The sequence below is a fragment of the bacterium SCSIO 12643 genome, from assembly GCA_024398135.1.
Lineage (GTDB): Bacteria > Bacteroidota > Bacteroidia > Flavobacteriales_G > Salibacteraceae > CAJXZP01.
The window spans coordinates 807402-865072 of the sequence record CP073750.1; the positions used below are offsets into that span (position 1 = coordinate 807402).

Sequence of the window (57671 nt, forward strand, 5' to 3'; positions counted from 1 at the left end):
GGAAATGAAAGAACGTATCAATCATGGAATGGAGTTCCTCAAGAATATTTAGATACCAACCGCACCTTCAATCCGTACAACTATAAAGATCAGGTGGATAATTATTCACAAACGCATTATCAGTTGCATTTAAACTATGCGATCAATACGCATTGGAAAGCTTCTATTTCCGGATTTTATATTTTAGGTAAAGGCTATTACGAAGAATATAAAGGAACCGATTACAATACTTTGTTGGAAGGAAGCCGTGAAGATTTTGCTGATTATGGTTTAAATCCTCTAATTATTGGTGGAGATACAATCACAGAAACCAACCTGATTCGAAGAAGATGGTTAGATAACAATTTCGGGGGTATGGTATTTAATGTAACCTATTCGAAAAATAATATTAAAGGTGTTATTGGTGGTGGATACAATCAATATTCCGGAGATCATTTTGGTGAGATCATCTGGGCAGAATATGCTTCAAATTCCCAAAAAGGCCATCGCTATTACGACAATACCGGTGATAAAACAGATTGGAATATTTATGGCAAAGTAAATTGGCAAACTACTGAAAAAATCAACGTTTTTGCAGATCTTCAATTGCGTCAGGTAGGGTATAAAGTTTCTGGAATTGACAATGACCTTAGAACTTTAAATGTGGATACGACTTTAACGTTCTTCAATCCAAAAGCTGGTATTTCTTATACCTTCAACAATGAGTCGCAATCTTACATTTCTGTCGCGGTAGCCAATCACGAGCCAAATCGTAATGACTATATCGATGCACCACCTGGCATTACCCCAAAACATGAAACACTTATAGATTTTGAAGGTGGATATAGATATGCCAATAACAAATGGGCTTTTAACGGAAACCTTTACTATATGGCGTACGACAATCAACTTGTACTAACCGGAGCTGTAAATGATGTGGGTGGAGCGATTAGACAAAATGTAGATCAAAGTTTTAGACGCGGGGTTGAATTGGAATTGGGATATCAAATTACCAAAAAGCTTTCACTGAGTTTAAACGGTACATTTAGCCAGAATAAAATTAACTCTTTCACCCGTTATACAGATGATTGGTATAATGGTGGTCAAGTACAAACTGAACTGAAAGATACTGACATTGCATTTTCTCCAAATATCATTGCAGGTGGAATTCTATCATACAAAACACCTATGTTTAACAAAAATGATGAATTAGAGGTGGCGTTAATCTCAAGATACGTTGGATCACAATATATTGACAATACACAAAGTGATGAACGCAAGCTGGATGCCTATTTCACTTCAGATTTACGTCTACAATATTCTTTAAGTGATTTTGGATTACGTAAAATGAATATCAATTTCACCGTTAGAAATATCACTAATTTACTATATGTAAGTAATGCATGGGCCTATACGTTTGTATATCCGGATAGCGGTTGGGATCCATCTGATGGAAACCCATATGTTCAGAAAAACAGTGAACCAAATGGATATCAAATGGTTGGATTATTCCCTCAGGCTGGCACCAACTTTATGCTTGGTCTTACTCTTGATTTCTAAAAACTGATAACTATTTCCATCCCTCAAATGCACTGGAAACACTGACATTTGAGGGATTTTTCATTCTTTTCCAACTACTTTTCCGCCCCTGTTCATTCATAATTCTCCGTCTGGGCATATGAATATTTAAAAATCACCCTCCAATAACAGCCAAAATATCGACCTAATTAGGTCTGCATACTTCACCACATCACTCTTCAATAGATTGATTGACCGAATTTTATTGCGCAATTCACAAGATTACCAAATTGTTAATAACGATGTTAACAAAGTTTTTAGAATGGTTAAAAACTCAGCTCATCTGACCAATAAGTTTGTAAGAGCAACACGGTTTTTATTCACCCAATAGGAGTAAATTAATGTTTGGCGTTTTTTTTAAGAAAAAGATTACAGAGGAAAAATTAGTCGACTATTTCGTATTTTCTACAGTTAAAATGGTAGATGATGCATTCGAAGATGTTGCTGATATTATCTGTTCTGATCAGGAGTTTAAAACGCGTCCGGTTATCGATGCCAAGCATAGTGATCCGTTTCTTTGGATTGTCATTGCGGGTAACATGAAATTTATTCCACGCTATTTTAACGATTATCAGGATATTCGTCTTTTAGAGGAAGCGCATAGAAAGTTTGCCAGAATTCTGGATCTTCCTGTTGATGTCTTTAAATCAGAAATTAAAAAATACCAGAATCTTTTTTCTCGTTTAAATCATCCGTCAAAAAACACTTTGTATGCAATGTCCAAAGCTGTATTCCATAAATATCATTTAAGTCAGTACCAGGATGAATATTTTAAGAAAATGGAGACTCCAAACCCGATTTTTCTTAAAAGATTAAATGAGCTTATGGAAGAGTTCCTTTTTAATTGGGAACAGTTTATCGAAGATTTTAAAATCGTTGAATAATTCTTAGCAAAAAAAGAAATAGTCTATCATTGACTTTTTCCCTTTTTCAGTAAAAAACTTTTTGATCTCTCTCTGAGCCATTGGGTTCGCTACAGTCACAATGTTTTGAGCATTATTCATGTCTTCAAGTACATTTACATGCATCAAATGCTGTCCATAAATTTGTTTCCCAATTTTCTTGGGGTTATCGCAAACCCATGTAAATGCAATATTCTTTTCAACCAGAGTATTGGCTATTCTTTTGCCCTTTTTACCTGCTCCCCATACCACCAATGATTTATTTAAGTCTAAATGAAGCTCAAGGAAATATTGTAGCTTGAGATCAATAAAAGTATGATCTGCATAGTTTACATGGGTTCGGGAAGTACGGCTAGAATAATCTCTCCATTGATGTAAAACCTGATCACAAGGGATACATCTCATATCATGTTTATAAAAGCGAAAAACCAGATCATAATCTTCAGGATATAAATCCGCATTAAAACCGCCACATATATCGAAATCCGCAATATGCATCATCCAACAAGGGGATGGAATCACACATTCTTTGTATAGCTCCAGATAATTCTCTCCTTTTGCGGTTAAACGGTTGAGCCAATCTTCGTAGCTTTTGTACCCGGGCCCCACGCCTTGCTCTGAAAAATACTGTACCTGACCAATGGCAATGTGTCCTCTTCCATTTCTGATTAACGAATTAAGCAACACTTCAAGCTTTTGAGACTCCATGATATCATCAGAATCCATTCTTGTTACATACGTACCCTTAGCATGAGAATATGCAGTACGCAAACCGGAAATAATTCCTTGCCCAGAATTCTTGAATAACTTTACTCTGGAATCCCTTTTACAGTATTCAGAAACGATCTGAAAGCTATTATCAGATGAATGATCGTCTACTAAAAGAATTTCCCAATTTGAATACGTTTGAGAAATTACTGAATCCAACATTTCGGGAAGAAATGCTGAAGTATTCTTAAATGGGGTTATTACGCTTATTAACGGTGTCTCTGTTTTCACGACAGACTATGTGACTTCAAAAATTCAAAATGATTCTCAGCCATCTCTAAAATGTCATCACCAATAGCCAGAGAAGCCGTTGCTGCCGGTGATGGCGCATTTAATACGTGAATCGCATGATCATTTGTTACAATTCTAAAATCATCTTTTGTATCCCCATCTTCTCTCAACAACAATGCTCTAACCCCAGAACCTCCAGGACGAATATCATCCATAGTCAGAGATGGAATAATTCTTTGTAATGTCTTTAAGAATAATCTCTTTGAGAAAGCTCTACGTTGTTCATCGATACCAAACTTCATGTTCTTAAAGAACAATTTCCAGGTACCTGAATACCCTAAAGCTTCAGCTGTATCCTTCAAACTAAAATCAGTCTTTTTATATCCTTCTCTTTTAAATGTAAATACCGCTGATGGTCCACATTCAATATCACCATTGGTCATCCTTGTAAAATGAACTCCCAAAAACGGGAATGCTGGATCTGGAACAGGATAAATCAGATTATTTACTTTGTGCTTTGCCTGATCAGTCAAAACATAATAATCACCTCTAAAACCTACTACACGTTCTTTTAACTTGATTCCATCTTTTCGTGCCATTCTATCTGCCTGTAGCCCCGCACAGAAAATGAACTTTTTGGTCGTATATTCTCCTTTATCGGTAATCAATCTACTCCCCCTCTCTTCACGAATAAAATCTATTGCTTTTTCTCCCAAAAGAATTTTACTCTCTGGTTGAATCTGAAGCATTAACTCACCCATTTTAACAGTAGCCCCAACATAATCGATAATACCTGTTTGAGGAACCCAAATTCCACCAATAGACTCTACATGCGGTTCTATTTCTTTTACCTCATCACCTGTCAAAAGTTTCAATCCATCTAAACCGTTGATCTTTCCTGTTTCCATGATTTTTTTCATGTATGGAATTTCTGATTCTTTAGTAGCAACAACCACCTTTCCACACACATCATGTTTAACACCATGTTCTTTCGCAAATGCAACGATTTCTTCTCTACCTTTCATGCAATTACGCGCCTTATGGCTCCCCGGTGTATAATACAATCCTGAATGGATTACACCCGAATTATGTCCTGTTTGATGCGCTGACAAACTCTTTTCTTTTTCTACTAAAAGAATCTTTAAATCCGGATATTTCTTTTGAATTTTATATGCGGTAGCTGCACCTACAATTCCTCCTCCGATAATTGTAATATCAAACTGTGACATAGACTTTATTTTTGCACAACAAATTTACGAATAGTCAATTAACCAACCTCTAACATAAGTCAGTTTAAACCGATTTGAAATTGTATTTCACGCGACTCATAACTACCACTGAAATAATAAAAAATATGGCTAAGAATAATGCTGAATTGTGCATATCGCCTGAAATCTCTTCAATAAATCCAAAGAAAAATGTTCCAATAACAATAGCTAACTTTTCAGTTACATCATAGAAGCTAAAAAATGTAGTATGTTCTCCCTCTGATGGTAACATTTTAGAATAGGTGGACCTCGCTAAGGACTGGATTCCTCCCATTACTAAACCAACCAAACCACCCATTGCATAGAACTTATATTCTACCAATGGATCATCTGCTTGCAGACTCCATGCGATTACTGTGATACTTGCCCATACAATCAAAGCAATAATGATGGCCTTGATATTACCTAGCCTACCTGACAACCATGAAAACAGTTGTGATCCGGCAATCGCTAAAAACTGAATGATTAAGATTGTGGTAATCATTTGTGTGGTCCCCATTCCCAGAACTTTTGTTCCAAATGGAGTCGCCAATAATATAATAGTCTGCACTCCGGTACTCAACAAAAAGAACCCTAATAAAAAAGTCTTGATCCCTTTCATATCCTGAAACTTCTGCCAGGTCTGTAATAATTGCTTATATCCATCCCAAACATGGTACATTTTAATCTTCACCTTACTACCCGATTTTGGCAATCCTCTAAATGTAATTTGAGCAAATCCTGCCCACCAAAGCGCTACTACTAAAAAACTAATCCTGGTAGCCATACCAGAATCTGAAATACCAAAGACATCGTAAAACTGAATAAAGGCCATTACCAATATCATCAATAACGAACTTCCCAAATAGCCCATAGCAAACCCTTTTCCACTAACTCTATCCTGATCTTTCTTAGGGACAATTTCTGGTAGATACGCATTGTAAAAAACCTGACTACCCCAAAAGCCAACACTTGCGATTACCGTTCCTAAAATTCCAATCCATAACGTATCTACTCCGTCAAAAAAGAACAACATGGCTACAGCTCCTGCTCCCATGTAACAAAACTGTTTCAAAAACTCTTTCTTTCTTGATGACAAATCCGCAATACCAGATAGAACCGGAGATAGCATCACTACAAGGAAAAAAGAAAATGACAAAGCGTAAGAATACAATACTGTATTGGTTATTTCTATTCCGAAAAAATTGACCTGATCTGTTGTTTCAGAACTTGTAACTGCATTATAATAAATAGGGAAAATGGCTGTTGAAATCACCAGAGAATATACAGAGTTCGCCCAGTCGTAAAACATCCAGGCTTTGGCTGCTCTGGAATCTTTGGTTACTTTATCTTGCATTTCACGAAGCTATTTAAAAAACTTAGGTATACAAAAAAGCGGCTATAAAGCCGCTTTTCTTAAGAATTTCATATTACTAGAGTGCCTTAAAACTAACACGTCTATTCTTCGCTAATGACGCCTGAGTTCCACTATCATCTAATGGTTCAGAACTCTTCATTCCCTTATATGATAAACGGCTGGCATCAATTCCATTTTTAACCAGATAGTCATAAATTGCTTTCGCTCTTTCTTCAGACAGGTCTTTTAAATTGTCTTTATGTTCTACTTTATCCATATGACCGATGATCTCAATTTTCAAACCTGGATTCGCTTTCATCAAGTCAATCACTTCACGAACTACAGCTGCAGAACTTGGAGAAGTAGAGTTCTTATTAAAGAATACAGTTTTTAACTCTACTTGTGCACCTGCATCCATTTCCATACCATCACTGGTACTTGAGCTGTATACAACTTTCATTTGATTACCTCCATCATCCGCATCATCACAAGCACAAACGTCAAGCTCTTCTAAATTAATTACACTTACATCATCAATGTAATAGTATGCCTCTTCTTTCTGTAATTGAGGGAATTCTTTCAACTTACGCTTTTTCATGAAATCCTTCTTATCCACCATATCTCCTGTTGCCACAAAGTTACCAATCGTAATATATCTTTCATTTCCTTGTGCAATGAAAACACCACATACGGTTTGCCAAGAATGTTGATCTTCATATACCTTATTCGCTGCGTTCCTAATTTGCGGTTTAATACTATAAGTTTCAATATCCTTTTGCTTAGGCTTTTTCTCACTAATATACATTCCAATATTATTGGACGCATACTTTGAAGTCTTTGATAAAACGATATTGAACTTCACACAATACTTTTTACCTGCAATTAATGCTTTAGTCAGTTTAACCTGTAAATGTGTGCGAGGTAATTTATCTCTACTACTAAACGCTCTGAATCCCGCATAATTCACTCCAGCATCCACATCCATATATCCTCTATCATTTGTTGGGATTCCGTAACCTTTTTTATTACCAGTGCCGTATAAATCTGCCTGGTTTTCCAAGCTTGGAGAAATCCATGGTGTTGCCAATGCAATTTCACCTTCTCCATTTTTTATTTTTTTCTCTGTTTGTTCAAAACTTCCATTTGGCACCAGGTTATTCTGTGCATACCCAAATGAAACCATCATAACAGCAGCCACCACGCTACCAAATTTCAAAATTCTCATAGTACTTATTTTTCTTAGAACATGTTATTTTTTACTGCATCTAACCACCTATAAATGCAAAGGATATACCACATTATATATCCTTAAAATTACAAGCTGCAAAATAGCAAATGGATTAGATGTAGCAAATGATAATGCTAACTATTTCAAAATGATCTCAAAAAAGGACTTAATTCTCGGGCAATACGGAGTTTAGCCATTTTCTTAAATGCTCAAATGCCACAACTAATACTTCATCTTTTGAGAGAAAAACATCATGCGTAGCTTTAGGTATTTCTATAATAGTAACATGCTTTCCTAACCTGGCAGCGTATTTCTTAATATGCTTGACATTTAGCACCACATCGGATTCAAAAATTTCTGGATCTTTACTCTTTTTATAAGATGTTTTGTCACTATGAAAAACCAAAATAGGGCAATCTATATTAGAGCTATTCTGAATAATCTTTTGAGCTTCATGAATCGCACGAAACCATCCAAAATACATCCTAAACCCAGACATTGGTTTAAATTTTTTACTGAAATCCCATCTACCCCAATGATCTTTATGTAAACTACGAGCATATATTCCCTTACCTCCAATTGGAGCAATCCACTCCGGAAAAACGTGTCCGATTTTGGCAATCCTTGGAATTAATCTTAATTGCCATTCAGGGATGTTAAATTCTAAAAACGGACTATTTAAAAATAAAGCATCAATTTGATCTTTTTTATTTCCAAAATTGGCATACATAGCTGCAACCAATCCTCCTGTTGAATGTCCATTAATGAGTAATTGATTATGATTATCCCGCTCTTTTATCAATTCTATCGCCTGATCAATTTCCTCATAATAATCCATTACCCTTCGGATATGATTGGGACGTTGATGGGCTAAAATGGATCTCCCATATTTCCTAAGTTCTAAGGCATAAAAATCAAATCCATGTTGCGTATACCATTCTGCTAAATGTTCTTGAAAGAAATAATCTGTATATCCATGAATATACATAATGGCTTTTTTGGTGGCTGTCTTTGCTCTGAGCTTAATTAAGACCGCAATGTTAGCGCCTTTAGAATCGGGTTCTAATGTCAATATTTCTTCCTCAAATTGACCCATATTACAATTTTACAAAAACATCATTTGAGTAAAAAATTTATTTATTTAAAACAAAAAAGCCCGAGTAAAATACTCAGGCTTTTCTATTGTCATCTCTCGATAATTATTTTACTAATTGTCTTTGTGAAGGCTTGAACTTCGTTAAAACAATACCATCGACTGCTGCTTCATATTCTTCCATGGTTGGAGTTCTTCCCAAAATGGTAGATAAGACTACAACCGGAGTTGATGATAATAAAGACTCTCCTTTCTTCTCATTCGAATCTTTTACAACTCTTCCCTGGAATAAACGAGTTGAAGTGGCCATTACCGTATCTCCCGGTTCAGCCTTCTCCTGATTACCCATACAAAGGTTACACCCAGGTCGCTCTAAGTATAAAATGTTTTCATACTTGGTACGTGCTGAACTTTTTGGATCATCATCATTAAAAACAAATCCTGAGTATTTTTCTAAAACATCCCAATCACCTTCTGCTTTCAACTCATCCACAATATTGTATGTTGGAGGAGCAACAACTAAAGGCGCTTTAAACTCAACTTTACCTTGTTGCGCCTCAATGTTCTTTAACATTTGTGCCAGGATTTTCATATCTCCCTTGTGCACCATACAAGATCCAACGAAACCTAAATCAACTTTCTTTGTACCACCGTAATATGACAACGGTCTGATTGTATCGTGCGTATATCGCTTAGAAACATCCTCATTATTCACATCCGGATCCGCAATCATTGGCTCAGCAATTTCATCTAAATCAACTACAACCTCGGCATAATATTTAGCGTTTGCATCAGGTTTTAATGCAGGCTTAACTCCTGTTTTTATTTCTTGAATTCGACTATTCGCCTTATCAACCAACCCTTTAAGAACCTGCTTTTCGTTATCCATACCTTTATCAATCATGATTTGGATACGGTCTCTTGCAATTTCTAAAGATTCAATTAATGTCTCATCTTCTGAAATACAGATAGAAGCTTTTGCTTTCATCTCAGCAGTCCAATCTGTAAATGTAAACGCCTGATCTGAAGTTAAGGTTCCAATATGAACTTCAATAATTCTACCCTGGAATACATTCTCTCCTCCAAACTGCTTTAACATTTGCTGTTGAGTCGCATGAACAACATCTCTGAAATCCATAAAGTTCCTCATATTCCCTTTAAATGTAACCTTAACAGACTCCGGAATTGGCATAGTCGCCTCTCCAGTGGCCAATGCTAATGCAACTGTTCCTGAATCCGCTCCAAAAGCTACACCTTTTGACATACGCGTGTGAGAATCTCCACCAATAATAACATCCCAATCATCCACCGCAATATCATTTAATACCTTGTGGATTACATCTGTCATAGCATGGTAATCTCCTTCAGGATCGCGTGCAGTAATCAAGCCGAAGTCATTCATAAACTTCATTAACCTTGGGATATTGGCTTTAGACTTATCATCCCAAACAGAAGCTGTATGACATCCAGACTGGTAACCTGCATCTACTATTGGAGAAATCACAGTAGCCGCCATCATTTCAAGCTCCTGAGAAGTCATTAAACCCGTAGTATCCTGAGAACCTACGATATTTACTTCTACACGCACATTTGATCCTGTATGTAAAGTTTTACCCGGAGTAGTTCCAACTGCATTCTTATTAAAAATCTTCTCTACCGCAGTTAACCCTTGTCCTTCAATTGAAATCTCTTTAGATGCTGCATAAACTTGTGGAACATCAATTCCTAATGCCTTACAAGCAAAAGTCTGGAGTTTCTTTCCGAAAACAACTGCATAAGACCCTCCAGCTTTGATGAACTCCATTTTTTGTGGCGTTAATGCCGCTGAGATATCTTTTAATTCCTGATCTCCGTTATAAAGTTTCTTGGTTTTGGTATTGATTGTTAAAACAGTTCCTGTTTCAACAGAATATTCTTGCTTTAAAATTGGCTCTCCATCTTCATCAACAACTGTGTTTCCTTCCGCATCTTTTTGCTTTACCCAGTTTTTAAGGTCAATTCCTATACCTCCTGTTACACCTACTGTTGTTAAGAAAATTGGAGCTATCCCATTTGTACCTGCGATAACAGGCGCAATATTTATAAATGGAACATATGGACTTGAAGGAATACCTGTCCACAATGCAACGTTGTTAACCCCCGACATCCTGGAAGATCCCACTCCCATGGTTCCTTTTTCAGCAATTAACATAATACGCTTATCAGGATGTTGTTCTTTGAGCGCTAATACTTCTTGTTGCATTTCCTTATTATGCTCAAAAATACACTGTCCATGTAACTCACGATCTGATCTCGAATGTGCATCTGCACCCGGAGATAATAAATCAGTAGAAATATCCCCTACACCAGCAATATAAGTTACAACTTGTATTTCTTCATCTATCTCTGGAAGCTTCGTAAAAAATTCTGCCTGGGCATAACTTTCAACGATTTCTTTCGCTACGGTATTTCCTGCATTCATTGCCTTTTCCAAACGTTCCGTATCAGCCTCATAAAGAAACACCTGCGTTTTAAGAACATTAGCAGCTGCTTCAGCAATTGTACTATCCGTTCCCAACGCTATATCTAGAAGTACCTCGATAGAAGGTCCTCCCTTCATATGGGATAACTGTTCAAATGCAAAATCCGGTGTAATTTCTTCTACAACTGACTCTCCAAGAATAATCTCTTTTAAAAACTTCGCTTTTACACCAGCTGCACTCGTTGTTCCCGGTAAAACATTATAAATGAAAAAATTAAGAGAATCCTTACGATATGGATTATCTAAATCTTTAATTTGGGAAATTATTTCTCTAACTAACTCTCCTCCGTCAATAGGTTTCGGATGAAGCCCCTGACCTTTTCTTTCTTCGATCTCTTTGATGTAATCTTCGTAATTCATAATAGAAGTCTTTTCAGTGTTATACGCAAGTTTATTTTATCGGAAGGCGACCGCTTATGCCTTACCCGCTTGTATGAATCGATATCATTTTACTGAAGCAATGCTCATTTCATTAGATCAAGATTCATACGATATAATTTGTTTTTATTTATCGTTTTCCAAGTGTCGCGAAAGTAAGAATTTTAAGGAGTGTTTTGGGTGTCAGTTGATACCAAAAATCAAATAGATTAATAAGTAAATTTTATTAAATATCTGAAACTTAAAAAATAAGTTATTTTAATTCGATTTTATACAAAACACATGCTTGAAGACGTGGAGAATTTTCTAAGAGAGGATGATTAAATTCTTTTACTTTTTCCAAACCAATCTTTTGCATCACTGCAATTGAAGGTATATTGATTTGAGGTGCTACACTAATGATTTCCGAAAGATTTAGATCATGTGCATACTCCAAACATCTTAAAGCTCCTTCGGTGGCATATCCATTTCCCCAAAACCTGGGAAAAATTCTCCATCCTATATCTGTAGCAGGTGTAAAGTCAGATTCATAGTTTTGATCGGCCAATCCTATAAAACCAATTGGGCTTTTTGATTCTAGTTCTTCAACCAGGAAATAACAATAATTCTTTTCTAAATAGAGATTTTGCATTCTTTGAATAAATGCTTCATTCTCCTGAGGTGATGGCATTTTAGGAAAATACCGCATCACTTCAATATTTGAATTCAATATATTTAAGAATTGGATATCCTTATCTTGCCACGCACGGAAGCCTAAACGTTTAGAAGTAAACCTATAAGCACTCATTAAAACTTATATCCAATTTGAACTCCATAACGATATCCTATAAAATTCAACTTCGCTCTTCCTCCGGTACTAAAATCCATATCATCCAGAATAACTTCCGAACCTGGTAAAAGCGTTGATAAAATCTCTTTGAAGTCTTTATAGAAATCACTATCCGGATCAATTGCAACCTGAGAATCAAATTTCACATTAAAATTATAGTGCGTATATGATGGCCCTACCAGAAACAAGTCTATTGAAAATCGATCTTTTATTATGAATTGGTACCCCAGCTGAATTCCTAGGTTATACATATAAAAATCTGTTTTAATTGCCACAGAATTTACCTGCACATTATCTTCAAACACCTGCGAGTTTCCTTCAAAATTTAAATGATATAGTGAAGTATAGGGGCCCCAGTATAATCCATCAGGTACTGGGTTAGCATTCCTATTCTTAAAGAAAAAACGGTAATCGGCATTAATATCAAAACCTCCTCTTTTTACCGCATCAAAAAACTGAATCGTTTCTCCATATTTATTCTTTCTTGGTGCTCTTTTTAGTAATCCACCTCCCACACTAAAAGTTTGTCCATTCTTGAGTACTCTTTCATAACTTAAAACAATACTCCCCGGACCTACCAATGCGATTGGAGTTAAGTTCCACTTAATAATATTGGGTCTTGCTACAATTTTTGTGGAGTCTTCCTGACTAAATGCAGGTAAACACATTATAGCAAGTAACCCGATTAATAGTTTATTTTTTAATTTCATCTTCAAGGTCAATATTGAAATACCCACCGGCATTTTGTTTTCTATGTATAGATTGTTTTATGATCAAATAGGAGACACCAACTAAATTTCTCAATTCACATAGCGGCACCGATAATTTTGATTTGTCGTATAGTTCTTCGGTTTCTTCCCAAATAAGCTTTAATCGTCTAAGTGCACGTTCCAATCGGATTTCGGATCTAACTATTGCTACATAATTACTCATCAATTGGCGTAACTCATGTCTGGTATGATTAATCAAAGCCAACTCTTTAGGATACACCATTCCATCATCGTTCCATTCCGGAATTTCACAAGATTCAAAAGTTTCATTTCGATCCACAATATCATTAAAGATATTATGGGAATAAACCAGTGCCTCCAACAATGAATTTGAAGCCAATCTATTGGCTCCATGAAGCCCTGTTCTTGAAACCTCTCCACTTGCATATAACCTATTGATTGTCGAACGCCCTCTCATATCTACTTTAATCCCTCCTGCGACATAGTGCGCAGCTGGTACAACAGGAATATATTGCTCAAACAAGTCTATTCCCACGCTCTTACATTTCTCATATATATTCGGAAAATGTTTCAAAAAATCCTTCTGATCTAAATGTGTACAGTCTAAAAATACGTGCTCAACTCCTTTTCGTTTCATTTCTGAATCAATCGCTCGTGCAACCACATCTCTTGAAGCCAATTCCCCACGATCATCATAATTATATACAAAACGTTCTCCATCAGAATGCACCAAATGTGCTCCAAAACCTCTTACTGCCTCAGAAATCAAAAATGCAGGACTTTTTCGAGGCTCATACAATGCGGTTGGATGAAATTGAATAAACTCTAAATCTTCAACTTTGGCCTTAGCCCGGTAAGCCATTGCTATTCCATCACCAGTAGCCACCTTAGGATTTGTGGTATACTGATAAACTTGTCCAATTCCTCCAGTTGCTAATACCGTATAATCAGCTTCAAAAAGCTCTACCTTTCCGGTCTCTTTATTGAATACATATGCTCCATAACAATTGATATTGTTCTTATCGTATTCTTTAAAGGTTAAATGGTGTTCTGTAACCAAATCTACCGCAAAATAGTGTTGATATACCGTAACGTTAGGCAATTCATCATTTCTCCGAATTAATGCCTGAGCCATTTCATAGCCGGTAATATCCTTATGGTGTACCACTCGTTTTTCGCTATGCCCACCTTCTCGACCTAAATCTAAATCACCTGATTTATTTTTATCGAATTCCGCTCCCCAGGATATCATTTCTTTCAATCGATCGGGAGCCTCATGAACCACCATATTCACAACATCGCGATCATTTAACCCGGCACCTGCACGCATAGTATCAGAGATATGTTTGTCGAAAGAATCTGTTACATTGTCTAAGACCACTGCAATACCGCCTTGCGCATAACGAGTATTAGACTCCTCCTCAGATGTTTTAGTAATCACCAAAACCTTCTTTTCAGGATATTTCTCTGCTAACTTAATAGATAAACTCAATCCCGCAATTCCGGAGCCAATAATGAGAAAGTCAGTGTGATTCATGTATTTACTTTTGAAATGTAAATTTACAACTCAGAGTTAAAAAGTAAAATGTAAGGAAACATATTTACGAAATCTCTAACATGCGCTTAATTGGCGTCAACGCTTTTTTACGCAACTCTTCATCCAATACAATCTCCGGACTTTCGTCTTTTAAGCAATCATATAATTTCTGCATGGTATTCAGTTTCATATATGGACACTCACTACAGTTACAACTTTCATCATCACCTACCGGAGCTGTCATTAAAATTTTATCTGGATTTTCTCTTTGCATTTCATGCAAAATTCCAGGTTCGGTTGCTACGATAAATTTCTTCTCTGAAGATTCTTTTACATAATTCAATAACCCTGTAGTGGAGCCCACAAACTCAGCTGCTTCTAAAATATGAGGAGCCGATTCCGGATGCGCGATAATATGCGCATCAGGATGCTTTTCTACCAACTTTAAGAGTTTTTCTATATCAAATGATTCGTGCACAATACACACCCCATCCCATAAAACCATTTCACGATCTAATTCTTTGACCAAATATTGACCTAAGTTTTTATCCGGTGCAAAAATGATTTTTTGATCTTTTGGTAATGATTCTACGATCTTTCTCGCATTTGAAGAAGTACAAATGATATCGGTCATCGCCTTAATATCAGCTGTACAATTGATATATGAAATCACCAGGTGGTCAGGATACTTTTCTTTGAATTTTCCAAAATCTTCAGGTGGACAGGAATCTGCCAGGGAACACCCTGCTTCCATATCAGGAATCACAACCTTTTTGGTCGGATTTAGGATTTTTGCCGTTTCACCCATAAAATGAACACCCGCAAAAACAATAATATCTGCATCGGTTTCTTCTGCTTTTCGAGATAACGCTAAACTATCTCCAACAAAGTCTGCTACATCCTGAATAGGTCCTACCTGATAATAATGCGCCAAGATAACTGCATTTTTTTCCTTCTTTAATCTGGTAATTTTATCAGCTAGCTCTTGATCTTTCGGATCAACGATGTACTTTTTTGTCTTGATTTCCATTTATCCAATCTTTAAACCACCCGTAATATTATTCACACCTACGGAAATGCAAATGTATAATTTTACACACGTTCAAATGTGACATTTCTCCATGAATAGAGCAAATATAGAAAACATCAGAATTGCTTTTGTATCTATAAAAAGTCAGGTTTTACGCAGTATTCTAACCGCATTAATCATTGCAATTGGAATTACTGCTTTAGTTGGAATCCTTACTGCTATAGACGCTCTAAAATCATCTATAAATGATCAATTCTCGACCATGGGTGCAAATAGCTTTTCGATTACCAATAAGAAGGAAAGCAATAAGAGACGTGGTGGAAAAAAAACAACCGCAACCGAAAACATTAATTACCAGCAAGCAGCTGAGTTTAAAAATAAATTTGACTTTCCCGGAACCGTTTCTATTTCGTGTCGTCCCAGAGGTGCTGCAGTGGTTAAATACAAGAAAAAAGAATCCAAACCCAATATCCCCATCTTCGGAACTGACGAAAACTATATCTCCACCAATGGTTTTACTCTCGAAAAGGGACGAAATTTCACTCCAAACGAATATACATCCGGAGCACATATTGCCATTATCGGAAATGAGATCGCCAGTGAAATTTTTGATGGTGTAAATCCCGTAGGAAAGATCATGCTTATAGGAAATATCAAATTTAAAGTGATTGGTGTTCTGGAGAAAAAAGGTAGCTCAATGGGTTTTGGTGGAGATCGAAATGTACTTATTCCGGTTCCCACTGCACGACAGTTTTTTGGGTATAAAAATATGGGATATACAGTTGCAGTTATGACTACCGGACCTGATAGACTGGAACTGGCCATAAACGAAGCAACCGGTTTATTTAGAATTATTCGTAAAGACCCATTAGGTAAATCTAATTCCTTTACAATATCCAGAAGTGATAGCTTATCTCAAAACTTAATAGAAAACCTCAGTATGGTTTCAGGTATTGCTACCATTATTGCATTTATCACTTTATTAGGTGCTGCAATTGGATTGATGAACATCATGTTGGTTTCCGTTACTGAAAGGACTAAAGAAATAGGTGTTCGAAAAGCTTTGGGAGCCACTGCTAACACGATTAAAAAACAATTTCTCACTGAAGCAGTGATGGTTTGTCAACTAGGAGGTATCATCGGAATCATCCTGGGCATTATTATTGGAAATGTTGTGGCTATGGCTATCGAGGTGAATTTCATTATTCCATGGTTGTGGATTTTTACCGCAATAAGTCTAACATTTATTACCGGCATTATCGCAGGATACTATCCAGCAAGCAAAGCTGCTAATCTGGATCCTATTGAATCTTTAAGGTATGAATAGACAACCACCAAGATAAAATTCAAACTATTAGACATAAAAAAAGCCGTTAATTGAATTAACGGCTTTTTCTTAGTTTAAACTCTTATTGTTATTCTCCAACTACTTCGAAAGTAATTGATTGCTCCACTTCTTTATGGAATTTGATTTTCGCTTCATAAGAACCTACATTCTTAATTGGCTCATTTACAATTGAGATATTTTTTCTATCCACAGCAACACCTAAGTTTGTAATTGCTTCAGCTAGTTGGATTGTATTCACAGATCCAAAAATCTTTCCACTCTCACCAACTTTAGCACCAATCTTAATTGACATAGCTTCTAATTTCGCAGCGAAACCTTTAGCTTCTTCAACCAATTTAGCCTCTTTATGTGCTCTTTGACGTAAATTTTCTTCTCTAACTTTTTTAGCTGATTCAGTAGCCAAAATAGCTTTACCTGTAGGAATTAAGAAATTTCTTCCGTAACCTGGTTTAACAGTTACCAAGTCATTAGTATATCCTAACCCTTCTATATTTTCTTTTAATATGATTTCCATTTCTGACCTCCTTATTTTAACATATCAGCTACATAAGGCATTAAAGCCAAATGACGTGCTCTTTTTACAGCAGTAGCCACTTTTCTTTGATATTTTACAGACGTCCCAGTAATTCTTCTTGGAAGTAATTTACCTTGCTCGTTCACAAATTTTAAAAGAAACTTAGGATCTTTATAGTCAATATACTTAATCCCTGATTTCTTAAAACGACAATATTTGTCTTTCTTTACTTCAATCGCAATTGGAGATAAATATCTGATTTCTGATGAATTTCCAGCCATTTTTAATGTTTTAATAAATTAACGAATTAAGCTTTTGCTTCTTTCTTTGTTCTGCGGCTTTCAGCAAATGCGATGTGATGCTTCTCCATTTTTACAGTCAAAAATCTTAAGATTCTCTCATCACGCTTAAATTCAACCTCTAATTTACTGATCAATTCTCCTGGAGCTTCAAACTCGAATAAGTGATAAAAACCAGTTGATTTTTTCTGGATTTGATACGCCATTTTACGTAGTCCCCAGTTCTCTTGGTGGATCATTTTCGCACCATTTGCTTTCAAGTAACTCTCAAACTTGCCTACTGCTTCCTTTACCTGATCTTCAGATAAAACGGGAGTTAAAATGAAAACAGTTTCATACCTTGTTTGCATTGTAATAAATTTAATTTTACTTCCCCAAAATTGGGTCGGCAAAAGTAGTTCTTTTTCGCATAAAACCAAATCCTTTTAATCTTTTAAAAACAAGGCGATTAAGCTTAAAAAAGCAATACGTAATTCAGACATTCTACATATGATTTATTATATTTGGTTAAATCAAACTAAACAGACATGAAAAAAACACTACTATCGATGGCAGTATTTATGCTGGCCCTGTTGAATGTCTCTTTTGCCGGAGACGATGATGGAAACATGAAAAAAGGTATTCGTGCCGGTTGGCAAGCCTCGAATTTTTATGGAGATAATTACGACAATAATTCAGAAAACTTCAACTCTTTTTATGTTGGGATTTTTGGAGAAAAGAAACTTATTCCACTACTGCGTTTAGGAGTTGGGCTTGAGTATTCTCAAACCGGTTCGGTATCGACCGTTTTTGACAATACTAAATATGTTAGAAGTCAAATTTACCTTCCAATTTATGCTAAAGTTAAATTAGGCCCCGTTTATGCTCAGGGAGGATTGTCTCCAACTTTTGGTATTGGAAATAAATTCACCTTATTAGATGAAGAACAATCTTTAGATGATGATGCCAAAACAAGTACTTTTGACGCACCAGTATTTCTAGGATTAGGGGTTAAAATATTAATGATATCCGTTGAAGCCAGATATAACTGGGGGACATCAAATTTATCAAAGTTGGATAACACCAATTATAAACAACAATATTTCCAATTAGGAGCTGCAATCTCTTTCTAAGAGTTCACACCATATTATTATAAGAAGCACTAGATTAACCTAGTGCTTTTTTTATGCACAATTTATAAATAAGCTCTTTCCAAATTAGGACGATTTAATTTTCATTATACTTTTGTTGCAGCACGTAATTGTATGGAGAATTTTATTGTTTCAGCTAGAAAATATAGGCCAACTACCTGGGAAAGCGTAGTCGGGCAAAAAGCTATTACAGAAACATTAAAAAGTGCCATTGAAAACAATCATTTGGCTCAGGCTTTCTTACTTACCGGACCACGAGGAGTTGGTAAAACAACTACGGCCAGAATTCTAGCAAAAACCATTAATCGGAATGATTTAGATCAGGAAGTAAATGAAGATGAAGATTTCGCTTTTAACATCTTCGAGTTAGATGCCGCATCTAATAATACAGTGGAAGATATTAGACAACTAATCGATCAGGTTAGAATTCCACCTCAAATAGGAAGTCATAAAGTGTATATCATTGATGAGGTTCATATGTTATCCTCTGCAGCTTTTAATGCTTTCCTTAAAACACTAGAAGAGCCACCTGAGCATGCGATATTCATTCTGGCTACTACCGAAAAACATAAGGTGATTCCTACCATTATTTCAAGATGTCAGGTATTCGATTTTCAGCGTATAAATAATAGTGATATTGTTGGCCATCTGCATTACATTGCAAAACAGGAAAGTATTTCTGCTGAAGACGATGCATTACATACTATAGCTCAAAAAGCAGATGGAGGAATGCGCGATGCCTTATCAATCTTTGATCAAATCGTTAGTTTTTCAGGAAATACCATTACATATAAGAATGTAATTGAGAATTTAAATATTCTGGACTTTGAATTCTATTTCAAGGTGACTGATTTAATTCTCGAACAAAACGCATCCGGAGCGCTACTCCTATTTAATCAAGTGCTTGAAAAAGGTTTTGATGGCCATAATTTTATTGTAGGAATAGCAAGTCATTTTAGAGATTTGCTTGTAGCATCTAATCCGCAAACACTTTCTTTATTAGAAACCAGCGAAAATCTTAAAGAGCGTTATTTGTCCCAAGCCGGTAAATGTAATCCTGAATTCTTATTAGATGCTCTACAATTACTTTCTGATGTTGACTTCAGATATAAAACCAGTAAAAACCAGCGATTGCTGGTTGAAGTCTGTTTGATGCAGCTTTCCTCTATTGGCGTGGGAAGTGAAAAAAAAAATTAAAAACGTTTCGTGATTACCCGATATTTGTTGCTCAATTAACCAATAAATCGGCTAGTACAACAGCTGCTGTCGGAAACACAAACACATCATCCACTCCACAGAAACCAACCTCTGACATCCCTCCGTCAACACCTCCTCCTTCAGTAAGTCAAGCACCACCTAAGGTATATGCGAATCAAACTACTGCAAGAAGAAGGAAGTCTATGATTCGAATCAAACCTCAGGAATCAGAAGAAAAAGAAAAAGTCGCCAAATATTACGGTGATGAACCTTTTACTCTTGATCATCTAAAGGCTAAATGGAACATTTATACTGATAGAGTCAAAGAAATATCCGGAGGTTTTTCGGCTAGTGTTTTATCGGGTTGTGAACCTCAGATATTAGAAGATCAAAAAACAATTCACCTGGTTTTCAGAAACGAAACCAATGAACTGGAATTTACCAGACTGTCTCTTGACTTAATCGAATTTTTAAAGGAAGAACTGAAAAACAATCATATCAACTTCCAAACAGAGGTGAATAAGCAAAAAGCCAAGAAGGTTTTATATACCAATAAAGATAAGTTTGACCATTTTACAGAAAAATACCCGCAACTAAACGATTGGGCCGATAAGCTTAAACTAGAGTTAAAATAAAAATATTTGATTTATTTCTTGATAAATGGCTGAACCGCCATTAAAGACTCATCACTTACTATTCTGATATAATAAGTTCCTGCTGCGAAGCTCGAAACATCAATAGTATACAGATACTCATCGCCATAATAGTTATCTGTTTCCCTAACCAGAATTTTACCCGTTACATCATAAATGGCATAATCTAACTCATTTTTATTTGCTCCTGAAAACGAGAAATTGATCACATTTGTTGCTACGGTAGGGAACAGTTTTAAATTCTCGTTTACATAAATACGGTGTGCATCCTGAGGGAAGATACTCACACTCGTAATAAACTGTGTTGTATCACATGCATTTGCAGCAGTTAAAGTCACATCGTAATTCCCAACACTAGCATAAGTATGTAGAGGATTAACAGACGTTGAAGTATTCCCGTCACCAAAATCCCATGTTAAACCAACACTCACATTAGACAAATTTGTAAACTGTACATTTGGACTGGTTACTAAATGTGAGAAATCCGCATTTGGATATAATAACTCTGTAACCACTTTTTCGTCCGAAGCAGCACAAGCTCCATTGGTTACCGTTACGCTGTATGTTCCTGCACTACCAATCCAATGATTGGCTGAAGTATCGCCATCATTCCAAAGATAGCTATCATAATTGTTTCCTAACAAGATATAGTTTCCATCACCACTACAAATTGAAGTATCCGGACCAAGATTTACATTTACATTATAATTGTTTACGTAAACGGATTTCACAGATTCGCAACCATTCAAATCCGTTACCGTAACAGAATAAATCCCTGGAGAAGTTATTAATGGGTTTTGACTTGTACTTCCATTAGACCACTGATATGCTGAGAACCATCCCACATCCATTACGAATGGAGTAAAATTACACATCACACTATCATTAAAAGTAATCTCCGGTAAAGGGTTTACAATTACCTGTACAGTATCAATACCAATACATCCATGTGGCCCGGTAACCGTCACTACATAATTCCCTGAATTAGTAATCGTAATACTACTTGAAGTATCTCCCGTATTCCATATATAAGAATTGAAATTGTTCGCAGCATTTAACACTGTTGAATCTCCGTTACAAATATTTACTTGCGTTGGAGTTCCTGAGCTTGGTAACGCTGCATACTGTACGTCCATAGTATCCGCATAAGTACATCCATGTGTATCCACAACCTGAACAGAATACACCCCAGCCTGATCGATAGTGATGCCATCTCCAGTGCTTCCATTTGCCCATTGATATGTGACAAAATTCGCAGATAATGTTGTAGATAAAATCACACCATCACATAATACCGTGTCTCCAGGCAATAATGGTCCTGGTGCTTCATGAACATCCAAAAACATAGAATCTACCGTTGAACATCCATTTTCATCCTCCACCGTTACTCTATAATTTCCTTGTTGCTGTACTGATCTTGAAGGTCCCGAATGACCATTATCCCAAGAATATGAATGAAAGTTTGTTGAAAGATTCAATGGTAACACTTCATTGGTACAAATTGCAGTATCTCTAAGTTCATTTACTATAAACGGGTTGAAAACATGCACTGTTACATTGATCGTATCATTTGAAGAATTAATATCTCCAGGACCGTTAATCGCCCAAATAGATAAAGAGAAATGTCCTTCAGAAGGAAAAGCTAATGCAGGAAGATTAACCATTTCGCTGGAATTTGGGTAGATATTACCCGACCAACTCATAGTTCCACTTTGATCTGAAGAGAAAAACCATCCAATTTGAACATTTCGAATTGTATCTAATCCTGAATTAGATAAATTCAAAACAACTTGCGCGTTATTCTTTTCAGAGTAACAAACACTTATATCTGTTGTATTGGAAACATCGAGATCAGAGACACACGCTCCAGGACCAGCAGGACCTAACCCATGACCATCAGCGTACGTTATCGTTGAATATAACATCAACACTAACCATACTAAAATATGCGGCTTTAAATTCAAAAAATGTATTATCTAATCATCAAGTCAATTGAAGCCATAAAATTAACAAAAGTTTTCAATTTCCAATAGATTGTTAACTATTTGGTAATAAAATTCTTACTTTCAGACCAAACCTTTTTTAAATAAAGGGTTAAAACATGATTTATTTTATTCACAATTAGGCTCCTTTGCGAATAAAAATCTGTGGATTATAATCCTGAGGATACTTGGCAGGAATATTTTTATAGAAGTTCTCCATATAAAGGAAATCTTTTTCAAAATCACCACTTGGATGAAAAACATGTCCTATAAAAACTTCTTTTTTCTCATAGTCCGCATATGCCAATACGATTGGCACATTTACTGCCATTGCAACTCTATAAAATCCGGTTTTCCATTTTTCAACTCTCTTTCGAGTTCCTTCCGGAGTAAACAACATTGCTAATTCATCATGTTCCGCAACAATGCGTTTTAATTGATTAACAAAATCTATTGAAGTCTTTTTCCGGTCTACACCTATCCCTCCCATCCATTTAATCAAAAAACCATACGGTGTTTCCACATGCTCCTTTTTAATAAGGTATTTCCCTTTTACACCTAGCGACCACATAGAAGGCATTGCCAAAAAGAAGTCCATATTGGATGTATGTGGAGCAGCAATTAAAACATATTTTTTTAATGTTTTTGGAATCTCTCCAACTAGTTTCCAACCATATAACTTAAACAATAAACCTGCGAACCACTTTTTCATATTGACAAATGTATATTCGACACCTTATCTATAAGGTATTATTCTAAAAACATTTTATTGAAATTCACCAAATATACTCGATCAGTAGCCCTGGTTATTGCTGTATAAAACCACCTTAGTAGATTTTCATCAACCATATCCTCAGTCAAGAATCCATGATCAATAAAAACTGCAGCCCATTGCCCTCCCTGTGCTTTATGACAGGTTACTGCATATGAAAATTTACACTCCATAGCATTAAAGTATGGATCGCTCATCGCTTTTTGTTTCGCATTCTTGGATTCTCCTTGCGCCAAATAATCCTCATAAACGTCATAAAACAACTGCTTCCTATCAGCTATTGTCATTGAAGGCCCCTCAATAGATAAACAATTCAGCCAAACCTTTAAATCCACATCAGGAATTCTATCGTCTACAAATCGCACATTCAAATCCGCAAATTTCTGCCCATACATTTCATAAACACCTAATACTTTCCTTACTTCCATAGATTCTCCATTGGCAATGAAATCCGTTTTATCTTCTTCATCTTTCAACCAGTGATAATTATTGCGAACTCCCATTAGAAAATCACCCGCCTCAATTTGTTCTTCTCTAAATAACAATCTATTTCTTACCTCCTGATTAAATTGATTGGCGCGTTTGTTAGACCTGGTGACAACCAAAACTTCTTCCATTCCATAATTCCCAATTGCTTCTTCCAGGCTTTCCTGAAGCTCCAAACCATTAATTGCTGATACATCGGGAAATTCGGTTTCAAATTTGATCTGATCTCTTCCACTTTGGAGTGATTTTCTTAGCAGAGTCGCATTATACAATATTCCTGATTGTTTGGTTTGACGAACCACATCATTCAACTCAAAAAGAGTTACGGGCATGTTAAAACAACTTTCTAAATACTGTTGATCCAATGCCGGAGAATAAGCCATATCTACTGGGGGTAATTGCGCATTATCTCCAGATAAAATCAACTTGCACCCCTTACCTCTATAAACATATCGCATCAAGTCTTCTAATACATTCCTTTCTCCTCCAAAGCCGGTAGAAATCATTGATGCCTCATCTACTATGAACAAAGTGTTAACAAAATTATTTTTTTGTAAAATAAAGTTGAAATCAGAACCATCATCCGCAAGTCGATAAATTCGCTTATGTATTGTAAATGCAGGCATTTTACAATAAGAAGACAAGACTCGTGCTGCTCTTCCTGTGGGGGCTAAAAGAACCACTTTTTGATTTTTTGACACTGTTTTTGCCAAATGTGCCAAAATAGTAGTCTTACCTGTACCCGCATATCCACGTAATATAAATAGCCAGAGTAATTTTCTTTGGGTAATGAATTCTTCCAAATAATGAAAGGCTTCCAGCTGATCATTAGTCGGTTCAAATTGGAATGATTTATGCAGAAATGTACCCAAATTTAATGTATTATTACGGCTGCAAAATAAATTGAATTTATGAGCCGTTACAAGCTATGCATTTCAAATAAAAAAAATTGTAGTTTTGTGCGCGTTCGATAAAAAATACGGATATATATTATAAATAAAACATGAAAGATTCGATATCAAAATTTGCCCCTGGAGTATTTATTATTCTTTTAGGAATAGGATTAGTAGGGTTTGGAAGCTCAAGTGGTCAAAATCAAGTATTCCTTATAGCAGGAGTATCCATTCTATTTGCTGGTATAATTACTATCCTAAATGCTTTGGGAAAAATCAGCAATAAAATTGCTACTGGAATAGCTGCTGTTCTACTTCTTCTTTCAGGTTATTTGGCTTATGCAAATTATCATTCAATTGATGAGCCAATTCAATTCATGAGAAAGAAACAAGCGATTTATGCTGAGGTTATTCAAAATTTGAAAGATTTACGTCAAATCGAATTAACTTATAAAAAAGAAAACAGAGTATTCTGTGGTAGCATGGATACTTTAATGCACTTCCTACAACATGATTCTGTTAATATGGTAAAAATGTTTGGTGATGTGCCTGACACTTTAACAGAAGCAGAAGCATTAGAACAAGGAATCATTAGACGTGATACAACTTTATACCCTGCTATGGAGATTGTATTTAATGACGATTATATGAAAACAAGAGATGCTAAGTTTCCTTTAAATGTAGAAACTTTAAGATATGTACCTCACTCAAATAATGTAGAATTCTCTATTGAAGCTGGAGAAATCACACGTTCAAGTGGTGCTAAAGTTCAGGTTTTCGAAATTGTTGATGCCGCACCTTTTGATAAAAATGATGTTATGCGTGTAGGTTCTATGGTAGACCCAACTACTGCGGGTAACTGGAAAGAAGAAAAATAAACTGGTTGGTTATAAAACCTTTATTTAAATATTACAAAAACGGAAGCAGCTTTGATATCAAAGCTGCTTCTTTGTATTCGGTAGCTTTACATGCTGATCAAAATAGCTATACTATAGGTATTTCTAATCCCAAAACAGGTCTACTTGTCGGACTTGAGAAATATGAGGTCCATACGATTCAAGGATTAGAATCCGATTCTTTTTTTGATTCTGAGTACATCAAAAATATATTATCTCATGCCTCTCAAACCACCTTATATTCAACCATATCTAAATTTACTTTAATTCCAAGCTTATTCTTTGATCAAAATAAAATTGACGAGCTACATCTCAATGTTTTTGAGTTAAATATAGATGAATCTATTCAATCCAGATTTATTCCAGAAATAGATAGCTATATCCTATTTCCGATTAAATCAGCTTTAAAGAGCAAACTTCAAACTAAAATTGGACATATAGATTTCCATCATCATTTCGCTTCACTTATTTCTACGTACCATTTGTATTACGCTACCGAAAATGATAACTCAGCATTTATTCAAATGCATTCAAACTCGTTTTCATTATGTCTGTTTGAAGGAAAAAAAATGATATTGTTCAATTCATTTGACTTTAAAACACCTGAAGACATTATATATTACACTTACTATTCTATCGAACAATTTAACTTTTCTCCTGCGGAAACTTTAATTCATATTGGAGGATCATACGATCGAAAACCAGAAGTTATCTCAACATTACAAAGATTTTCCTCTAAAATTTTCAATCTCAAACCAGATGAATTAAAACAGACAAATGATCAAACATCAGACGCTTTAATTAATACTATTTTTGATTTACAATGCGGATAATACAGGGGAAATACAAATCAAAAAGAATCATAGCTCCTAAAAACCTTCCTGTTCGACCAACTACGGACATGGCGAAGGAGGGGATTTTCAATGTCATTAATAATGAATTTTATTTTGATCAATTAACCGTCCTGGATTTATTCTCTGGAACAGGGAACATTTCTTATGAATTCGCTTCAAGAGGTGCAAAATCTATTACTTCTGTAGATATCAATTACAATTGCACAAGATACATCCACTCTATGATCAAAGAATTGGGCTTCGATCAGGTTTCGGTGATTAAGTCAGATGTGATTAAGTATATAGAAACCTCCAAAAGTGTTTTTAAGCTAATATATGCAGACCCTCCTTACCAAATGGAAAATCAAGATCAAATGATTGAAGCCATTATGGCAAGTAATTTGCTTCAAGCGGGAGGTTGGTTTATTATCGAACATGATCCCCATCATCATTTTGATCATATCAATGGCTTTATTCAACAAAGACGCTATGGTTCGGTTCATTTTAGCATCTTTGAAAAAAATTGATTGTTATGCGTAGGATTGCAGTTTTCCCAGGTTCATTTGATCCCATCACAGTTGGTCATGAAGACATTATTAAAAGAGCTTTGCCTTTATTTGATAACTTGATTATCGCTATCGGGAATAATTCAAATAAAAAGTATTTATATAGTCCTGAAGAACGTAAAACTCAGATTGAACGCGTATTTGAAAATGAACCCAAAATTGAAGTTAAAATCTACAACGGATTAACTGTTGATTTTTGTAAAGATCAAAATGCGCAGTTTATCCTTAGAGGTATTCGAACCTCCGCAGATTTTGAGTTTGAAAGAAATATTGGCTTAATGAATTTGGATATGGCTCCTAATGTAGAGTCTGTATTTATTATAAGTCGTCCGGAATATTCGGCTTTATCTTCAAGTGTGGTACGAGACATTCAAAGGCATGGTGGCGATATTTCTAAATATGTACCAAAACAGATTTTATAAATGCAGAAAGCACTTGGTTTTCTTCTTTTATTTTTAGTTCAAATTGCTTTAGGTCAAAATGTTGACCTATCGGGTGAGGCCCTATTTTTTAAAAATGAGCCTATTCAAATTTTTAAAATCGAAAATGCGCTTACCAAACAAAAAACACTTATTGCTGAAGAATATATTTTAGCAGATGGCAGCTATCAATTCAAATTTAATCTAGACCACGCAGAAGAGCTTATCATAAAAATTGAGATGCGTGAAATCAGGATTAAAATACATCCCAACTCGTCTCTTAAGATTAATTTCTTCCCTATCAAATATGCCGATAATCAACGAAACCCTCTCAAATATGAGGTTTTGTACCATTCGGTTCCTCCAAACACCGCTGTAGACTCTATTTACCAACGAATAGAAATTGACTTTGCTAATTTGCAGTTAAACAATACTCCCAAAGGAAATCTTAATTCTAAATATGATTCCTTTTTCTCTAAATCTGATTCAACGTATAATGATTATATCATAAACGATTCTTTGTTTAATAATTATTATACCTACCTCAAAGCAGAAGCTTATCTTCAAACGGATGTTTCCAAACAAAAATTGATCAAACATTACATTTTAGCAAAACCTATTTTATACGGAGATCCCTCCTACTTAAGATTCTTTAAGTTTTTAATGAATACCCGACTGAATAATCTTATTGCTAAAAATGGACAAGCATTTCAAAAAGTAAAAGATGATTATCAGATTTATAATTCATTCATGGACTTTGCTAAAACAGATGTGTTACTTCAAAATGAGGAAATCAGAAGTTTGGCTATATTACTATACATAAATGGGGCATCATCCAATCATAATTTAACAAAAGAGCAAAAAGCATCTATTCTTAATCAAATTTCAAATTTCTGTGCATATCCACTTCAAAAAGAAGCTGCGCTATTTTTACAGTCACACAAAAAATATCTTAAACCAAATGCAGAGGCACCTCATTTCAAACTATTGGACAAAAATGGAAATGAGTTTTCTCTAGAGTCATTCAAAGGTCATCCGGTATATCTGGGGTTTATACATTCTCAAAGTGGAGTTTGTCAACGTGATTTAAAAGTAATAGAAACTCTAAAAAAGAAATATAAAAAGGTTAAGTTTTTAATGGTCATTACCGATCGTGATTCTATTCATCTCGTAAATCTTCCTCCTGAATCACAAAATCTAAAGTACTTATTCCTAAATAACGAATACGAGGTATTAGAGAAATACCAAATCTGGAGTTATCCGGTTTATTTCTTATTAAACTCTCAAGGGTATTTTATTCAAGCTCCCGCCAAATCTCCCTCAGAAATGTTTGAGTTTTTTGCGCATGAATTTGTAAAAAAATCAAAGCGTAAGAGTTATGAAATAATTAGCGATTGATTTTTGTACAGCTTCACTCCTTTTTTCAGTAATTCGCCTATAATCGGATAAGACTTTTTCAATAAGTCTTTAATATCTCCCTTCTCCTTCCATTCCACCTTATCAATCCCCTCTTCTAATTGCGGCACCAATTCTCCATCGAAATCAGATTTCATCAAATACCAAAAGGTCTTTTTCAACACCAATCCTTTACGATCATACATGTGAAATGTATTGGCCAAATGTTTCGTAATGGATAAATCGGAAATACCACATTCTTCTTCTACTTCACGCATTCCTCCAAACTCCGGACGCTCTCCTTTTTTAAGATGTCCTTTGGGTAAATCCCACTTTCCATTCCTGTGAATGACCAAAAACTCACCTTTCGAATTAAAAACCATTCCTCCTGCTGCCTGAACATAATGGAATTGTTGAACAAATGTCATCCACAATTCATCAATGTCATAATGGGTTATTGCCGTAGGTTTCTTCACTTTTCCGGTCTCCATTCCCCACACTAAATCAACCAGTTGCTTTCCATTCTCAAATGGAAATACCTGGTATTTTTTTTCCTTTAAAATATCACCATTATCTGTTAAAATAATAGGAGTTTTGTTTACAAAAACTTTATACATTTGTGTCCATGCTTAAAGATCATTCATCGCTCAAAGTAGCAGAATTTTTATTACAAATCAAAGCGGTTGTCATACAACCTAAAACCCCTTTTACATGGGCTTCGGGCTGGTTGTCTCCAATGTATTGTGATAACAGAAAAATTCTCTCCTATCCGTTAATACGAACATTCATTCGCCACGAATTTGTAAAGAAAATTGAAGAAGCTTATGGCAAGCCTGATGTGATTGCTGGAGTAGCTACAGGAGGTATTCCAATTGGAGCTTTAGTGGCTCAGGAAATGAATCTTCCTTTTATCTATGTCCGTCCAAAACCAAAAGGACACGGTTTAGGTAATCAAATTGAAGGTGTCTTTGAAAAAAATCAAAATGTGGTTGTTATCGAAGATCTTATTTCTACCGGTAGTAGTAGTTTAAAGGCGGTGGAAGCACTTCGTGCAGCCGAATTAAAAATCAAAGGTTTAGTTGCTATTTTTAGCTATGGATTTGATGTGGCTAGTGATAATTTCAAAGAAGCTAAATGTGACTATCAGGTACTTACGGATTATGACACTTTGATTGATCAGGCCATCAAAAGTAATTTGGTAGAGCTATCTCAAGTTGAGTCTTTAAAAGATTGGCGTAAATCTCCTTCTACCTGGAGTCCTAAAAAATAATACCATGCTCACCATTGAAAGTAATACTGTTCAGGTAAATCATTCCGCACAAGAAGTATTTGATTTTTTGTCTGATTTAAATAATCTACAAAAATTAATGCCTGAAGATAAAATTGAACACTGGACATCTACATCTGAAAACTGTCGATTTGGAATTAAAAATCTGGCAACCATCGGAATGAAGCACAAAGAATTGAATTCACCTGCTTCTATTACATTAGAGTCTGAAGGAAAAAATCCATTTGATTTTACACTTACCATTTTTATCAGGGAAAATAACGAAGATGTTGATTCCTACTTTGTTTTTGATGGCGATGTCAACATGTTTATGAAAGCAATGGTTTCGGGGCCCTTAAAGAAATTCTTTGATACGTTGGCAGGCAACCTACCTAAAGCAATGGATTAATATTTAGGAACTTCCATCTTAATTTGGTGCATTCCGTAATGTGCTATTTCTCCCAGATGATTTCTTACTTTGAGTTGCCCTAACTCGTCTACTCCAAGAACCGTAAGTTCGGTTTGTTTACCATTTAGTGTGAAATTTGTTTTTTCATTTAAACGGTACAAAGCATTCTGATACTCGGAATCTAATCCTTTGGGTGATCTCTTTAGCATCAAATATCTTTGTTCTAAATGATAGGATAGCTCCGAAAACAGCATCTCTAAATTACAACCTATTCCGGTTTCCAATACTATTGAAGTTGCATTAACATCTTCTGCAAACTGGTTCTGATTTACATTAATCCCAATTCCAATAATTGAACTTCCCATGTAATCTCCTTTTGTTGAAGATTCAATCAAAATACCTGTAATCTTTAAATCATTGATATAAATATCATTGGGCCATTTGATTCTCGCCTTATCAATCAAATATTTATCCAGCAAATCTTTTATGGCTAATGAAACCGCCTTTATCAAATAAAACTGCTGATCGGTTTTCAAAAAAGAAGGATAATATACATAACTGGCCAGAATGTTTTGATTTGGACGACTCAACCAAACATTCCCCCGTTGCCCTTTTCCTTGCGTTTGATACTTGGCTACAAAAGCAGTTCCTTCAATTACTTTTGCATTTTTTAACGCTTCAGCAGCCAATTCATTTGTAGATGTAGTCTCATCAAATCTACGAACTATTTTCCCGGTAAAAAGTGTATCCAAATCCCCTCTATTTTCGTTACAAATTAACTTTATTTAACCAAAACAATAAGCTGAAATTCACATAAAATTATAGTAAATCACAAATAGTAAGTAAACACTCAATTTTCTCTCTCTGAAAGCATTTTGATGAAGATATTTTCTAAGCATTTAGTTATCTTTGCAGCCAATTTTAGATAATTAATGGCCAAAGATTCCGAAAACAAATCGAATTTGACTTTAGTAGACATTGTCATTAAAGGCATACAAGAGAAAAAAGGTAACGATATTTGTGTAGTTGACTTAACAAAAGTTCTGAATGCTTATTCCGATTACTTTATTATTTGCTCAGGAACATCAGACACCCACGTTCAAGCCATTTCGGATAGTATTGAAGAAATGACGCGTACAGTTCTACAAGAAAAACCTAGTAGAGTTGAAGGCTATCGTGAGGCAAACTGGATTCTAATGGATTACTTTGACACCATGGTTCATGTTTTTAAAGCTGAAGAAAGAGCACATTACGACCTGGAAGGGCTTTGGGCAGATGCCGAATTAAATTACATTACAGACAACGAAGAAATTACAAATGAGTAATAAAGAAAATAAACCTTCAAGCAATAATCCATTCTCAAGTGGTAGCAAAAAGAATTCTCCAAAGGGTGGCGGATTCAATTATTACTGGTTATACGCCATTTTTGCGATTGGATTAATTGGATTAAACTTATTCAATTGGTCTCCTCAACCTGATAACATCAATTATGGGGAGTTTAAAGAAATGGTTCAGCGTGGTGACGTAAAACGTGTTGAAATCATTAATAAAGAAATTGGTAAGGTTTACTTGAAAGACGAAGCCATAACCAAAGAGGAATATAAAGATCAGCCTTTTTCTAAAAAAGGCTCTGAAAACAGTTTTATCCCAAGAGGGCCTCAATTTACTTTTAATATTCCGCAAGCAGATTTCTTTGGAGAAAATCTGAATAAATGGCAAGAAGAATATGGACTCGAGTATGATTATATTAAACAGGAAAACTGGTTTGGAGATATCATTGGAATCCTACTCCCAATTGTACTTTTAATTGGTTTCTGGTTTCTAATTATGCGTAGAATGGGTGGCGGAGCCGGTGGCGGTGGCCAGATCTTCAACATCGGTAAATCCAAAGCTACTTTATTCGATAAAAACGATACGGTAAAAACTTCATTTAAGGATGTTGCTGGTCTGGAAGAAGCCAAAGAAGAGGTTACGGAAATCGTTGACTTCCTAAAAAACCCAAATAAGTACACTTCTCTAGGCGCGAAAATTCCTCAGGGCGCTTTATTAGTCGGCCCTCCCGGAACAGGTAAAACTCTTTTGGCAAAGGCAGTTGCAGGTGAAGCGCATGTGCCGTTTTTCTCTTTATCCGGATCTGATTTCGTTGAGATGTTTGTCGGTGTGGGAGCTTCCAGAGTTCGTGACCTTTTCAAACAAGCTAAGGAAAAATCTCCATCAATCATTTTCATTGATGAGATTGATGCAATTGGTCGCGCGAGAGGAAAGAACGCTATGCAAGGGTCAAATGATGAAAGAGAAAACACTCTGAATCAGCTTCTAACAGAAATGGATGGATTCGGATCAAATTCAGGGGTTATCATTTTAGCAGCAACCAACCGTGCTGATATCTTAGATTCTGCATTACTACGTCCTGGACGTTTTGACAGACAAATCCATGTAGATTTACCTGAAATTACTGAACGTAAAGCAATTTTCGAAGTACATTTAAAACCGCTAAAACTGGTTGAAGATATTGATATCGATTTTCTGGCAAATCAAACTCCTGGGTTCTCCGGTGCTGACATTGCCAATCTTTGTAATGAAGCAGCTTTAATCGCTGCAAGGAAAAAGAAAAATCAGGTAGAAAAACAAGACTTCTTAGATGCCGTTGACCGTATTATCGGTGGATTGGAAAAAAGAAGTAAAATTATTGCTCCGGAAGAAAAGAAAACCATTGCTTTCCACGAAGCAGGACATGCTACTACTTCATGGCTATTGGAACATGCATTTCCATTGGTAAAAGTCACAATCGTTCCAAGAGGACGTTCATTAGGTGCGGCATGGTATCTTCCTGAAGAAAGACAAATTACCACGACAGAACAACTATTAGATGAAATGTGTTCTGCTCTTGGAGGTCGTGCGGCCGAACAAATTATTTTCGGTAAAATCTCTACGGGAGCTTTAAGTGACCTGGAAAAAGTAACCAAACAGGCCTATGCGATGGTGACATACTACGGCTTAGATGAGAGTGTAGGGAATATCAGTTTCTATGATTCTTCTGGTCAACAAGATTATTCTTTCCAAAGACCATATAGTGAGAAAACTGCTGAAAAAATTGATTTAGCCGTAAGTAACCTGGTAGAACGAATGTACCAGAAAACGCTTAAGTTGTTGGAAGAAAATAAGGATAAGTTGACTCAACTTGCAGAGACTCTTTTAGAAAAAGAGGTCATCTTTAAAGATGATCTGGAAGCTATTTTTGGTAAGCGTACATTTGAATCGGATGTGATTAAAGAAAAATTAGTTAAAGAGCAAGCCGAAGCTAAACTTGCCGCAGCTAATAATGAAACTGAAGAAACTAAACCTGAAGAACCAGTTCATAAAAATGGAACTGCGGATTCGGCTGTAGCTGAACAAAAAGAAGAATCGTAAATCGATATTATTCTTTCAGATTTGATGGTGAATCTCCTTAAATTGGAGTAACTTTACTAGGATTAAAAAGTAAACATATGAATGCATTAAATAAAGACGGTTGGGTAAGTATTTTAACTTCAAATCACGAGTTAGATATCAACCTAAAAAAATCCAAATTAGAGTCTCAGGGAATAGAAGCGATCGTATTTAATCATCAGGACTCCATGCTTAAATCGTTAAATGATACTGATTTTATGGTTTCATTATACGTGCATGAAAATGATATTGAAAAAGCCAAACAGATTATTGAATAATCAATAATTTCCTCTCCAATTGATTACTAGAGCCATTTCAGGATTAGTCTTTATCTCAATCATTATTGGGACATTGATTTGGGGATTTTATCCTTCGCTAGTACTCTTTGCTATTATTGGTTTTATAGGAACACTTGAATTTTATAAGCTTTCGAATAAGTTTAGCTCGCCTTATAAATACAGTGGCGCTATATTTAATAGCTTATTCATTCTATCTGCGGGATATTTCATTACGACTGGAACAGCCTTCTGGGCGTTTTCTGTATGGATGCTATTTATCCTCATATTTATCTTTCAGCTACTCAGTAAAAAATCTGAAACGTCCATTGTAGATATCTCTGTAACTATTTCCGGGGCTCTGTACTTAGCCGTACCGCTATTAAGTCTACTTGTATTAGCGATAATATCTGCAACTTATACAATTGACTTTAATTGGAAAATACCATTGTCCATATTTATTCTTACGTGGGTCAATGATACCGGAGCATATTTATCTGGAAGATCCTTTGGAAAGCACAAACTATTTGAACGTATTTCACCTAATAAAACCTGGGAAGGGTCTATTGGAGGTTTGTTACTAAGTATTGTTGCCGGAATCGTTCTGCATACCTTCTGGAATACTTTTGAACTTCCGATTTGGATCGGGATCTCTGTATTGGTTAGCGTATTTGCTAATATCGGTGATCTAATGGAATCAGCATTTAAACGCAATGCTGATGTAAAAGATTCAGGATCAATTATGCCGGGCCATGGTGGTGTACTAGATCGCTTTGATGCGGTGTTATTAACAGCTCCTGTGGTTTTAGCCTACTTATTAACCTTTCTAGATTTATAGCGACAATTAATTTACATTTGCCGAAATTCGAACTATGCGATTACATAAAGAAGGAACTGTTAGCATTATTCTTGCGCTCATTTTTGGGTCTTTCCTTGTCTATCTAAGCACGATTTTTTCTGAATATTTTATTATTCGATTGATTCTACAACTTGGCGCTGTATATGTTGTTTGGATGGTCATTTATTTCTTCAGAAAACCGCATAGAACCTGTTCTCCTGTTGAAGGTAATATCTACTCTCCTGTAGATGGTAAAGTTGTGGCTATCGAACGTGTATTTGAAGATGAATACCTCAAAACCGAATGTCTTCAGATTTCTGTTTTTATGTCTCCATTCAATGTACATATCAACTGGTCTCCGGTATCAGGAATCGTAAAGTACTTTAAATATCATCCAGGAAAGTTCTTAGTAGCCTGGCATCCGAAATCTTCGACTTTAAACGAAAGAACTACCTATGTAGTAGAAAATGAAAACGGAAAACCGGTGTTATTTAGACAAATTGCCGGAGCGTTAGCACGTAGAATTGTTCACTATAAAGAAGAAGGTGATCAATTGGATGCTTGTGAAGAATTCGGCTTCATCAAATTTGGTTCTAGAGTAGATGTCTTCATACCTGTAGATGCAAAAGTTCAGGTTGAATTAGACCAAAAAGTTCAGGGAAGACGAAGTGTTCTGGCGGAATTTTAATTCCTATAAAATCGATAAAATTTCATTGAGGTGATTCACCTCGTAAGTAGGGTCAATAATCAAGTCCTCTTTTTCAGGATTAAATAAAATGCCATCCATCCCCACTTTCTTAGCGCCTTCAATATCCACGAGTTGATTATCACCAATCATCAGACTTTCTTTAGCCTGTGCATTCGTTTTATTTAAAGAATATCTAAAAATAGCCGGATCGGGCTTTTTATAACCTGCTTGCTCTGAAGTAATAATTTCCTCAAAGAAACTACTCAAACCACTATTTTCAATCTTAATCGCTTGAATTTCTTCAAAGCCATTGGTAATAATATGCAAAGTATAATTCGAAGACAACTCCTTCAATACATCAATCGCATTTGGAAATAAAGCAGTTTTATACGGGCTATGTTCCACGTAATAATCTGCAACATCTTTGCTCAAATTCTTATCTTTTACGCCCAGATGAGATAAGGATTGTCTAAAACGCTCTGTACGTAGAGTCTCCTTACTCATTTTTCCATTACGATAATCCGCCCACATTTTGTGATTATACTTTTCGTATATATCGATAAAATCAGTTTCCTGACTCACTCCTTTATCGTTCAAATCAAAGTTTACGTAGATTTCTTTTAAAGCCAATCTGGAATTGGTTTTAAAATCCCATAAAGTGTGATCTAGATCAAAGAAAATGTGCTTATACTTTCTCAATGCGCCTGAAATATAGATTTAATTAAATGTATAATTGGTTGAATTACCGGTTCAGAAAGTAAAGGCAATAAGATCGAAATCGGAATGAGTACTACCGCGTAAACGCCTACTACCTTATGTTTTCCAGGGAAAAATTTTGCGACAATTAAAGCCGATACCGGAATTGAAATAATTGGAGCCAAAGCTGCAATTCCCATAATTCCATACCTGATTTTTACATGCACCATGGTTCTCGCCTTTTTTGTAAATACCGTTTTCTTTTTATCCGCGGTCCCCATCAATTCATCAAACCACCCGAATATTGCCACCCCAAAATAATAGAAAACGATTGCTCCCAGGAGTGCTCCGATATAGGTAATGATCATGGTTTTAATCATTCCATAACCTGCAGCCAGCATCAGCCCCGGAGCTAGAAGCAATTTAGTTCCTGCAAAAAAGACAAAGAACAGAATACCTAATACATCCGACATAAACTATTCCTTTTTACCAAAAGCCAAATCTCCTGCATCACCCAATCCAGGAACGATATACGATTGAGCCGTCATCTCCGAATCAATAGCACCCGTCCAAATTGTAACATTTGATTTGACATTCTTCTTTACGTATTGAATTCCTTCCGAACTGGAAATCACAGATACAATATGTACATGTTTTGGATTACCATAAGCCTCTAACAGAGCTTCGTAACTCAATAACATCGACTGTCCGGATGCGAGCATAGGATCACATAAGATTAATGTTCTTTCCTCCAAATCCGGACTTGAGATATACTCTACTTTCACTTCAAAATCATCAGGAGCCACATGCATTCTATATGCCGAAACAAAGGCATTATCTGCCCGATCAAAGTAATTTAATAATCCATAATGTAATGGTAGTCCCGCACGCAAAACTGTCGCAATCACAGGTTGTTTCTCCATCAGATTAATATCACATTGACCTAATGGAGTTGTGATTAATTCCGAAGAGTAATCTAATCGCTTACTAACCTCATAAGCAAAGATTTCCCCCATTCGTTCAATATTCCTCCTAAAACGCATGGAGTCTTTCTGGATGTCGACATTTCGAATCTCCATAATGTATTGGTTAAAAATTGAATTCTGTTCCCCTAAATTTATAACCTCTACCATCTTAGTACTTTTTAAATATTAAACGTATTCTATTTCGCGATATGAACTGCTCTGGTTTCCCGGATTACTGTCACACGTACCTGTCCAGGATATGTCATTTCTGATTGAATCTTTTGAGAAATTCCAAATGAAATCTCCGAAGCCATTTTATCATCTACTTTTTCAGACTCTACCAATACACGAAGCTCTCTACCCGCTTGAATCGCATAAGCTTTCGTTACGCCTTCATGATTTAAAGCTAACTCTTCCAAATCTTTCAATCTTTGGATATAGCTTTCAACCACTTCTCTTCTTGCACCTGGTCTTGCTCCAGAAATCGCATCACATACCTGAACAATCGGAGATAATAAACTCGTCATCTCAATTTCATCATGGTGTGCTCCAATCGCATTGATCACTTCAGGATGCTCATTATATTTTTGAGCCATTTTCATCCCCAGAATTGCGTGAGGAATTTCTGGTTCATCTTCTGGAACTTTTCCTATATCGTGTAATAATCCTGCACGCTTAGCCAACTTCGCATTTAATCCTAACTCTGATGCCATAGTCGCACATAAATTCGCTACTTCTCTCGAGTGTTGTAACAGATTTTGTCCATAAGAAGACCTGTACTTCATACGTCCTACCATTTTGATTAATTGCGGATGTAGATTATGGATACCTAAATCAATGGCAGTACGTTTTCCAACCTCCACAATTTCTTCCTCGATATGCTTGGTCGTTTTTCTTACAACATCTTCAATTCTTGCCGGGTGAATTCTACCATCCGTCACTAATTGATGTAAAGACAATCTGGCAATTTCACGTCTTACCGGATCAAAACAAGAAAGAATAATAGCTTCCGGAGTATCATCTACTACGATCTCCACACCAGTTGCAGCTTCAATCGCTCGAATATTTCTACCCTCACGACCTATAATACGTCCTTTGATATCATCACTATCAATATTAAATACTGATACCGAATTCTCAATAGCTTGCTCTGTTGCTACTCTTTGAATAGATTGAATTACAATTCTTTGTGCTTCTTTATTCGCACTAATCTTTGCGTCTTCAATGATATCCTGCATCAACTTTGCTGCATTGTTCTTAGTCTCACCAGTTAGCGCATCTAATAATTCCTTTTTCGCATCTTCTGCTGAAATACCAGCAATGTTCTCCAACTGAGATACCGCTTTCTTTAGTGATTTATCTAATTCAGCTTTTTTACTTTGATTATATGAAATCTGCTTATCTAGCTTACTTCTTAAATCTACATTCGTTTTCTCAGCCTTATTAACCTCTTGAAGCTTCTGATTCAACTTCGTTTCTTTATGCTTCACTCTTTGTTCGGCCTGTTGAATCTTTTGATTTTTACTATTAATCAATTTTTCATGATCAGACTTTAGTTGTAAAAACTTCTCTTTAGCCTCAATAATTTTTCGCTCCTTAATTACTTTCCCTTCTGCCTTAGCCTCCTCAATCAGCGCTTTATTCCCCTTCTCTAATGTTTTTTTAATTAAGAAAAACACAATTCCTCCTCCAATGACTAATCCAATCGCTAGTCCTGATCCGATACTTATTATATCCATATATAAAATTTCTTTTCGGATTTATTTCAAACCCTTTTAAATAAAAAAACCCACATTAACCTAGTCGTTTGTAAAACCTTGAAAAGTACAAGATCGGAGATGCCTTCCTCTCGCAACCTTCCTCCGTCTTTTGCAAAGCAAAAAATCTCCTTAATCAAGGATCACCTAGGCCCGGTTTTGATCAGACAAACAACATTCTCCTAACGATAAAAATGTTGATTTTACTAAACCTACTAAATCAATGCGGGAATTGATTTTACTGTTATATTTCTATAACAGAATTAATATGTAAAGAACGTTCTAGTTATTTAACATTGCTCAAGTAACTGTCCAAATCGCTTCCTATCTCTTCCAGCTTTCCTTCCACATTACTTGAAATATTATCCATCTTATCATCCACTTCAAGAGCTTTATTGGCAAAAAACAAAGCAGTCATTGCTAACAAATCCTGCTTATCACTTACATCGTAAGTGTTTTCCAATTCTTTCATATTATCATTGACTCTCTTCGCAGCTTTTCGTATTAACTCTTCTTCTTCTCTATCAATAGTTAACGGATAAACTCTATTTCCAATATTTACGTTTATTGACAACTTCTCCATTTCCTATTGATTTAATAACGCAATGCATTTATCAACCTCCCGCACCAGCTCATTAATTTTCAATTTCATTTGCTTTTTCTCCACCTCATTTTCTACAGCACTTTCTGTAATTTTCGCAACCAGGTGTTGTTTACTTACTGAAACCGATTTCTCTTCACATTCGATTAACCTTTTTTGAAGCACCTCATTTTCCTTCTTCAATCTATCCACCTCTAAAACCGCATCCTGGTGCAACTTTTGTAAGTTCTTGATACCAAGATGAATTTTTTCTAATTGCTGTTCCAAAAAAATTTAATTTAAATACAAGCTATGAGCAGGCACAAATTTATACGCCCCCACGTAATAAAACAAGTTTTAACCTCTTGTTGTGAAAAGCATTTTTAAAATAAATTCCACCAATTCTTTTAATAGATATTTTTGTTCTTATGACTAAAAAAATCCAAATTCTTCTAGTTTTATTTTCTTGTATAGCAACTTTAAAGGCACAAAATGCAGTGGATTCTATCCCGCTTTTTTCAGCGCCTTTGAATATTCCCATGTATCTGGCAGGGAACTTTGGTGAAATCAGACCTGGTCATTTTCATGCAGGGATTGATATCAAAACCAATCAGGTTGAAGGTTTACCGGTTTTGGCTGCTGCAGACGGATATGTTTCTAGAGTTAAAATATCTCTTGGTGGATATGGGAATGCGATTTACATCACACACCCCAATGGTTATACCACTGCATATGGTCATTTACAAAAGTTTAATGAGGAAATCAATCATTACGTTTTAGAAAAACAATACGCTCAGAAAAAATTTACTGTCGAACTTTTCTTTACCGCAGATCAAATTCAGGTAAAACGTGGAGATACTATTGCGTTATCCGGAAACTCAGGAGGTTCAGGAGGTCCACATTTACATTTTGAGATCAGAAAAACCAAAGGTTCTATTCCTCAAAACCCATTGAAATTTGGATTTGACATTAAAGATAATATTGCTCCAATTATTAAAAATGTTGCATTATACCCATTGAACGATACCTCTATCATTAATGGGAAAAATGAAAAAGTTATTATTCCTCTAAGGAAATCAGGAAGTAAGTATGTTTTCCAGAAAAGTACTCCTCTTGCAGCCAGAGGGATTATTGGATTAGGTGTTGAAGCCATTGATAAACTGAATGGTTCCAACAACAGATGTGGTGTATACAATGTTTCTTTATTAGCCGATTCGCATTTGATTTATAGCCATCAAATGGATGAAATCAAATTCGAAAACACCCGATTTATTAATACACATGTTGACTTTTATGAAACCAAAAAGTATAAACGTAGAATTCAGAAGAATTTCCTAAACTCCTATAACAATCTTCGAATCTATAGAGGAGTTCAAAACAAAGGCATGTTATTTTTCTCCAGATACGGACATGACATTCACTATGACATTACAGATGTCTATGGGAACCACTCGGAATTAAGTTTTGCGATTCAACTGGATACTGTAAATCCAATACCTGAAATAACTACGGATACACTCCCCCTTATTCAGTACAATGAAGACTTTGATTATGAAACTGAGAACATCAAAGTGCATTTTAACAAAATGAGTTTTTACGAAAACACACATTTTTCTTACAAAACTGGTGATACCGTAAAATATGCCGTAGCTCCAATTCACTTTATCCAAAATCTTTATACTCCAATTCATAAATACATGACCGTATCTATTAAAACCCCTTCGGTTTCTCAAGAAGAAGGAAATAAATACATTGGGGTATCGCTTACATCTAAAAACAGACTTCTTGCCCCGGAAGGAGGATCTTATCAAAACGGCTGGGTTACTTTCAAAACCAGAAGTTTGGGACCATATACTGTGATGGTGGACACAATAGCGCCTACCATTAAACCGATTAACTTCACCAAAAACTCTAAGACCATTTCTAATTTGGATCGACTTGTTTTAAGAACCGATGATAATTTGAGTGGTGTTTCTTCATACAATGCTTATATAGATGGAGAGTGGAAACTTCTTCATTTTGATCGTAAAACAGGATTAGTTTGGGTTGATTTAACACATCATATACCTGGTAGAGGAGCACATACTTTAAAAATCATGATTGGTGACGCTGTTAACAATTTTAAATCTTTTACTTTCGATTTTATTTGGTAATTTCACCACCTCTAAGGTTTCGGACAAAAAACTGCGCTGCACCTGGAACAAAAAACTATTATGATCAGATATATACTTGTATTTTCATCGTTTTTAATGTGGGCCTCATTTGGGTTTTCGCAAAATGACTCTACTGCAAAAGAAATCATCCAATTCTCTGGAGTAATTCTGGATGGCGATAGCTTACAACCTGTTCCTTTTACAACTATTATCGTTCAGCAAACCAATAAAGGGACAACAGCTGATGCCAACGGTATCTTCTCTTTTGTTGCCCAGGAAGGTGATTCTATCAGGTTCTCCAGTATTGGTTTTAAGGATGCATTTTTTGTTATTCCAGATACTCTTAAAACAAAAAAGTATTCTTTGATTCAACTGATGTCTGCAGATACACTTTTACTTAGAACGCATATGGTATACCCATGGCCAAGTAAAGAACAGTTTAAAGAAGAATTCTTAAATACCAGAATCCCTACGGATGATTTGGATCGTGCCAATGCCAATTTAGCTCAGGCTGAAATGCGTGAAAGAATGCAAAACATGCCGGGATCAGGTAGCGAAACATTTAAGTATGAAAATCAATATCGCGCTCAACAAACTTATTATGCAGGACAATATCCTTCCTGGAGTATTCTTAATCCAATTGCCTGGGCTCAGTTTATGAAAGCGTGGAATAATGGCGATTTCAAAAAGAAAAAATAATTCTGATCGTCAACAATATTTATCCAGATCAAAAGTTTAACGGATAACTTTTATATCAGTTTCTTGGAAAGAAAAATACATTATCTATTTATAGTTTTATTTACACTGATCAACACCTTTAGCTTCGCTCAGGATTCTACTCGTGTAAATCAAACTCTAATTTCCGGACGTGTCATCACTGATCAGGGAAATCCGCTACCAGGAGCTTATATTTTTATTAACGATTTTCAACATGGAACAATCTCTGATAGTTCAGGTTACTACCAGAAAAGCGTAACCCCAAATAAAGAATTTAAATTAATCATCGTCTACATTGGCTATGATACGGCTTATGCTACTCAAAAGCTAAAACCTGGAGAAAAAGTTACTTTAAACTTTCAGCTGAATTTTAATACGCGTAAAATGAAAGCCCATATCGTTAAGGGCAATCGAATGAAAGAAACAGGATTAAATCCTATATCTACTGATGCGACTTTACAAATTGCTGGACCGAATGCCAATATTGAAAAAACTTTAATTTTTCAAGGACAAGGGGTTTCCAGTCGAAACGAATTGAGTTCGCAATACAGTGTGCGTGGAGGTAACTTTGATGAGAACCTAATTTATGTGAATGGGGTGCAAATCTACCGGCCATTCCTGGTTCGATCCGGACGTCAGGAGGGGTTGAGCTTTGTAAACCCAAGTTTGGTGGATAATGTAAATTTTTCTTCTGGGGGATTCGAGTCCCGTTATGGTGATAAAATGTCGAGTGTTCTGGATGTTACTTATAAAGAACCAGAAAAATTCAGTGGCTTCGTAGAAGGTAGTTTCTTAGGGGCTCAAATCGCTTTAGAACAAGCATCAGACGACAGAAAATTTACCCAAATTCATGGTTTTAGATATCGTACCAATCAATACTTACTGAAAGGATTAGATACTCAAGGTGCTTACCAACCCAATTTTATAGATTATCAAGGATATTTCACTTACGATATCACTGATCGTGTAGAAATTGGATTTTTAGGATCCTTCTCTAGAAATAAATATTTGTTTGTACCGGAGACCCGAAAAACAGAGTTCGGAACTTTTCAAGAGGCACTTCAACTAACTGTCTTTTATGATGGCCAAGAAATTGACCAATACCAAACGGCATTAGGTGCTTTTACAGTGACCGCGCTTCCTACAGATAGCTTATTGTTAAAATTTTCTGCTTCCGTAAATAACAGTAATGAAACCGAAACTTTTGATATTGAAGGGGCATACAGATTAGATGAGTTGGATAAAGATTTGGGCTCATCCAATTTCGGTCAGGTGGCTTTCAATAGAGGTATTGGTGGTTTTATCAATCATGCTAGAAACTATTACAAAGGGACCATTGCATCTCTCACTCACGATGGCAAATTTTATGGTCATAAACATGAAATTTCGTGGGGCATCAGAGGAAGTATGGAATGGGTAGACGATCAATACCAGGAATGGGAATATTTGGATTCTTCGGGGTATTCTACACCACAAGTTCCTTCAGACCAAATCATACTTAATCAATCTTACGCCAGTAAAAACAACTTGAACTGGTATAGATTAAATGGCTATGCGCAATGGGAAAGAACCTTTGAAATGGATTCAAACCTTATTCACATTAATGTTGGAGGTCGACTAAATTATTGGAGTTATAATAATCAACTTGTTGGCGGGCCAAGAGTTTTAGCTTCTTATAAACCAAATTGGAAAAAGCACTATCGCTTTAAAGTGGCCTGGGGAATGTACCATCAACCTCCTTCTTATAGAGAAATGAGAAATATTGAAGGTTTTATTAACCCTAATATTAAAGCACAAACATCAATCCATTACGTATTAGGAGCTGAACATGAATTTGAAATGTGGGAACGTCCATTTAAGATTTCCGCAGAAATGTATTACAAAGACCTTAGAAACATTATTCCATATGAATTGAACAATGTTCGAATCCGCTATTACGCTACCAATAACTCCAATGGATATGCTGCCGGAATTGACTTTAAAATCAACGGAGAATTTGTTAAGGGTGTAGAATCCTGGGCCAGTTTAAGCTTCATGAAAACAGAAGAAAATCTGACGGATGATTTCTACTATAAATATTACAATGCAAATGGGGAACAAGTTAACCCTGGAGACCCTTTTAATCCGGTTGCAAGAACTGAACGAATTGAACCTGGGTTCATTCCAAGACCTACAGACCAACGTATCAACTTCGCTATATTCTTCCAGGATTATTTACCGAACAATCCTACATTCAAGACGAATATCACTATCTATCTGGCAACTGGTTTACCGTTTGGTCCTCCTTCATTTGAAAGATATAATGATGTATTCCGTATGCCTCCATACCGAAGAGTTGATTTAGGTTTTTCCAAGGAACTATTACAGAACAAACAACTTAAGCGTAACAAATTGGGTAACAGTAAAGGGTTTAAGTCTCTAAAAAGTATGTGGTTGGCTTTAGAAATCTTCAACCTACTCGGTGTTCAAAACACTATTTCTTATAGCTGGGTTCATGATATCAGTAACCGTTATTACGCAGTACCAAATTACCTTACACCACGCCAGGTCAACTTAAAACTACAATTCAAGTTTTAATTAGTCTATTCTAAAAAACTCGATACAAAAAAAGCAACGACATAAAGTCATTGCTTTTAAAGTAATTTATGGAATAGTGCTTTTCTTAAGCTACTCTTAATTTACTCATTCCTGATTTTGCAAAATGCTCGGTGGCATATGCTAAATCAATCACCAGCTCATTTACCTGATCAGATGATGTGGGTACTTCGTACATCGCATCTAACATGATTGCTTCACAAATTGATCTTAATCCACGCGCACCCAATTTAAACTCATCCGCTTTATCCACGATAAAATTCAATACTTCATCCGTAATGGTCAGCTTAATACCTTCCATTTCAAACAATTTCGTGTACTGCTTCACCAAACTATTCTTTGGCTCAGTCAGAATACTTATCAAAGCAGACTTGTCTAATGGGTTTAGATGCGTCAATACCGGGAATCGGCCAATAAGCTCTGGAATTAATCCAAACGATCTCAAATCAGATGGAGCAATATATTGCAATAGATTATCCTCATCTATTTTCTCATCCTTCTTGGTCATATAACCAATCGGCTGCTTGTTGATTCTTCTACTGATTTGCGTTTCGATACCATCGAATGCTCCGCCACAGATAAAAAGAATATTTTTCGTATTGATTTCAACCAGTTTTTGTTCAGGGTGCTTTCTTCCCCCATAAGGTGGAACACCAATCACAGTTCCTTCCAATAACTTTAAAAGTCCTTGCTGTACCCCTTCTCCGGAAACATCTCTGGTAATTGAAGCATTATCTCCTTTACGTGCAATCTTATCGATCTCATCAATAAAAATGATACCTCTTTCAGCCAATTGCGGATTGTAATCCGCAGCTTGTAAAAGTCTGGCTAAAATAGACTCCACATCTTCTCCAACATACCCTGCCTCAGTTAGTACAGTTGCATCCGCAATAGCAAATGGCACATTTAAAATCTTTGCAATCGTTTTAGCCAAAAGCGTCTTTCCTGTACCTGTTCTTCCTACCATGATCACGTTTGATTTTTCAATCTCCACGTCATCTTCAGAAACCACCTGAGTCAATCTCTTAAAGTGATTGTATACAGCAACAGCTAAAACCTTTTTTGCTTCGCTCTGACCAATCACATATTCATTTAACATTGCATTCAACTCCATTGGCTTCACCAATGTCAATGCTGATTGTAATGTTTCTCTCAATTTGTGTTGTGCATCGTCCTCAACAATTTTCATGGCTTGTTCTACACAGCTGTCACAAATATGACCTGTAGTTCCACCAATCAACATCCCTACTTCTGTTTTACTCTTCCCACAAAACGAGCATTGCACCTGTTTTTCTTCTTTCATAGGTATTTGTTTTTATCCCAAAACAAAAAAGAGATTAAGAAACAAAATTTTTCGTCTCCTAATCTCTAAAATATTCAATCAATGATTAGGCTTTTTTCAAAACCTCATCAATCATTCCGTAATCTTTAGCTTCTTGAGAAGTCATCCAATAATCTCTATCAGAATCTTCCCATACTTTATCATAGCTCTGACCTGAATGATCAGCAATAATGGTATAAAGTTCCTTCTTCAATTTCGCAATCTCTCTTGCAGTGATTTCGATATCAGAAGCCTGCCCTTGCGCACCACCCATTGGTTGGTGAATCATTACTCTGGAATGTTTTAACGCAGACCTTTTTCCTTTTGCACCTGCAGTTAATAATACCGCAGCCATTGACGCAGCCATTCCAGTACAAATTGTTGAAACCTCAGGTTGGATATATTGCATCGTATCATAGATACCTAATCCAGCATAAACAGATCCACCAGGACTATTGATATAAATATAAATATCTCTGTTGGCATCCGCACTTTGAAGAAACAACAATTGCGCTTGAATAATATTCGCTACGTAATCATCCACTCCGGTACCCAGGAAAATAATTCTATCCATCATCAAACGTGAAAACACATCTAACGCCTGAACATTCATGGTACGCTCCTCCAAAATGTAAGGAGTCATAGATGATTCTATATAATGCTCCATCGCAATAGAGCTAATCCCTTTATCAAGGGTGGCAAATTTTTTAAAGTCTTTGTAATCAGTCATTTTTATCCGAATAAGTTAGTTAGGCTGCCCATCAAACCTTTTTTAGGGGCTTCACCGGTGGCTAATTTAACAAATTCATCATAAGAAACCGACTTATCTTTAAGCTTTAAAGTTTTTTTATAAAAACCCATCATTTTTGCGAAATATAGATCTTCATAAATTTTGCGATACTCTTGCTCGTTTTTCATCACGTTCATTGCCGTATCATTTAAAAGCTTTTCATCCGGATCAGCCATTCCATACTGTGCAAATTGAGTTTTTAAACTTTCTTTAGTAAAGTTCATCAATTCTTCCTGATCGATCGCTAATTCATATTTTTTAGTGATTTCGCTTTCGATCAAGTTCCATTTCAAACCTTCCACATATCCTTCGTATGCAGTTTCAATATCATCTGCATCACCATATTCTTCTGTTTGAGATAAGAACTCTTTTAAGAATGTATCTGGTAATTTATGGTCAAATTTCTTTCCGAAAGTTGCTTTAATGTCTTTATATAAAGCGATGTCTTCATAACGAACAAAAATACGCTCTAACTCTTCAGTGATTTTAGCGTGAAATTCTTCAACAGTTTTCACATTTCCTTTACCATAAAGCTTATCGAATAGCTCTTCATTCAATTCAGCAGGCTCTACATGGAATACATCTTCTACAGCGAATGTAAATGCCTCAGAAATTTCATTTACCTGCGCCATACCAATGTTTAACATTTTAGCTAAATCCTCATCACCCTTGCTTACATCTCTTGGGTTTAAAGTTAAAGTTTCACCTTTTTTCAAACCTTGTAATGCTTTTTTCAATTTTGCGTTTTCTACAAACTCAATTGAAATGGTAGATTTATGAGAAACTCCACCGTCTTTAGTTTCTCCAGCTTCATTTAACTCAGTAAATACACCATTTAACATATCCGTATCACCTGCAGTTTCTACTGAAGAAAATTTACCGTACTGTCTTCTCACATCGTCAGAATACTTTTCAATTAAAGTTTCATCGATCTTAATCTTGTTTACGGTAAACTTATCTTTATCACTTACTTCAACTTTGATTTCAGGAGCTACACCAATTTTATAGCTAAACTCAATATCATTCATGTTGTTTACATCTAACACAATTGAATCATCCGCAATTGGAAGTGGCTGACCTAAAACAGGAAGTTCGTTTTCTTTAATGTATTTATCGATTTCTGTACCTAAAATTCTATTAATTTCTTCACCAAGTACTGAATTTCCATACATTTTTTTAATCATTCCCATAGGAACATGACCTTTTCTAAAACCAGGCATATCCGCTTTCTTTCTGTAGCTTTTTAAAGTGCTTGTGATTTTATCCGCGTAATCTGCAGCTTCAATATTCACTTTTAAAACTCCACTTAAATCTTCACTAACTTCGTGTGATACTTTCATCTTTATTAACTGTTTTTCTTTAATCTTAAATTCAAATAGTCGAATTTCAAATGAAAATTCAACTCTGTTTGAAACATCATTCCTAATAACATTTGATTACTAGGCCTTTCCGTTCATTTTTTTGAGGCTGCAAAAGTAAGATTTTATCTTCTATTGACTTTTATATTATACAGGGAATTATTTCCATTTTAAAAATGGAGAACACAAATCAATCATTTCAAATGAATACTTTTGTTCGTAATATATATCACACAAGCAGCTATATCCTTATGGAAGATATTAGAAAAATTCTTGACTATAAATTCCCTCAATTTTATGATTCTGATCTTAAAGATGAAATCAGCAAAGTTGGTTTCGTAAAAAACATCAAGGAAGGTGCCCACTTAATGGATGTAGGCCAATACATTAAAAACATCCCTTTAATTGTTAGTGGCCGTCTCAAAATCTTTAGAGAAGATGAGGAAGGAAATGAATTATTTCTTTATTACCTCCACCATGGTGAAGCTTGTGCGATTTCGATGGTCTGCACTATCAATGATAAAATCAGCCAGGTTAGAGCAGTAGCAATGGAAGATACACAAGTCATTTCCATTCCAATTGAATATATGGATCGTTTTATGACTACTTATCGCTCGTGGTACCAATTTGTTGTCCGCACTTACGGAATGCGTCTAAATGAGATGCTCCACACTATCGATAGTATCGCATTTCTCAAGATGGATGAACGTCTTTTAAGTTATCTGGAAAAAATGGCTGAAGTGAGCGGTTCAAACTCTATTAACGTAACTCACCAAAATATTGCCACTGAGTTAAATACTTCCAGAGAAGTAATCTCCAGATTACTCAAACAAATGGAACGTAAAGGTCTCGTAAAACTATCTCGAAATCATATTCAATTACTACCTTAATTACAGGCCGTATTGACTTAACATCCACACCAGTGCTGCCATATTCGCTGCGCCAAGTTCTAGTTCCCTTTGGTTAATGGCTTCAAACTTATCTGTAGCCGCATGATGGTAATCAAAATATCTTTGGGAATCCGGGCGGTATCCGATTAATAGTGTCTTTTCAGCATCTAAAGGACTAATATCTGCTCCACCATGACCATACTCAATCGAATAAATATTGTATGGCTTAAACAATGGTAACCACGATGCTACTTTTTGCAGTCTCTGATCACGTGTTTGACATACAAAATACCTGGGAGTAAATCCTCCTGCATCACTTTCTATTGCGGCAATTACATTTTCATTTTTTGACTTCACGGAATCTGCGAAGGCTTTCCCTCCTTTTAAACCATTTTCCTCGTTCATAAACAAAACGGCTCTCACGGTTCTTTTCGGCTTTAAGTCCAACCTTTTAAAAAGTCTTAACACCTCAACAGATTGCACACAACCTGCGCCATCATCGTGCGCACCGTCTCCATTGTCCCACGCATCTAAATGTCCTCCTATTACAATAATCTCTTCCGGTTTTTCTGTCCCGTATATTTCTCCAATCACATTGTAGGATAAAGTATCTGGTAAAGTTTCGCAATTCATCTGATAAGAAAACTCCACATTAGGATTTACTTTTAAAGTTCTATGTAATTGGTTTGCATGATATGTACTAATCGCAGCAGAAGGAATACCTTCATTATCTTCTCTGCTCCCCATACTTCCAGTATGGGGATTCTTATCTACTATCGTTGTCAATGACCTTACAATAACACCAACAGCACCTTTCTCCTGTGCTACCCACGGCCCCGTCCATCTTTGTGCTCCACTTTTGCTATATGCATGAAAAGTTCGAATATATGCCGGATTCATCGCTCCGTTAAAAAAGACAATTTTACCTTTTACATCAGAATCATCCAGAGCTTCTAATTCTTCTACCGAATTCACCTCCACTACTTTTGCAGAAAGTTCCTTCCCCCCGGTTCCAATAGAGCCTCCCAACGCACAAATATTTACAGGAATTTGATCAGTTCCACTTGTAAAATACGCTGTTTCTTTATCACCCCGTACCCAATGTGGTACCATAACAGGTTGAAGATATACCGTGTCAAACTTGTAAGACTCCATGACTCTTTTCATATATCTCACCGCTTTAGCCGCCTCAGGAGAACCGCTTAATCTACCTCCTATATCATTACATAACTTCTCCAGTACTTCATAACATTTACCGGATGTCAACTCCTTATCAAAAATCTGTTTAAAAGTGCTTTTTTCTACTTTAAGAATACTATCTATTTCAGATGTATTCGCGGATTGCGCATAAGACGAAACCGACCAAACAGTTAGTACGATCAGGGTATAAACTATTCTCATAAGTTCAATTATTTGGATGTCAAAGTAAGGGAAAAACTAATGATGCACAAGAAAAGGATTTAAATCTACCCTCTTCTGTTTATTTCATCTCTATATCGGGAGGCCGATTCATAGTCTTCTGTTTCTAGAGACTCATTTAATTTATCGTTGAGTTCTTTTAGACTCATACTGGACAGATCATCTGAAGAGGTCATTTCATTAATTTCATTCTCTACCAAATCATCATCTACGGGTTCAATTGGCATACTCGCTTTATCCAGGATAAAGTTATATACAAATATTGGGGCATTATATCTTACTGCCATTGCGATGGCATCAGAGCTACGAGAATCAATCTCGTGCTCTGTTATTCCATCTGTTATAATCAATTTCGCATAAAAAATACCATCTACCAGATTATACACCAACACCTCTTTTAAACGTAAATGGAAGTTGTCCATTACATTTTTAAAGGTATCATGTGTAAATGGTCTTTGTGGCTTCATGTTTTCCAGAACAACCGCAATAGCCTGCGCCTCTGGTCCACCAATTACAATTGGCATTCTTCTTCGCCCTTCCTTTTCTTTTAATAATAAAAGGTAAGCACCAGCTGAAGTCTTTCCGTACTCCAATCCCTGAAGAATGATTTCAATTTTTATAGCCACAGTAGTATAGTCTTATTTTTTACAACGTCAATAAACAAATTTAATTGATCTCTTAAAATGGATCAATAAAACCTGTCTGGTTTATCTTTTTAGTTACTGGCTTTAAATGCTTTAACAGCTTCCACTAACTTAGGAACCACTTCAAAAGCATCTCCTACAATACCGTAATCAGCTGCCTTAAAGAATGGTGCTTCAGGATCTGTATTAATTACAACAATCACCTTACTACCATTTACACCTGCCAAGTGTTGAATTGCTCCGGAAATACCAATCGCAATGTATAAGTTAGGACGAATAGCTAAACCAGTTTGTCCAACGTGCTCATGGTGAGGTCTCCAATCTAAATCAGAAACCGGTCGAGAACAAGCTGTAGTCGCTCCTAAAGCACTTGCTAAATCTTCAACCATTCCCCAGTTCTCAGGTCCTTTTAATCCACGACCGGCAGATACAACCAATTCAGCTTCTGGAAGAGGTACTTGTCCACCTAAATCTTCTTTACGTGTTTCTTTTAAAGTAACCTTCGCACCTATAACATTTCCGTTAAAATCTTCAATTGCTGGACTACCAGTCATTTCAACCGCACCTACAGAATTTGGCATGATACCAACAATTCTTACCGCACTAGAAATTTTCACTCTTGCAAACGCTTTTCCTGAGAATACAGCACGTTTAACTACAAAACCATCCGATAATTCAGGATAATCTAATACACCTGCAACCAAACCAGCTTTCATTTTAGCGGATACAATCGGTGCCACAGATTTTCCTGTTACATCATATGAAAAAATGATCGTATCTGCTCCAACTCTTGTTGCTGCTTCTTCTACAATTGATGCCATTTGAAAAGGTTGAACTTCATTGATGTTTCTTTCAACCATAATCTTACCCGCACCGTAATTTCCTAATTTGTTGAATTCCTCATCGGAAGCACCACCAAAAGAAATAACGTTTAATTCAGTTCCGGCATCTGATGCCAATTTCGCTCCATAAGAAACTGCCTCAAAAGAAGCTTTTACGAGTTTACCTTCTGAACTTTCTGCAAAAACTAATACTGACATAATTATATAACTTTAGCTTCGGTGTGTAATAATTCAACTAATTGCTCAACATTCTCTGCGTCAATCAACCTCACGGCAGATTTAGCTTCGGGCAATGAATATTCTATGATTTCTGTAAGTGCGTCTGCTTCAACCGCTGGAACTACTTCTAACTTTTTAGTTCTTGCAGCCATAATTCCTCTCATATTTGGAATTCTTTGCTCAGCCATTCCCTTTGCAGCACTTAATACAAATGGCAATTCAGCTTCCAGCACTTCTTCACCACCTTGAACTTCACGCTCAAAAGTCGCCACATTTCCATTCACATCTAATTTAGATGCACTTGGCAAATAAGGCATATCCATCATTCCGGCAATTAATCCGCCTACCTGACTTCCATTATAGTCTACAGTTTCTTTACCCACAAGGATCATATCATATCCTTTATCCTTTGCATACTCAGAAATTTGAGTTGCAACAAAATATGCATCTTTAGGTTCTGCATCAATTCTTACCGCATCATCAGCACCAATTGCCAATGCTTTACGAATAATTGGATCTGCGTCAGCTCCGCCTACAGTAATTGTAGTTACTGAACCACCGTTAGCTTCTTTTAATTCCAATCCTCTTACCAATGCATACCATTCATCGTATGGGTTGATAATAAATTGAACACCTGCTTCATTAAACTTCGAATTACCTTCTGTGAAGCTAATTTTTGAAGTTGTATCAGGCGCTTTACTTATTGCAACTAATATCTTCATGTGTTTGTATTTTAAGTCGGTCAGCAAAAATAACCAACAAATCATTAAATAGTTATGCCTGCATAATAAAAATCAGGCTATTTATAATAGGCGCGCGAAGATATATTATAAAGGGTTCTATACCGAATATTTTCAGTCGATTCTGAACAAATTAGTTCAAATTTACCTAATAATGACTAGCTGATTATTAGCGTAAAAGTGTCTGCGACAAAATAGTTGTAAAAATCTTCAATCTCTATGAATCCAAAATATGACAAACTATGTATTTTTGCCGCCTAGAAAAATAATTGCATATGCGAGTAATACAATTTAGAGAGGCGATTCAAGAAGCAATGACGGAAGAAATGAGAAGAAACGAAGACGTTTTTCTTCTTGGAGAAGAAGTTGCTGAATACAACGGAGCATATAAAGCTAGTAAAGGAATGCTAGACGAATTTGGTGCAAAACGTGTGATTGACACGCCAATTGCTGAATTAGGTTTTGCAGGTATTGCGGTGGGTGCTGCAATGAATGGCTTGAGACCGATTGTTGAGTTTATGACCTGGAATTTTGCCATCTTAGCAGCTGATCAAATTATAAACAGTGCTGCTAAAATGATGCAAATGTCAGGTGGTCAATTTGGAAACCCTATTGTTTTTAGAGGACCAAATGGTCAGGCAGGACAGCTTGCTGCTACACACTCTCAAAGTTTCGAAGCATTGTATGCGATGGTTCCGGGGCTTAAAGTAATTACACCGTCCACACCATATGATGCGAAAGGATTATTAAAAGCTGCGATTCGTGATGACAACCCGGTTGTTTTTATGGAAAGTGAAGCCATGTATGGTGATAAAGGTGAAGTACCTGAAGGAGAATATGTATTACCAATCGGTAAAGCGGATATTAAAAGAGAAGGTACGGATTGTACCATTGTTTCTTTCGGTAAAATCATCAAAAGAGCGCACGAAGCCGCTGAAGTTCTTTCCAAAGAAGGAATTGAAGTTGAAATCATAGATTTAAGAACTATTCGTCCATTGGATGTGGATACAATCATTCAATCTGTAAAGAAAACCAACCGTGTGGTTCTTTTAGAAGAATCATGGCCGTTTGCTTCTGTCTCTTCTGAAATCACATACCAAATTCAGAATAATGCATTCGATTATTTAGATGCACCAATCAGAAGGTTGACTCAATCTGACACGCCTTTTGCGTTTGCAAAATCGTTGATTGAAGAAGCTCTTCCTGGAGTTGAAGACATTGTAAAAGCTGTAAAAGCTTCAATGTATAAACTTTAGACCTCATTTGATTTATAAGGTTCTATTTGTTTAAAATTCTTAATAAAATATAAATAAATATATTTGCGCCCCCTTTTATAAGGGGGCGTTTTATTTAACTTAATTTAAAACTATAGAATGGAATCAATGATGATTTACATGCCAATCGTATTGGCAGTAGTAGGTTTGGCCTACATGATGATGAAAAAGTCTTGGGTAATGAAACAAGACGCAGGTGATGGAAAAATGAAAGAAATTTCTGACCACATCTATGAAGGTGCTTTGGCATTCTTAAATGCAGAGTATAAACTATTAGCCATGTTTGTGGTTATTGTAAGTATTGCTCTTGCTGGAATTTCATTTATCGTTCCTACCACTCATATAATGATTGTAATTGCTTTCATTTTTGGAGCTTTCTTTTCAGCATTAGCTGGAAATATGGGAATGAAAATCGCTACTAAAACAAACGTTAGAACAACTCAAGCTGCACGTACAAGCTTACCAAACGCCCTGGGTATTTCTTTTGGTGGTGGTGCTGTAATGGGACTTGGAGTTGCTGGACTAGCAGTTTTAGGTTTAACAGCTTTCTTCATTGTATTCTATAATATGTTTATGGGTGGATCATGGACTTCTGTTGGAGACATGACCATCGTATTAGAAACTTTAGCTGGTTTCTCTTTAGGTGCAGAGTCTATTGCATTGTTTGCACGTGTTGGTGGTGGTATTTATACCAAAGCTGCCGATGTAGGTGCTGACCTTGTTGGTAAAGTTGAAGCCGGTATTCCAGAAGATGATCCACGTAACCCAGCAACTATTGCAGATAACGTGGGGGATAACGTGGGTGACGTAGCAGGTATGGGTGCCGATTTATTTGGTTCTTATGTGGCAACCGTATTAGCAGCAATGGTATTGGGTAACTATATCATTAGAGATATGGGTGGTGACATCACTACCGAAGGTTACGGTGGTATTGGACCGATTCTTTTACCAATGGCAATTGCCGGTGCAGGTATTATCATTTCTATGATTGGTACTATGTTGGTAAAAATCAAAAGCAATGATGCTAAAGAATCTGAAGTGATGGGTGCACTAAACATCGGTAACTGGGTTTCTATTGCATTGGTAGCAATTTCAAGTTACGTTTTCACTGTAGAATTATTACCAGAAACAATCAGCATGGAATTCTTTGGGAAAGGATTAGTAGATGTTCCTGCGATTAACGTATTCTACGCAACATTAGTAGGTCTATTTGTAGGGGGTGTTATTTCATCTATTACCGAGTACTATACCGGACTAGGTAAAAAACCAATTTTAGAAATCGTAGAAAAATCAAGTACGGGTGCAGCAACCAACATTATTGCTGGTTTGGCAACAGGTATGATTTCTACTTTCTCTTCTGTTATCTTATTTGCTTTAGCTATTTGGGGTTCATATGCATTGGCAGGATTCTACGGGGTAGCATTAGCGGCATCTGCAATGATGGCCACTACAGCTATGCAATTAGCGATTGATGCTTTCGGCCCAATCGCGGATAATGCTGGTGGTATTGCGGAAATGAGTGAGCAAGATCCTATCGTTCGTGAACGTACAGATATCCTGGATTCAGTTGGTAATACTACTGCTGCTACAGGTAAAGGTTTCGCGATTGCCTCTGCTGCGTTAACTTCTTTAGCGTTGTTTGCGGCATACGTTACATTTACAGGAATTGACGGAATTAACATTTTCAAAGCACCGGTATTGGCAATGCTTTTCATTGGCGGTATGGTACCAGTTGTATTCTCTGCATTAGCAATGAATGCTGTAGGTAAAGCTGCAATGGAAATGGTATATGAGGTAAGACGTCAGTTCAAAGAAATTCCTGGTATCCTTGAAGGAAAAGGGAAGCCAGAATATGATAAATGTGTGGCTATTTCAACCCAGGCTTCTTTGAAGCAAATGATGTTACCAGGATTATTGACTATTGGCTTCCCAATTGTTATTGTAGTTGTTCCTATGGTAATGGGAATTGACAACAACCTTATCGCTGAAATGTTAGGTGGATATATGGCTGGTGTAACTGTAAGTGGTGTTCTTTGGGCGATCTTCCAAAACAACGCTGGTGGTGCATGGGATAACGCTAAAAAATCATTCGAAGCAGGTGTTGAAATTAATGGTGTAATGACTTACAAAGGGTCTGACGCGCATAAAGCAGCTGTTACTGGTGATACTGTAGGTGATCCATTTAAAGATACTTCTGGTCCTTCAATGAATATCTTGATTAAGTTAACCTGTTTGATTGGTTTGGTAATTGCTCCAATCTTAGGTGGTCACTTAGACAGTGAAGATCACGGTGATGGATTAACTAAAGAAGCTGCAGCTCATATTGATGCTGAAATCGAAGCTATGGAAACGGAAGAAGCGCAATTAACTCCGGCTAAAGATTTAGCTGAGCTTAATGGTGCGTGGAACATTGACGAATCTCATACTTATGTGGATTTCGGAATTCGTCACTTATTAGCTACTTCTAAAGGTAACATTAATAAAGTATCTGGTTCAATCGACTTTGGTACAGATTATACTGCTACTAAAATGAATATCTCAATTGATGTAAATGCGATCAACACTTCTAACAAAGACAGAGATGATCACTTGAAAAACGAGGATTTCTTTGATGTAGCAAAATACCCAACTATCGATTTCGTTTCTAATAGTATTTCTGTTGAAGGAGATCGTTATGTAGCACATGGACAATTAACTATGCACGGTGTCACTAAAGATGTTTCAATTCCATTTGAATATTTAGGTAATCAAGAATCTCCATTCAAAAAAGGATTGTACGTTGCTTCTTTAGTAGGTAACTTAAAAATCTTAAGAAGTGATTACGGAATGACTTATACTGCTGTAGGAGCTCTTGGAGATGAAGTTTCAATTGAAATTTCTGCTGAAATTGATCAAATGAGAGGTGAATAATCCACTCTTTATATAGATAAAACTAAAAAGGCTGAATCAATTGATTCAGCCTTTTTTATGTCTCATAATTTAATCCTAATTCTCTAAATATTTGTATTCATAA

56 protein-coding genes (2 of these 56 cut by a window edge) are annotated in these 57671 nt (G+C 36.0%); 24 read left to right on the plus strand and 32 right to left on the minus strand.

Going from position 1 to position 57671, the window contains the following annotated elements; translation table 11 throughout:
• Both KFE94_03510 and KFE94_03515 read left to right on the plus strand, forming a co-directional pair.
• Positions 1 to 1539 carry the 3' portion of a TonB-dependent receptor gene (locus tag KFE94_03510; GenBank protein UTW67194.1) on the plus strand. The gene continues 942 nt to the left of window position 1, outside the view, so 1539 of the gene's 2481 nt are visible here — the last part of the coding sequence; the start codon falls outside the window, past its left edge; its stop codon occupies positions 1537 to 1539.
• Between the two features lie 359 nt (positions 1540 to 1898).
• Positions 1899 to 2441 (plus strand): hypothetical protein, encoded by a 543-nt coding sequence (locus tag KFE94_03515; protein UTW67195.1) that lies wholly within the window; start codon positions 1899 to 1901, stop codon positions 2439 to 2441.
• A gap of 3 nt (positions 2442 to 2444) precedes the next feature.
• Here the strand turns inward: KFE94_03515 and KFE94_03520 are convergent, their stop codons facing one another.
• The 10 genes from KFE94_03520 to nadA form a co-directional block, all read right to left on the minus strand.
• On the minus strand, positions 2445 to 3389 hold the full coding sequence (locus tag KFE94_03520; GenBank protein ID UTW68202.1) for a glycosyltransferase family 2 protein: 945 nt from the start codon (positions 3387 to 3389) through the stop codon (positions 2445 to 2447).
• 65 nt (positions 3390 to 3454) lie between these two features.
• Positions 3455 to 4687: an L-2-hydroxyglutarate oxidase gene (gene lhgO, locus KFE94_03525; protein ID UTW67196.1), complete on the minus strand. Its 1233-nt coding sequence runs from the start codon at positions 4685 to 4687 to the stop codon at positions 3455 to 3457.
• A gap of 64 nt (positions 4688 to 4751) precedes the next feature.
• Complete coding sequence (locus KFE94_03530; GenBank protein ID UTW67197.1) at positions 4752 to 6062, minus strand: MFS transporter; 1311 nt, start codon at positions 6060 to 6062, stop codon at positions 4752 to 4754.
• A 76-nt stretch (positions 6063 to 6138) separates the two neighbouring features.
• Entirely contained in the window at positions 6139 to 7287 is a 1149-nt protein-coding gene (locus KFE94_03535) for an OmpA family protein (protein ID UTW67198.1), read from the minus strand.
• Between the two features lie 169 nt (positions 7288 to 7456).
• Positions 7457 to 8386, minus strand: coding sequence for an alpha/beta hydrolase (locus tag KFE94_03540; protein ID UTW67199.1), 930 nt, complete (start codon positions 8384 to 8386; stop codon positions 7457 to 7459).
• 103 nt (positions 8387 to 8489) lie between these two features.
• Positions 8490 to 11264, minus strand: a complete 2775-nt coding sequence (locus KFE94_03545) for a bifunctional aconitate hydratase 2/2-methylisocitrate dehydratase (GenBank protein UTW67200.1) — start codon at positions 11262 to 11264, stop codon at positions 8490 to 8492.
• A gap of 271 nt (positions 11265 to 11535) precedes the next feature.
• Entirely contained in the window at positions 11536 to 12069 is a 534-nt protein-coding gene (locus tag KFE94_03550) for a GNAT family N-acetyltransferase (protein ID UTW67201.1), read from the minus strand.
• Entirely contained in the window at positions 12069 to 12821 is a 753-nt protein-coding gene (locus tag KFE94_03555) for a DUF3575 domain-containing protein (protein ID UTW67202.1), read from the minus strand. The genes KFE94_03550 and KFE94_03555 overlap by 1 nt, the downstream gene beginning before the upstream one ends.
• Positions 12805 to 14379 (minus strand): L-aspartate oxidase, encoded by a 1575-nt coding sequence (nadB, locus tag KFE94_03560; protein ID UTW67203.1) that lies wholly within the window; start codon positions 14377 to 14379, stop codon positions 12805 to 12807. The genes KFE94_03555 and nadB overlap by 17 nt, the downstream gene beginning before the upstream one ends.
• Positions 14380 to 14443: 64 nt before the next feature.
• Positions 14444 to 15409 (minus strand): quinolinate synthase NadA, encoded by a 966-nt coding sequence (gene nadA, locus KFE94_03565; protein ID UTW67204.1) that lies wholly within the window; start codon positions 15407 to 15409, stop codon positions 14444 to 14446.
• A 91-nt stretch (positions 15410 to 15500) separates the two neighbouring features.
• Here nadA and KFE94_03570 point away from each other — a divergent pair, with 91 nt between their 5' ends.
• Positions 15501 to 16736, plus strand: a complete 1236-nt coding sequence (locus tag KFE94_03570) for an ABC transporter permease (protein UTW67205.1) — start codon at positions 15501 to 15503, stop codon at positions 16734 to 16736.
• A gap of 88 nt (positions 16737 to 16824) precedes the next feature.
• On the opposite strand, the gene rplI is transcribed toward KFE94_03570, so the two are convergent.
• The 3 genes from rplI to KFE94_03585 are packed head-to-tail and all read right to left on the minus strand — an operon-like array spanning position 16825 to position 17920.
• Positions 16825 to 17271, minus strand: a complete 447-nt coding sequence (rplI, locus tag KFE94_03575; GenBank protein UTW67206.1) for a 50S ribosomal protein L9 — start codon at positions 17269 to 17271, stop codon at positions 16825 to 16827.
• An 11-nt stretch (positions 17272 to 17282) separates the two neighbouring features.
• Positions 17283 to 17552: a 30S ribosomal protein S18 gene (rpsR, locus tag KFE94_03580; protein ID UTW67207.1), complete on the minus strand. Its 270-nt coding sequence runs from the start codon at positions 17550 to 17552 to the stop codon at positions 17283 to 17285.
• Positions 17553 to 17578: 26 nt separating this feature from the next.
• Positions 17579 to 17920 carry a 30S ribosomal protein S6 gene (locus KFE94_03585; GenBank protein UTW67208.1) on the minus strand — a complete coding sequence of 114 codons (342 nt, stop codon included), beginning with the start codon at positions 17918 to 17920 and terminating at the stop codon, positions 17579 to 17581.
• A gap of 177 nt (positions 17921 to 18097) precedes the next feature.
• On the opposite strand from KFE94_03585, the gene KFE94_03590 reads away from it, so the two are divergent.
• The 3 genes from KFE94_03590 (at position 18098) to KFE94_03600 (ending at position 20532) form a co-directional block, all read left to right on the plus strand.
• The gene (locus KFE94_03590) at positions 18098 to 18682 is read left to right on the plus strand and encodes an outer membrane beta-barrel protein (GenBank protein ID UTW67209.1); all 585 of its coding nucleotides are present in this window, start codon (positions 18098 to 18100) and stop codon (positions 18680 to 18682) included.
• Positions 18683 to 18814: 132 nt separating this feature from the next.
• On the plus strand, positions 18815 to 19897 hold the full coding sequence (dnaX, locus tag KFE94_03595; GenBank protein ID UTW67210.1) for a DNA polymerase III subunit gamma/tau: 1083 nt from the start codon (positions 18815 to 18817) through the stop codon (positions 19895 to 19897).
• Between the two features lie 203 nt (positions 19898 to 20100).
• A complete protein-coding gene (locus KFE94_03600) occupies positions 20101 to 20532 on the plus strand; it encodes a hypothetical protein (GenBank protein UTW67211.1) in 432 nt (143 codons plus the stop codon).
• Between the two features lie 11 nt (positions 20533 to 20543).
• On the opposite strand, the gene KFE94_03605 is transcribed toward KFE94_03600, so the two are convergent.
• From KFE94_03605 to KFE94_03615, 3 genes are all read right to left on the minus strand, one after another.
• Positions 20544 to 22514 (minus strand): PKD domain-containing protein, encoded by a 1971-nt coding sequence (locus KFE94_03605; protein UTW67212.1) that lies wholly within the window; start codon positions 22512 to 22514, stop codon positions 20544 to 20546.
• Positions 22515 to 22671: 157 nt separating this feature from the next.
• Positions 22672 to 23244, minus strand: coding sequence for a 1-acyl-sn-glycerol-3-phosphate acyltransferase (locus KFE94_03610; GenBank protein ID UTW67213.1), 573 nt, complete (start codon positions 23242 to 23244; stop codon positions 22672 to 22674).
• Between the two features lie 38 nt (positions 23245 to 23282).
• Entirely contained in the window at positions 23283 to 24662 is a 1380-nt protein-coding gene (locus tag KFE94_03615) for an AAA family ATPase (GenBank protein ID UTW67214.1), read from the minus strand.
• A gap of 131 nt (positions 24663 to 24793) precedes the next feature.
• Here KFE94_03615 and KFE94_03620 point away from each other — a divergent pair, with 131 nt between their 5' ends.
• From KFE94_03620 to KFE94_03640, 5 genes are read left to right on the plus strand one after another with little or no spacing between them, the layout of a single operon-like run.
• Complete coding sequence (locus KFE94_03620; GenBank protein ID UTW67215.1) at positions 24794 to 25561, plus strand: hypothetical protein; 768 nt, start codon at positions 24794 to 24796, stop codon at positions 25559 to 25561.
• 5 nt (positions 25562 to 25566) lie between these two features.
• Positions 25567 to 26412, plus strand: coding sequence for a DUF3822 family protein (locus KFE94_03625; GenBank protein ID UTW67216.1), 846 nt, complete (start codon positions 25567 to 25569; stop codon positions 26410 to 26412).
• Positions 26403 to 26939, plus strand: coding sequence for an RsmD family RNA methyltransferase (locus tag KFE94_03630; protein ID UTW67217.1), 537 nt, complete (start codon positions 26403 to 26405; stop codon positions 26937 to 26939). The genes KFE94_03625 and KFE94_03630 overlap by 10 nt, the downstream gene beginning before the upstream one ends.
• 5 nt (positions 26940 to 26944) lie before the next feature.
• The gene (gene coaD, locus KFE94_03635; protein ID UTW67218.1) at positions 26945 to 27400 is read left to right on the plus strand and encodes a pantetheine-phosphate adenylyltransferase; all 456 of its coding nucleotides are present in this window, start codon (positions 26945 to 26947) and stop codon (positions 27398 to 27400) included.
• Positions 27401 to 28795, plus strand: a complete 1395-nt coding sequence (locus KFE94_03640; protein ID UTW67219.1) for a redoxin domain-containing protein — start codon at positions 27401 to 27403, stop codon at positions 28793 to 28795. It begins immediately after the preceding gene.
• On the opposite strand, the gene KFE94_03645 is transcribed toward KFE94_03640, so the two are convergent.
• Positions 28774 to 29409 carry an NUDIX domain-containing protein gene (locus KFE94_03645; protein ID UTW67220.1) on the minus strand — a complete coding sequence of 212 codons (636 nt, stop codon included), beginning with the start codon at positions 29407 to 29409 and terminating at the stop codon, positions 28774 to 28776. The two genes, KFE94_03640 and KFE94_03645, sit on opposite strands and share 22 nt — an antisense overlap.
• An 8-nt stretch (positions 29410 to 29417) precedes the next feature.
• Here KFE94_03645 and KFE94_03650 point away from each other — a divergent pair, with 8 nt between their 5' ends.
• The gene (locus KFE94_03650) at positions 29418 to 30062 is read left to right on the plus strand and encodes an orotate phosphoribosyltransferase (GenBank protein UTW67221.1); all 645 of its coding nucleotides are present in this window, start codon (positions 29418 to 29420) and stop codon (positions 30060 to 30062) included.
• Positions 30063 to 30066: 4 nt separating this feature from the next.
• A complete protein-coding gene (locus KFE94_03655; GenBank protein UTW67222.1) occupies positions 30067 to 30468 on the plus strand; it encodes a hypothetical protein in 402 nt (133 codons plus the stop codon).
• Here the strand turns inward: KFE94_03655 and KFE94_03660 are convergent.
• A complete protein-coding gene (locus KFE94_03660) occupies positions 30465 to 31220 on the minus strand; it encodes a biotin--[acetyl-CoA-carboxylase] ligase (protein UTW67223.1) in 756 nt (251 codons plus the stop codon). The two genes, KFE94_03655 and KFE94_03660, sit on opposite strands and share 4 nt — an antisense overlap.
• A 180-nt stretch (positions 31221 to 31400) precedes the next feature.
• On the opposite strand from KFE94_03660, the gene rsfS reads away from it, so the two are divergent.
• The 5 genes from rsfS (at position 31401) to KFE94_03685 (ending at position 35698) form a co-directional block, all read left to right on the plus strand.
• Positions 31401 to 31793, plus strand: a complete 393-nt coding sequence (gene rsfS / locus KFE94_03665) for a ribosome silencing factor (protein UTW67224.1) — start codon at positions 31401 to 31403, stop codon at positions 31791 to 31793.
• A complete protein-coding gene (ftsH, locus tag KFE94_03670; GenBank protein UTW67225.1) occupies positions 31786 to 33879 on the plus strand; it encodes an ATP-dependent zinc metalloprotease FtsH in 2094 nt (697 codons plus the stop codon). Before rsfS ends, ftsH begins: the two co-directional genes overlap by 8 nt.
• Positions 33880 to 33956: 77 nt before the next feature.
• Positions 33957 to 34175, plus strand: coding sequence for a DUF2007 domain-containing protein (locus KFE94_03675; protein ID UTW67226.1), 219 nt, complete (start codon positions 33957 to 33959; stop codon positions 34173 to 34175).
• A 19-nt stretch (positions 34176 to 34194) separates the two neighbouring features.
• Positions 34195 to 35010: a phosphatidate cytidylyltransferase gene (locus tag KFE94_03680; GenBank protein UTW67227.1), complete on the plus strand. Its 816-nt coding sequence runs from the start codon at positions 34195 to 34197 to the stop codon at positions 35008 to 35010.
• Between the two features lie 34 nt (positions 35011 to 35044).
• Positions 35045 to 35698, plus strand: coding sequence for a phosphatidylserine decarboxylase family protein (locus KFE94_03685; GenBank protein UTW67228.1), 654 nt, complete (start codon positions 35045 to 35047; stop codon positions 35696 to 35698).
• Positions 35699 to 35701: 3 nt separating this feature from the next.
• Here the strand turns inward: KFE94_03685 and KFE94_03690 are convergent, their stop codons facing one another.
• From KFE94_03690 to KFE94_03715, 6 genes are all read right to left on the minus strand, one after another.
• A complete protein-coding gene (locus tag KFE94_03690) occupies positions 35702 to 36397 on the minus strand; it encodes a YjjG family noncanonical pyrimidine nucleotidase (protein ID UTW67229.1) in 696 nt (231 codons plus the stop codon).
• Complete coding sequence (locus tag KFE94_03695; GenBank protein ID UTW67230.1) at positions 36394 to 36867, minus strand: hypothetical protein; 474 nt, start codon at positions 36865 to 36867, stop codon at positions 36394 to 36396. Before KFE94_03695 ends, KFE94_03690 begins: the two co-directional genes overlap by 4 nt.
• Positions 36868 to 36870: 3 nt before the next feature.
• A complete protein-coding gene (gene upp, locus KFE94_03700) occupies positions 36871 to 37527 on the minus strand; it encodes a uracil phosphoribosyltransferase (GenBank protein ID UTW67231.1) in 657 nt (218 codons plus the stop codon).
• Positions 37528 to 37556: 29 nt separating this feature from the next.
• The gene (gene rny, locus KFE94_03705; GenBank protein UTW67232.1) at positions 37557 to 39098 is read right to left on the minus strand and encodes a ribonuclease Y; all 1542 of its coding nucleotides are present in this window, start codon (positions 39096 to 39098) and stop codon (positions 37557 to 37559) included.
• Positions 39099 to 39402: 304 nt separating this feature from the next.
• On the minus strand, positions 39403 to 39699 hold the full coding sequence (locus KFE94_03710) for a cell division protein ZapA (protein UTW67233.1): 297 nt from the start codon (positions 39697 to 39699) through the stop codon (positions 39403 to 39405).
• A 3-nt stretch (positions 39700 to 39702) separates the two neighbouring features.
• Positions 39703 to 39984, minus strand: a complete 282-nt coding sequence (locus tag KFE94_03715; GenBank protein UTW67234.1) for a hypothetical protein — start codon at positions 39982 to 39984, stop codon at positions 39703 to 39705.
• Positions 39985 to 40124: 140 nt separating this feature from the next.
• Between KFE94_03715 and KFE94_03720 the strand changes: the two genes are divergently transcribed.
• The 3 genes from KFE94_03720 to KFE94_03730 all read left to right on the plus strand — a co-directional run bounded on the left by KFE94_03720 (position 40125) and on the right by KFE94_03730 (position 45143).
• Complete coding sequence (locus KFE94_03720; protein ID UTW67235.1) at positions 40125 to 41849, plus strand: M23 family metallopeptidase; 1725 nt, start codon at positions 40125 to 40127, stop codon at positions 41847 to 41849.
• Positions 41850 to 41909: 60 nt separating this feature from the next.
• Positions 41910 to 42548: a carboxypeptidase-like regulatory domain-containing protein gene (locus tag KFE94_03725; GenBank protein UTW67236.1), complete on the plus strand. Its 639-nt coding sequence runs from the start codon at positions 41910 to 41912 to the stop codon at positions 42546 to 42548.
• A 63-nt stretch (positions 42549 to 42611) separates the two neighbouring features.
• Positions 42612 to 45143: a TonB-dependent receptor gene (locus tag KFE94_03730; protein ID UTW67237.1), complete on the plus strand. Its 2532-nt coding sequence runs from the start codon at positions 42612 to 42614 to the stop codon at positions 45141 to 45143.
• Between the two features lie 85 nt (positions 45144 to 45228).
• Here the strand turns inward: KFE94_03730 and clpX are convergent, their stop codons facing one another.
• The 3 genes from clpX to KFE94_03745 all read right to left on the minus strand — a co-directional run bounded on the left by clpX (position 45229) and on the right by KFE94_03745 (position 48612).
• Positions 45229 to 46464 carry an ATP-dependent Clp protease ATP-binding subunit ClpX gene (gene clpX / locus KFE94_03735; GenBank protein ID UTW67238.1) on the minus strand — a complete coding sequence of 412 codons (1236 nt, stop codon included), beginning with the start codon at positions 46462 to 46464 and terminating at the stop codon, positions 45229 to 45231.
• Positions 46465 to 46549: 85 nt separating this feature from the next.
• Positions 46550 to 47212 (minus strand): ATP-dependent Clp endopeptidase proteolytic subunit ClpP, encoded by a 663-nt coding sequence (gene clpP, locus KFE94_03740; GenBank protein UTW67239.1) that lies wholly within the window; start codon positions 47210 to 47212, stop codon positions 46550 to 46552.
• Between the two features lie 2 nt (positions 47213 to 47214).
• Complete coding sequence (locus KFE94_03745) at positions 47215 to 48612, minus strand: hypothetical protein (protein UTW67240.1); 1398 nt, start codon at positions 48610 to 48612, stop codon at positions 47215 to 47217.
• 269 nt (positions 48613 to 48881) lie between these two features.
• Here KFE94_03745 and KFE94_03750 point away from each other — a divergent pair, with 269 nt between their 5' ends.
• Entirely contained in the window at positions 48882 to 49520 is a 639-nt protein-coding gene (locus KFE94_03750) for a Crp/Fnr family transcriptional regulator (protein UTW68203.1), read from the plus strand.
• On the opposite strand, the gene KFE94_03755 is transcribed toward KFE94_03750, so the two are convergent.
• From KFE94_03755 to KFE94_03770, 4 genes are all read right to left on the minus strand, one after another.
• Positions 49521 to 50921: a M20/M25/M40 family metallo-hydrolase gene (locus KFE94_03755; GenBank protein ID UTW67241.1), complete on the minus strand. Its 1401-nt coding sequence runs from the start codon at positions 50919 to 50921 to the stop codon at positions 49521 to 49523.
• Positions 50922 to 50986: 65 nt separating this feature from the next.
• Positions 50987 to 51565, minus strand: a complete 579-nt coding sequence (locus tag KFE94_03760) for a bifunctional nuclease family protein (GenBank protein UTW67242.1) — start codon at positions 51563 to 51565, stop codon at positions 50987 to 50989.
• Between the two features lie 89 nt (positions 51566 to 51654).
• Positions 51655 to 52623, minus strand: coding sequence for an electron transfer flavoprotein subunit alpha/FixB family protein (locus KFE94_03765; protein ID UTW67243.1), 969 nt, complete (start codon positions 52621 to 52623; stop codon positions 51655 to 51657).
• Between the two features lie 2 nt (positions 52624 to 52625).
• The gene (locus tag KFE94_03770) at positions 52626 to 53366 is read right to left on the minus strand and encodes an electron transfer flavoprotein subunit beta/FixA family protein (protein ID UTW67244.1); all 741 of its coding nucleotides are present in this window, start codon (positions 53364 to 53366) and stop codon (positions 52626 to 52628) included.
• 293 nt (positions 53367 to 53659) lie between these two features.
• Here KFE94_03770 and KFE94_03775 point away from each other — a divergent pair, with 293 nt between their 5' ends.
• Together KFE94_03775 and KFE94_03780 are read left to right on the plus strand one after the other, a co-directional pair.
• A complete protein-coding gene (locus KFE94_03775; protein ID UTW67245.1) occupies positions 53660 to 54640 on the plus strand; it encodes a pyruvate dehydrogenase complex E1 component subunit beta in 981 nt (326 codons plus the stop codon).
• A gap of 117 nt (positions 54641 to 54757) precedes the next feature.
• Positions 54758 to 57568: a sodium-translocating pyrophosphatase gene (locus tag KFE94_03780; protein ID UTW67246.1), complete on the plus strand. Its 2811-nt coding sequence runs from the start codon at positions 54758 to 54760 to the stop codon at positions 57566 to 57568.
• Positions 57569 to 57643: 75 nt separating this feature from the next.
• On the opposite strand, the gene KFE94_03785 is transcribed toward KFE94_03780, so the two are convergent.
• Positions 57644 to 57671 carry the final stretch of a hypothetical protein gene (locus tag KFE94_03785; GenBank protein UTW67247.1) on the minus strand. It continues 752 nt past the right edge of the window, so only the last 28 of its 780 coding nucleotides appear in the window; its start codon lies beyond the right edge, outside the window; the stop codon is at positions 57644 to 57646.

Bases quoted from the DNA above. Each gene is read 5' to 3' on its own strand.
- KFE94_03515 (UTW67195.1), top strand. From the start codon at position 1,899: ATGTTTGGCGTTTTTTTTAAGAAAAAGATTACAGAGGAAAAATTAGTC.
- KFE94_03520 (UTW68202.1), bottom strand. From the start codon at position 3,389: ATGTTGGATTCAGTAATTTCTCAAACGTATTCAAATTGGGAAATTCTT.
- lhgO (UTW67196.1), bottom strand. From the start codon at position 4,687: ATGTCACAGTTTGATATTACAATTATCGGAGGAGGAATTGTAGGTGCA.
- KFE94_03530 (UTW67197.1), bottom strand. From the start codon at position 6,062: ATGCAAGATAAAGTAACCAAAGATTCCAGAGCAGCCAAAGCCTGGATG.
- KFE94_03535 (UTW67198.1), bottom strand. From the start codon at position 7,287: ATGAGAATTTTGAAATTTGGTAGCGTGGTGGCTGCTGTTATGATGGTT.
- KFE94_03540 (UTW67199.1), bottom strand. From the start codon at position 8,386: ATGGGTCAATTTGAGGAAGAAATATTGACATTAGAACCCGATTCTAAA.
- KFE94_03545 (UTW67200.1), bottom strand. From the start codon at position 11,264: ATGAATTACGAAGATTACATCAAAGAGATCGAAGAAAGAAAAGGTCAG.
- KFE94_03550 (UTW67201.1), bottom strand. From the start codon at position 12,069: ATGAGTGCTTATAGGTTTACTTCTAAACGTTTAGGCTTCCGTGCGTGG.
- KFE94_03555 (UTW67202.1), bottom strand. From the start codon at position 12,821: ATGAAATTAAAAAATAAACTATTAATCGGGTTACTTGCTATAATGTGT.
- nadB (UTW67203.1), bottom strand. From the start codon at position 14,379: ATGAATCACACTGACTTTCTCATTATTGGCTCCGGAATTGCGGGATTG.
- nadA (UTW67204.1), bottom strand. From the start codon at position 15,409: ATGGAAATCAAGACAAAAAAGTACATCGTTGATCCGAAAGATCAAGAG.
- KFE94_03570 (UTW67205.1), top strand. From the start codon at position 15,501: ATGAATAGAGCAAATATAGAAAACATCAGAATTGCTTTTGTATCTATA.
- rplI (UTW67206.1), bottom strand. From the start codon at position 17,271: ATGGAAATCATATTAAAAGAAAATATAGAAGGGTTAGGATATACTAAT.
- rpsR (UTW67207.1), bottom strand. From the start codon at position 17,552: ATGGCTGGAAATTCATCAGAAATCAGATATTTATCTCCAATTGCGATT.
- KFE94_03585 (UTW67208.1), bottom strand. From the start codon at position 17,920: ATGCAAACAAGGTATGAAACTGTTTTCATTTTAACTCCCGTTTTATCT.
- KFE94_03590 (UTW67209.1), top strand. From the start codon at position 18,098: ATGAAAAAAACACTACTATCGATGGCAGTATTTATGCTGGCCCTGTTG.
- dnaX (UTW67210.1), top strand. From the start codon at position 18,815: ATGGAGAATTTTATTGTTTCAGCTAGAAAATATAGGCCAACTACCTGG.
- KFE94_03600 (UTW67211.1), top strand. From the start codon at position 20,101: ATGATTCGAATCAAACCTCAGGAATCAGAAGAAAAAGAAAAAGTCGCC.
- KFE94_03610 (UTW67213.1), bottom strand. From the start codon at position 23,244: ATGAAAAAGTGGTTCGCAGGTTTATTGTTTAAGTTATATGGTTGGAAA.
- KFE94_03620 (UTW67215.1), top strand. From the start codon at position 24,794: ATGAAAGATTCGATATCAAAATTTGCCCCTGGAGTATTTATTATTCTT.
- KFE94_03630 (UTW67217.1), top strand. From the start codon at position 26,403: ATGCGGATAATACAGGGGAAATACAAATCAAAAAGAATCATAGCTCCT.
- coaD (UTW67218.1), top strand. From the start codon at position 26,945: ATGCGTAGGATTGCAGTTTTCCCAGGTTCATTTGATCCCATCACAGTT.
- KFE94_03640 (UTW67219.1), top strand. From the start codon at position 27,401: ATGCAGAAAGCACTTGGTTTTCTTCTTTTATTTTTAGTTCAAATTGCT.
- KFE94_03645 (UTW67220.1), bottom strand. From the start codon at position 29,409: ATGTATAAAGTTTTTGTAAACAAAACTCCTATTATTTTAACAGATAAT.
- KFE94_03650 (UTW67221.1), top strand. From the start codon at position 29,418: ATGCTTAAAGATCATTCATCGCTCAAAGTAGCAGAATTTTTATTACAA.
- KFE94_03655 (UTW67222.1), top strand. From the start codon at position 30,067: ATGCTCACCATTGAAAGTAATACTGTTCAGGTAAATCATTCCGCACAA.
- rsfS (UTW67224.1), top strand. From the start codon at position 31,401: ATGGCCAAAGATTCCGAAAACAAATCGAATTTGACTTTAGTAGACATT.
- ftsH (UTW67225.1), top strand. From the start codon at position 31,786: ATGAGTAATAAAGAAAATAAACCTTCAAGCAATAATCCATTCTCAAGT.
- KFE94_03675 (UTW67226.1), top strand. From the start codon at position 33,957: ATGAATGCATTAAATAAAGACGGTTGGGTAAGTATTTTAACTTCAAAT.
- KFE94_03685 (UTW67228.1), top strand. From the start codon at position 35,045: ATGCGATTACATAAAGAAGGAACTGTTAGCATTATTCTTGCGCTCATT.
- KFE94_03695 (UTW67230.1), bottom strand. From the start codon at position 36,867: ATGTCGGATGTATTAGGTATTCTGTTCTTTGTCTTTTTTGCAGGAACT.
- upp (UTW67231.1), bottom strand. From the start codon at position 37,527: ATGGTAGAGGTTATAAATTTAGGGGAACAGAATTCAATTTTTAACCAA.
- rny (UTW67232.1), bottom strand. From the start codon at position 39,098: ATGGATATAATAAGTATCGGATCAGGACTAGCGATTGGATTAGTCATT.
- KFE94_03710 (UTW67233.1), bottom strand. From the start codon at position 39,699: ATGGAGAAGTTGTCAATAAACGTAAATATTGGAAATAGAGTTTATCCG.
- KFE94_03720 (UTW67235.1), top strand. From the start codon at position 40,125: ATGACTAAAAAAATCCAAATTCTTCTAGTTTTATTTTCTTGTATAGCA.
- KFE94_03725 (UTW67236.1), top strand. From the start codon at position 41,910: ATGATCAGATATATACTTGTATTTTCATCGTTTTTAATGTGGGCCTCA.
- clpX (UTW67238.1), bottom strand. From the start codon at position 46,464: ATGAAAGAAGAAAAACAGGTGCAATGCTCGTTTTGTGGGAAGAGTAAA.
- clpP (UTW67239.1), bottom strand. From the start codon at position 47,212: ATGACTGATTACAAAGACTTTAAAAAATTTGCCACCCTTGATAAAGGG.
- KFE94_03745 (UTW67240.1), bottom strand. From the start codon at position 48,612: ATGAAAGTATCACACGAAGTTAGTGAAGATTTAAGTGGAGTTTTAAAA.
- KFE94_03750 (UTW68203.1), top strand. From the start codon at position 48,882: ATGGAAGATATTAGAAAAATTCTTGACTATAAATTCCCTCAATTTTAT.
- KFE94_03755 (UTW67241.1), bottom strand. From the start codon at position 50,921: ATGAGAATAGTTTATACCCTGATCGTACTAACTGTTTGGTCGGTTTCG.
- KFE94_03765 (UTW67243.1), bottom strand. From the start codon at position 52,623: ATGTCAGTATTAGTTTTTGCAGAAAGTTCAGAAGGTAAACTCGTAAAA.
- KFE94_03770 (UTW67244.1), bottom strand. From the start codon at position 53,366: ATGAAGATATTAGTTGCAATAAGTAAAGCGCCTGATACAACTTCAAAA.
- KFE94_03775 (UTW67245.1), top strand. From the start codon at position 53,660: ATGCGAGTAATACAATTTAGAGAGGCGATTCAAGAAGCAATGACGGAA.
- KFE94_03780 (UTW67246.1), top strand. From the start codon at position 54,758: ATGGAATCAATGATGATTTACATGCCAATCGTATTGGCAGTAGTAGGT.